General features: G+C 35.7%; 64 protein-coding genes, 7 tRNA genes, 2 pseudogenes and 4 riboswitches (1 of these 77 running past the window's edge). Of the genes and pseudogenes, 55 read left to right on the forward strand and 18 right to left on the reverse strand.

The window, feature by feature from the left end; all coding sequences use genetic code 11:
* The first annotated feature begins 16 nt into the window (after positions 1-16).
* The 9 genes from ABH961_RS22715 to ABH961_RS22755 all read left to right on the forward strand — a co-directional run bounded on the left by ABH961_RS22715 (position 17) and on the right by ABH961_RS22755 (position 2575).
* A tRNA-Asp gene (locus ABH961_RS22715) sits at positions 17-92 on the forward strand.
* 8 nt (positions 93-100) lie between these two features.
* A tRNA-Phe gene (locus ABH961_RS22720) sits at positions 101-176 on the forward strand.
* Between the two features lie 9 nt (positions 177-185).
* A tRNA-Thr gene (locus tag ABH961_RS22725) sits at positions 186-258 on the forward strand.
* A gap of 6 nt (positions 259-264) precedes the next feature.
* Positions 265-335, forward strand: a tRNA-Trp gene (locus tag ABH961_RS22730).
* A gap of 11 nt (positions 336-346) precedes the next feature.
* Positions 347-423 (forward strand) — tRNA-Ile (locus ABH961_RS22735).
* 8 nt (positions 424-431) lie between these two features.
* Positions 432-506: transfer RNA gene (locus ABH961_RS22740), tRNA-Asn, on the forward strand.
* Position 507: 1 nt separating this feature from the next.
* Positions 508-579: transfer RNA gene (locus ABH961_RS22745), tRNA-Glu, on the forward strand.
* A 129-nt stretch (positions 580-708) separates the two neighbouring features.
* Entirely contained in the window at positions 709-1128 is a 420-nt protein-coding gene (locus ABH961_RS22750) for a CBS domain-containing protein (protein WP_048545823.1), read from the forward strand.
* A 295-nt stretch (positions 1129-1423) separates the two neighbouring features.
* Positions 1424-2575: a DUF3965 domain-containing protein gene (locus ABH961_RS22755; protein WP_098048711.1), complete on the forward strand. Its 1152-nt coding sequence runs from the start codon at positions 1424-1426 to the stop codon at positions 2573-2575.
* Positions 2576-2803: 228 nt separating this feature from the next.
* On the opposite strand, the gene ABH961_RS22760 is transcribed toward ABH961_RS22755, so the two are convergent.
* Positions 2804-3142: a hypothetical protein gene (locus ABH961_RS22760; protein ID WP_048545818.1), complete on the reverse strand. Its 339-nt coding sequence runs from the start codon at positions 3140-3142 to the stop codon at positions 2804-2806.
* A gap of 5 nt (positions 3143-3147) precedes the next feature.
* Positions 3148-4302 (reverse strand): SH3 domain-containing protein, encoded by a 1155-nt coding sequence (locus ABH961_RS22765; protein WP_048545817.1) that lies wholly within the window; start codon positions 4300-4302, stop codon positions 3148-3150.
* Between the two features lie 269 nt (positions 4303-4571).
* Positions 4572-4683: riboswitch (TPP riboswitch) on the forward strand.
* Between the two features lie 60 nt (positions 4684-4743).
* Positions 4744-4846, forward strand: a riboswitch (TPP riboswitch).
* A gap of 82 nt (positions 4847-4928) precedes the next feature.
* Between ABH961_RS22765 and tenA the strand changes: the two genes are divergently transcribed.
* The 18 genes from tenA to kdpDN all read left to right on the forward strand — a co-directional run bounded on the left by tenA (position 4929) and on the right by kdpDN (position 19896).
* A complete protein-coding gene (tenA, locus tag ABH961_RS22770) occupies positions 4929-5624 on the forward strand; it encodes a thiaminase II (RefSeq protein WP_000666832.1) in 696 nt (231 codons plus the stop codon).
* Complete coding sequence (locus tag ABH961_RS22775; RefSeq protein WP_048545814.1) at positions 5593-6342, forward strand: ABC transporter ATP-binding protein; 750 nt, start codon at positions 5593-5595, stop codon at positions 6340-6342. The genes tenA and ABH961_RS22775 overlap by 32 nt, the downstream gene beginning before the upstream one ends.
* Positions 6342-7094: an ABC transporter permease gene (locus ABH961_RS22780; protein WP_098080117.1), complete on the forward strand. Its 753-nt coding sequence runs from the start codon at positions 6342-6344 to the stop codon at positions 7092-7094. Before ABH961_RS22775 ends, ABH961_RS22780 begins: the two co-directional genes overlap by 1 nt.
* Complete coding sequence (locus ABH961_RS22785) at positions 7091-8092, forward strand: ABC transporter substrate-binding protein (RefSeq protein ID WP_404520094.1); 1002 nt, start codon at positions 7091-7093, stop codon at positions 8090-8092. The genes ABH961_RS22780 and ABH961_RS22785 overlap by 4 nt, the downstream gene beginning before the upstream one ends.
* Positions 8093-8102: 10 nt before the next feature.
* Positions 8103-8723 (forward strand): thiazole tautomerase TenI, encoded by a 621-nt coding sequence (tenI, locus tag ABH961_RS22790; RefSeq protein ID WP_048545810.1) that lies wholly within the window; start codon positions 8103-8105, stop codon positions 8721-8723.
* Positions 8716-9825, forward strand: coding sequence for a glycine oxidase ThiO (gene thiO / locus ABH961_RS22795; protein ID WP_098080083.1), 1110 nt, complete (start codon positions 8716-8718; stop codon positions 9823-9825). The genes tenI and thiO overlap by 8 nt, the downstream gene beginning before the upstream one ends.
* 15 nt (positions 9826-9840) lie before the next feature.
* Positions 9841-10044, forward strand: a complete 204-nt coding sequence (thiS, locus tag ABH961_RS22800) for a sulfur carrier protein ThiS (protein WP_001049512.1) — start codon at positions 9841-9843, stop codon at positions 10042-10044.
* Between the two features lie 2 nt (positions 10045-10046).
* Positions 10047-10817, forward strand: coding sequence for a thiazole synthase (gene thiG, locus ABH961_RS22805; RefSeq protein WP_000931990.1), 771 nt, complete (start codon positions 10047-10049; stop codon positions 10815-10817).
* Positions 10810-11829: a thiazole biosynthesis adenylyltransferase ThiF gene (gene thiF, locus ABH961_RS22810; protein ID WP_098068378.1), complete on the forward strand. Its 1020-nt coding sequence runs from the start codon at positions 10810-10812 to the stop codon at positions 11827-11829. Before thiG ends, thiF begins: the two co-directional genes overlap by 8 nt.
* 6 nt (positions 11830-11835) lie before the next feature.
* Entirely contained in the window at positions 11836-12657 is an 822-nt protein-coding gene (thiD, locus tag ABH961_RS22815; protein WP_095205734.1) for a bifunctional hydroxymethylpyrimidine kinase/phosphomethylpyrimidine kinase, read from the forward strand.
* An 85-nt stretch (positions 12658-12742) separates the two neighbouring features.
* A riboswitch (cyclic di-AMP (ydaO/yuaA leader) is annotated at positions 12743-12890 on the forward strand.
* Between the two features lie 93 nt (positions 12891-12983).
* Complete coding sequence (locus ABH961_RS22820; RefSeq protein WP_048545796.1) at positions 12984-13370, forward strand: hypothetical protein; 387 nt, start codon at positions 12984-12986, stop codon at positions 13368-13370.
* Between the two features lie 14 nt (positions 13371-13384).
* Positions 13385-13615 (forward strand): hypothetical protein, encoded by a 231-nt coding sequence (locus ABH961_RS22825; RefSeq protein WP_098080085.1) that lies wholly within the window; start codon positions 13385-13387, stop codon positions 13613-13615.
* A gap of 259 nt (positions 13616-13874) precedes the next feature.
* Positions 13875-14020, forward strand: a riboswitch (cyclic di-AMP (ydaO/yuaA leader).
* Between the two features lie 94 nt (positions 14021-14114).
* A complete protein-coding gene (locus ABH961_RS22830) occupies positions 14115-14219 on the forward strand; it encodes a SipW-dependent-type signal peptide-containing protein (RefSeq protein WP_000887892.1) in 105 nt (34 codons plus the stop codon).
* Positions 14216-14296, forward strand: coding sequence for a K(+)-transporting ATPase subunit F (gene kdpF, locus ABH961_RS22835; protein WP_098080087.1), 81 nt, complete (start codon positions 14216-14218; stop codon positions 14294-14296). Before ABH961_RS22830 ends, kdpF begins: the two co-directional genes overlap by 4 nt.
* 19 nt (positions 14297-14315) lie before the next feature.
* Entirely contained in the window at positions 14316-15983 is a 1668-nt protein-coding gene (gene kdpA / locus ABH961_RS22840; RefSeq protein WP_048545791.1) for a potassium-transporting ATPase subunit KdpA, read from the forward strand.
* A 13-nt stretch (positions 15984-15996) separates the two neighbouring features.
* Positions 15997-18087 carry a potassium-transporting ATPase subunit KdpB gene (kdpB, locus tag ABH961_RS22845; RefSeq protein ID WP_141520066.1) on the forward strand — a complete coding sequence of 697 codons (2091 nt, stop codon included), beginning with the start codon at positions 15997-15999 and terminating at the stop codon, positions 18085-18087.
* A 16-nt stretch (positions 18088-18103) separates the two neighbouring features.
* On the forward strand, positions 18104-18685 hold the full coding sequence (gene kdpC, locus ABH961_RS22850; RefSeq protein WP_048545788.1) for a K(+)-transporting ATPase subunit C: 582 nt from the start codon (positions 18104-18106) through the stop codon (positions 18683-18685).
* A 56-nt stretch (positions 18686-18741) separates the two neighbouring features.
* The gene (gene kdpDN, locus ABH961_RS22855) at positions 18742-19896 is read left to right on the forward strand and encodes a KdpD-like non-kinase potassium sensor (RefSeq protein ID WP_098080091.1); all 1155 of its coding nucleotides are present in this window, start codon (positions 18742-18744) and stop codon (positions 19894-19896) included.
* A 22-nt stretch (positions 19897-19918) separates the two neighbouring features.
* Here the strand turns inward: kdpDN and ABH961_RS22860 are convergent, their stop codons facing one another.
* Positions 19919-21100 (reverse strand): MFS transporter, encoded by a 1182-nt coding sequence (locus tag ABH961_RS22860; protein ID WP_098080093.1) that lies wholly within the window; start codon positions 21098-21100, stop codon positions 19919-19921.
* A gap of 141 nt (positions 21101-21241) precedes the next feature.
* Here ABH961_RS22860 and ABH961_RS22865 point away from each other — a divergent pair, with 141 nt between their 5' ends.
* The 8 genes and pseudogenes from ABH961_RS22865 to ABH961_RS22900 all read left to right on the forward strand — a co-directional run bounded on the left by ABH961_RS22865 (position 21242) and on the right by ABH961_RS22900 (position 26898).
* Positions 21242-21703, forward strand: coding sequence for a MarR family transcriptional regulator (locus tag ABH961_RS22865; protein ID WP_098080095.1), 462 nt, complete (start codon positions 21242-21244; stop codon positions 21701-21703).
* A gap of 128 nt (positions 21704-21831) precedes the next feature.
* Complete coding sequence (locus ABH961_RS22870) at positions 21832-22686, forward strand: patatin-like phospholipase family protein (RefSeq protein ID WP_098080097.1); 855 nt, start codon at positions 21832-21834, stop codon at positions 22684-22686.
* Between the two features lie 198 nt (positions 22687-22884).
* Complete coding sequence (locus tag ABH961_RS22875; protein ID WP_141520067.1) at positions 22885-23280, forward strand: hypothetical protein; 396 nt, start codon at positions 22885-22887, stop codon at positions 23278-23280.
* 87 nt (positions 23281-23367) lie between these two features.
* Positions 23368-24441 carry an ABC transporter permease gene (locus ABH961_RS22880; protein ID WP_098080101.1) on the forward strand — a complete coding sequence of 358 codons (1074 nt, stop codon included), beginning with the start codon at positions 23368-23370 and terminating at the stop codon, positions 24439-24441.
* Positions 24442-24450: 9 nt separating this feature from the next.
* Complete coding sequence (locus ABH961_RS22885; protein ID WP_098080103.1) at positions 24451-25683, forward strand: ABC transporter permease; 1233 nt, start codon at positions 24451-24453, stop codon at positions 25681-25683.
* Positions 25684-26334, forward strand: coding sequence for an ABC transporter ATP-binding protein (locus tag ABH961_RS22890; RefSeq protein ID WP_098080105.1), 651 nt, complete (start codon positions 25684-25686; stop codon positions 26332-26334).
* Between the two features lie 32 nt (positions 26335-26366).
* Positions 26367-26570: pseudogene (locus ABH961_RS22895) on the forward strand (hypothetical protein).
* Positions 26571-26625: 55 nt separating this feature from the next.
* Positions 26626-26898: a sugar ABC transporter ATPase gene (locus ABH961_RS22900; RefSeq protein ID WP_404520101.1), complete on the forward strand. Its 273-nt coding sequence runs from the start codon at positions 26626-26628 to the stop codon at positions 26896-26898.
* A gap of 61 nt (positions 26899-26959) precedes the next feature.
* Here the strand turns inward: ABH961_RS22900 and ABH961_RS22905 are convergent, their stop codons facing one another.
* Positions 26960-28261, reverse strand: coding sequence for an NCS2 family permease (locus ABH961_RS22905; RefSeq protein WP_000482728.1), 1302 nt, complete (start codon positions 28259-28261; stop codon positions 26960-26962).
* Positions 28262-28462: 201 nt separating this feature from the next.
* On the opposite strand from ABH961_RS22905, the gene ABH961_RS22910 reads away from it, so the two are divergent.
* From ABH961_RS22910 to ABH961_RS22920, 3 genes are all read left to right on the forward strand, one after another.
* A complete protein-coding gene (locus ABH961_RS22910; protein ID WP_048545777.1) occupies positions 28463-29329 on the forward strand; it encodes an SDR family oxidoreductase in 867 nt (288 codons plus the stop codon).
* Positions 29330-29397: 68 nt separating this feature from the next.
* Positions 29398-30162, forward strand: a complete 765-nt coding sequence (locus ABH961_RS22915; RefSeq protein ID WP_098048703.1) for a L,D-transpeptidase — start codon at positions 29398-29400, stop codon at positions 30160-30162.
* 102 nt (positions 30163-30264) lie between these two features.
* Positions 30265-30516 carry a hypothetical protein gene (locus ABH961_RS22920; protein ID WP_000834190.1) on the forward strand — a complete coding sequence of 84 codons (252 nt, stop codon included), beginning with the start codon at positions 30265-30267 and terminating at the stop codon, positions 30514-30516.
* Between the two features lie 33 nt (positions 30517-30549).
* On the opposite strand, the gene ABH961_RS22925 is transcribed toward ABH961_RS22920, so the two are convergent.
* The 9 genes from ABH961_RS22925 to ABH961_RS22965 form a co-directional block, all read right to left on the reverse strand.
* Positions 30550-30765, reverse strand: a complete 216-nt coding sequence (locus ABH961_RS22925; RefSeq protein WP_001115398.1) for a DUF1540 domain-containing protein — start codon at positions 30763-30765, stop codon at positions 30550-30552.
* Positions 30766-30837: 72 nt separating this feature from the next.
* Positions 30838-31290: a thioredoxin family protein gene (locus tag ABH961_RS22930; protein ID WP_404520103.1), complete on the reverse strand. Its 453-nt coding sequence runs from the start codon at positions 31288-31290 to the stop codon at positions 30838-30840.
* 12 nt (positions 31291-31302) lie between these two features.
* Positions 31303-31722: a disulfide formation protein C gene (locus ABH961_RS22935; RefSeq protein ID WP_000532270.1), complete on the reverse strand. Its 420-nt coding sequence runs from the start codon at positions 31720-31722 to the stop codon at positions 31303-31305.
* Positions 31723-31886: 164 nt separating this feature from the next.
* Complete coding sequence (locus ABH961_RS22940) at positions 31887-32135, reverse strand: YhdB family protein (RefSeq protein WP_098642598.1); 249 nt, start codon at positions 32133-32135, stop codon at positions 31887-31889.
* A 120-nt stretch (positions 32136-32255) separates the two neighbouring features.
* The gene (locus ABH961_RS22945) at positions 32256-32765 is read right to left on the reverse strand and encodes a PCYCGC domain-containing protein (protein WP_048545771.1); all 510 of its coding nucleotides are present in this window, start codon (positions 32763-32765) and stop codon (positions 32256-32258) included.
* 45 nt (positions 32766-32810) lie between these two features.
* Entirely contained in the window at positions 32811-33920 is a 1110-nt protein-coding gene (locus ABH961_RS22950) for a GerAB/ArcD/ProY family transporter (protein WP_098080109.1), read from the reverse strand.
* Positions 33921-33932: 12 nt separating this feature from the next.
* Positions 33933-35015 carry a spore germination protein GerYC gene (gene gerYC, locus ABH961_RS22955; protein ID WP_098080111.1) on the reverse strand — a complete coding sequence of 361 codons (1083 nt, stop codon included), beginning with the start codon at positions 35013-35015 and terminating at the stop codon, positions 33933-33935.
* The gene (locus ABH961_RS22960; protein WP_048545766.1) at positions 35012-36529 is read right to left on the reverse strand and encodes a spore germination protein; all 1518 of its coding nucleotides are present in this window, start codon (positions 36527-36529) and stop codon (positions 35012-35014) included. The genes gerYC and ABH961_RS22960 overlap by 4 nt, the downstream gene beginning before the upstream one ends.
* A gap of 125 nt (positions 36530-36654) precedes the next feature.
* Positions 36655-37251 carry a hypothetical protein gene (locus ABH961_RS22965; RefSeq protein ID WP_048545764.1) on the reverse strand — a complete coding sequence of 199 codons (597 nt, stop codon included), beginning with the start codon at positions 37249-37251 and terminating at the stop codon, positions 36655-36657.
* A 232-nt stretch (positions 37252-37483) separates the two neighbouring features.
* Here ABH961_RS22965 and ABH961_RS22970 point away from each other — a divergent pair, with 232 nt between their 5' ends.
* The 5 genes from ABH961_RS22970 to ABH961_RS22990 all read left to right on the forward strand — a co-directional run bounded on the left by ABH961_RS22970 (position 37484) and on the right by ABH961_RS22990 (position 42453).
* Positions 37484-38044, forward strand: a complete 561-nt coding sequence (locus tag ABH961_RS22970; RefSeq protein ID WP_048545762.1) for a nitroreductase family protein — start codon at positions 37484-37486, stop codon at positions 38042-38044.
* Positions 38045-38158: 114 nt separating this feature from the next.
* Positions 38159-39574, forward strand: coding sequence for a stage V sporulation protein SpoVR (spoVR, locus tag ABH961_RS22975; RefSeq protein ID WP_001202729.1), 1416 nt, complete (start codon positions 38159-38161; stop codon positions 39572-39574).
* 108 nt (positions 39575-39682) lie between these two features.
* Positions 39683-40921 carry a neutral/alkaline non-lysosomal ceramidase N-terminal domain-containing protein gene (locus ABH961_RS22980; protein ID WP_404520104.1) on the forward strand — a complete coding sequence of 413 codons (1239 nt, stop codon included), beginning with the start codon at positions 39683-39685 and terminating at the stop codon, positions 40919-40921.
* A 208-nt stretch (positions 40922-41129) separates the two neighbouring features.
* On the forward strand, positions 41130-42101 hold the full coding sequence (locus ABH961_RS22985) for a trypsin-like serine peptidase (RefSeq protein WP_141545793.1): 972 nt from the start codon (positions 41130-41132) through the stop codon (positions 42099-42101).
* A complete protein-coding gene (locus tag ABH961_RS22990; RefSeq protein ID WP_048545755.1) occupies positions 42067-42453 on the forward strand; it encodes a DUF2606 family protein in 387 nt (128 codons plus the stop codon). Before ABH961_RS22985 ends, ABH961_RS22990 begins: the two co-directional genes overlap by 35 nt.
* A 62-nt stretch (positions 42454-42515) precedes the next feature.
* On the opposite strand, the gene ABH961_RS22995 is transcribed toward ABH961_RS22990, so the two are convergent.
* Positions 42516-42989, reverse strand: a complete 474-nt coding sequence (locus tag ABH961_RS22995; RefSeq protein ID WP_098048690.1) for a MarR family winged helix-turn-helix transcriptional regulator — start codon at positions 42987-42989, stop codon at positions 42516-42518.
* A 143-nt stretch (positions 42990-43132) separates the two neighbouring features.
* Between ABH961_RS22995 and ABH961_RS23000 the strand changes: the two genes are divergently transcribed.
* The 10 genes and pseudogenes from ABH961_RS23000 to ABH961_RS23045 all read left to right on the forward strand — a co-directional run bounded on the left by ABH961_RS23000 (position 43133) and on the right by ABH961_RS23045 (position 48801).
* Positions 43133-43717 carry a DUF3238 domain-containing protein gene (locus ABH961_RS23000; protein ID WP_098080570.1) on the forward strand — a complete coding sequence of 195 codons (585 nt, stop codon included), beginning with the start codon at positions 43133-43135 and terminating at the stop codon, positions 43715-43717.
* A gap of 131 nt (positions 43718-43848) precedes the next feature.
* The gene (locus ABH961_RS23005; protein WP_098642594.1) at positions 43849-44433 is read left to right on the forward strand and encodes a DUF3238 domain-containing protein; all 585 of its coding nucleotides are present in this window, start codon (positions 43849-43851) and stop codon (positions 44431-44433) included.
* A gap of 191 nt (positions 44434-44624) precedes the next feature.
* Positions 44625-44888, forward strand: coding sequence for a metal-sensitive transcriptional regulator (locus ABH961_RS23010; protein ID WP_000456206.1), 264 nt, complete (start codon positions 44625-44627; stop codon positions 44886-44888).
* A 241-nt stretch (positions 44889-45129) separates the two neighbouring features.
* A pseudogene (locus ABH961_RS23015) lies at positions 45130-45261 on the forward strand (sulfurtransferase TusA family protein); the annotation flags it as partial.
* A 101-nt stretch (positions 45262-45362) separates the two neighbouring features.
* Positions 45363-46493: an MBL fold metallo-hydrolase gene (locus ABH961_RS23020; protein WP_404520107.1), complete on the forward strand. Its 1131-nt coding sequence runs from the start codon at positions 45363-45365 to the stop codon at positions 46491-46493.
* A gap of 26 nt (positions 46494-46519) precedes the next feature.
* Positions 46520-46750, forward strand: coding sequence for a sulfurtransferase TusA family protein (locus tag ABH961_RS23025; RefSeq protein WP_046960279.1), 231 nt, complete (start codon positions 46520-46522; stop codon positions 46748-46750).
* Positions 46751-46780: 30 nt separating this feature from the next.
* Complete coding sequence (locus tag ABH961_RS23030) at positions 46781-47140, forward strand: rhodanese-like domain-containing protein (protein ID WP_098633627.1); 360 nt, start codon at positions 46781-46783, stop codon at positions 47138-47140.
* A 14-nt stretch (positions 47141-47154) separates the two neighbouring features.
* Positions 47155-47451 carry a rhodanese-like domain-containing protein gene (locus ABH961_RS23035; protein ID WP_098048686.1) on the forward strand — a complete coding sequence of 99 codons (297 nt, stop codon included), beginning with the start codon at positions 47155-47157 and terminating at the stop codon, positions 47449-47451.
* Positions 47452-47523: 72 nt separating this feature from the next.
* Positions 47524-48003, forward strand: coding sequence for a DsrE/DsrF/DrsH-like family protein (locus tag ABH961_RS23040; protein ID WP_098048685.1), 480 nt, complete (start codon positions 47524-47526; stop codon positions 48001-48003).
* 33 nt (positions 48004-48036) lie between these two features.
* Positions 48037-48801 (forward strand): sulfite exporter TauE/SafE family protein, encoded by a 765-nt coding sequence (locus ABH961_RS23045; protein WP_048545736.1) that lies wholly within the window; start codon positions 48037-48039, stop codon positions 48799-48801.
* A gap of 33 nt (positions 48802-48834) precedes the next feature.
* On the opposite strand, the gene ABH961_RS23050 is transcribed toward ABH961_RS23045, so the two are convergent.
* Together ABH961_RS23050 and ABH961_RS23055 are read right to left on the reverse strand one after the other, a co-directional pair.
* On the reverse strand, positions 48835-49275 hold the full coding sequence (locus ABH961_RS23050; RefSeq protein ID WP_000642361.1) for a hypothetical protein: 441 nt from the start codon (positions 49273-49275) through the stop codon (positions 48835-48837).
* A gap of 148 nt (positions 49276-49423) precedes the next feature.
* Complete coding sequence (locus ABH961_RS23055; protein ID WP_141520098.1) at positions 49424-50632, reverse strand: LCP family protein; 1209 nt, start codon at positions 50630-50632, stop codon at positions 49424-49426.
* A gap of 314 nt (positions 50633-50946) precedes the next feature.
* Here ABH961_RS23055 and ABH961_RS23060 point away from each other — a divergent pair, with 314 nt between their 5' ends.
* The gene (locus ABH961_RS23060; protein WP_098681688.1) at positions 50947-51945 is read left to right on the forward strand and encodes a YhdH/YhfP family quinone oxidoreductase; all 999 of its coding nucleotides are present in this window, start codon (positions 50947-50949) and stop codon (positions 51943-51945) included.
* 34 nt (positions 51946-51979) lie between these two features.
* Here the strand turns inward: ABH961_RS23060 and ABH961_RS23065 are convergent, their stop codons facing one another.
* The gene (locus ABH961_RS23065; RefSeq protein ID WP_404520110.1) at positions 51980-53635 is read right to left on the reverse strand and encodes a Na/Pi cotransporter family protein; all 1656 of its coding nucleotides are present in this window, start codon (positions 53633-53635) and stop codon (positions 51980-51982) included.
* Between the two features lie 344 nt (positions 53636-53979).
* Entirely contained in the window at positions 53980-55182 is a 1203-nt protein-coding gene (locus ABH961_RS23070; protein ID WP_098079830.1) for an MFS transporter, read from the reverse strand.
* Between the two features lie 320 nt (positions 55183-55502).
* Between ABH961_RS23070 and ABH961_RS23075 the strand changes: the two genes are divergently transcribed.
* Positions 55503-55778, forward strand: partial view of a DUF871 domain-containing protein gene (locus ABH961_RS23075; protein WP_098079832.1) — the beginning only. 813 nt of this gene lie beyond the right edge of the window; only the first 276 of its 1089 coding nucleotides appear in the window; it begins with the start codon at positions 55503-55505; its stop codon lies beyond the right edge, outside the window.

Consider the following 55778-nt stretch of genomic DNA (forward strand, 5'->3'; position numbering starts at 1 on the left):
GTCCCCGCAACCAAATGGTCCCGTGGTGTAGTGGTTAACATGCCTGCCTGTCACGCAGGAGATCGCCGGTTCGACCCCGGTCGGGACCGCCATTTATGTTGGCTCGGTAGCTCAGTCGGTAGAGCAGAGGACTGAAAATCCTCGTGTCGGCGGTTCGATTCCGTCCCGAGCCACCATTTTTTTATGCCGACTTAGCTCAATTGGTAGAGCAACTGACTTGTAATCAGTAGGTTGGGGGTTCAAGTCCTCTAGTCGGCATCCTTTAGGGGCATAGTTTAAAGGTAGAACTGAGGTCTCCAAAACCTCCAGTGTGGGTTCGATTCCTACTGCCCCTGTAAAAGTGTATGGGCCTATAGCTCAGCTGGTTAGAGCGCACGCCTGATAAGCGTGAGGTCGATGGTTCGAGTCCATTTAGGCCCACCATATATTATTCCGCAGTAGCTCAGTGGTAGAGCTATCGGCTGTTAACCGATCGGTCGTAGGTTCGAGTCCTACCTGCGGAGCCATGGCCCGTTGGTCAAGTGGTTAAGACACCGCCCTTTCACGGCGGTAACACGGGTTCGAATCCCGTACGGGTCATAAAAAAAGAGTCAGCAATATGCTGACTCTTTTTTATTTTGTGGAATCCTCCTTTATCAACTGATTTTCCTGAAATAAATAAAGGGATTTAGGAAAAGCTATGGTATGTATAAAAAGGAGGAGACAAAAATGACACGAGTGAGAGATTTTATGAGTACTCATGTTGTACATTGTACACCGCTAGACAATGTATATGAGGCTGCTGTAAAGATGAAAGAAGAATCGATTGGATTGATTCCAGTTGTTGAAAATGAGCAAGTTGTTGGGCTTGTTACAGACCGAGATTTAGTTGTTCGTGGGATTGCTGAGAAACATCCTGGATCTAATAAAATTACAAATGTAATGACAACAAACATTGTTTCAGTTTCTCCAGATGATTCTATTGAAAAAGCTACAGAGTTAATGGCACAGTATCAAATTAGACGATTACCAGTAGTTGAGGATGGTCAACTCGTTGGGATGCTAGCACTAGGTGATTTAGCTATAAGAGAATCCGCAGATGATCAAGCTGGATTTGCTTTAAGTGAAATTTCGGAGCATTTGGAATGAAGAGAGTCTTTCATTAGTCGGATAAGTTACGTATAAAAATCAGATGCATTATTCTAGTATATGGATTAAACTAATATGTTAGCATGATGTATCTGAGACATTATATAATATAAGTATACAGTTAGTAATTTCGACAGTTTATTTAAATTTGTCATTCCTAATTTTAAATAAGAGAAAAAATGATATACTGATAGATATAAGTATTATGAAAGATTTCGAATATAACAATATTCATTGTTAATGATGTAATAATGGATTAATATTTCCTATGTAGACAAAAGGGAAGGGGAATTATATGAGGGCTGTACAGCGCGATCCAAATTGGAATTTGGTTACAGATACATATATAGAACCAAATAATTTCGCTGAATTATTTTCTTTGCTTGTACCTTGTCATCCGAAAGGTGAAGGGAAAGAACGAACTATATTAGTGTGGAAAGAAAAAGAATTTTATAAAGAAGAAAATTTAGCAGCATTTATCGTATATGGAATGGATAAAGTAAAAAATTTGCCGCAGTTTCATAAAGATGAAATTCCAACTCTAGTACGTATTCTTCGCTTATGCCAAGAGATTGGTTGGTATGAAGAAGCAAATACTTTTATGATAACTCAAGGACTAGCTGAGTTTGTTCACACTTCATTGGAATATGAAACGTGGGATCTTTTGACGCAAGCAGTTGCTTTAAACTATTTAATTATTAAATATCGTATTGGTGAATTGACTGATGGGGATGTAGAAATTTGGGATAGGGTTAAATTTAATGAGAAATGTATAAAGGATTGTAAACATCTATTATCTCATAAAGAAGTATTGGAATTTACATTCTTTTATATGTGTAAGAGAGCTAAATTACTATCAAAAGAGCAATTAAATAGTGATATGATGAGTCTAGCGATGTATTGTAATACGTTTGTGTATGACTTATACACACATGACCTATTACGAAAATATCGTAAGTGTACAGACTTCCTATCATATTATGGACCTAGTCAAGCGGTGTTAGCTTGTCAAAGAGCTGTACTTTCTCAAATTTCAGATCGATTAGACCCATTGAAAACTACTCATGTAGATGATTATTTATATGTAATGAAAGAAATGATGGAGCATATGACGATAGGAATAATGGATCGATATGATCATTTTATCGGGAAGTTATTATCATATGTACCATTTTTCGAAATGATTCAAGTTCCACAACATGCATATTATTGTGAAGAATTGCTGTATATTTGTAAGGGCATTGAATATAAAGAAGAAATATTACGCAATTATATATTTATACAATTACATGATTGTTTACCATCATTCTTTAAACTATTTCTTAAAAATAAACGTTATGCAACAATTCATGATATTCTGTTCTATTGGTGTGATGATGAACAAAGAATGAGCTTAGAGAAAAAATATAATCTTAGCTTTATTTATGAAAAATATGCTTGCGGATAAAGAGCATTTTCTATATAAATTAAAAAGGATCTCAAGTTTATATGAGATCCTTTTTTTATTAGTAAAGCAAGGAAAATGCAATTAAGACGAGAAATAACATTCCATAAAGGAGAAATTGTGCCGTTTTACTTCCTTGTATACCAAAAAAAGTATTTATTTTTGTGTATAAATTCAATATATATTTTATCGGATTATCTTTGAAAGATCGGTACACAGTGTCTCCTCTTTCTAAGCTTCTTGTTCGTGTTTTTTTGTATTAGGGACATGAATGTATCTAGCTATGAATAATAAAACAGCCATAAAGAATACAGGAAATACGGTAGATAAATAAAAACCATTACTAATAATATTTGTTATTAGGGCACTTAATAGAAAGATGGCGTTATATATATGAGCAATTTTTTGTTTTAGTTGTACTTGAAAGGATTCCATCATAATTTCTAAAGCAACAAAAGTAATGATAATAGATAAAAATACAGTGTTTGTATTGTAAATGATTAAACAACAGATTAAACCTAAAAAGGCGAAGTATTCAATTAAGAGAGGTATATTGATATTGCGTTGCATACAATTTACCTAACTAAATATGGCAGTGGGTTTACTGCATTTGTTTTTTCAAAATTCCATTCTCCATTGTGTAATTCAAAATGAAGATGTTGCCCGTATGAATGACCTGTGTTTCCCATATGACCTACTAATTGTCCAGCTTGTACTTGATCACCAGCTTGTACAGTGCGATCTTTCATGTGTGCATAGACTGTCGTATATAATTTCCCGTTTATTTGATGGGCGATGAACACAACATTGCCATAGCTAGCTGAATAATATGATTTCACAACTTTACCTGCAGCTGCCGCCTGGATTGAGACATTACCTTGAGCTGCAATATCTATACCATAATGCATTTGTTCCCAGCGTATATCAAAGGTTGAGCTAATTCTTCCTTGAGTAGGGAATTTGAAAACTGCTGGAATGGAAGTAGTTTGAGCCGTTTGAGCTTGTGATTGATTTTGCATCACATAATGTTTTGCTACGTATCCGTATCCTGTGCCAAAACGAATTTTATACCAAGTTCCTACAGTTTCCACTACTTGTATTTGTGTACCATTTTGTAATGAACCAAGTAGTGCACTACTTGTACTAGCGTTGCCACGTACATTAAGTTTAGGTGTTGCAACTGTGTATTTCGTATTATTTTGAACTGTGATGCCTTTTACTAACGGCTGTGAACCATTAGACACGAATGCTTTTTGTACGTAACCTGTTTTGCCATTATGTAAAATTTTATACCACTCGCCTTGTTCTTCTTGAATGGTAACGAATTTCCCATTTGGTAATACATCTAAAATTGAAGATTCTAAATTAGGTTCAGAACGAACGTTTAATGCATTGGCATTAACGATGTATTGATTATTAGATTGAAGTTTGTTTTTTAGTAGAATAGCATCTTTTTGTACGTAACCTACTTTATTATTAACAGATACTTTATACCAGCCATTAGTTGTTTCAAGTATGTTCACTTTCGTATTAAAGCGAATTGTATCAATTGAAGAGCTATTTGCGTTATCTTTTGTATGTAAGGCTACTTGATCGACTTTGACATATCCAGTTTTCACATTAGATAATTGTTCAGCGTTGGCTGTTTGTACATTTGTTTCTCCCATAGAAGGAAGTAAAGAGGCAATTGCGACAGTAGTTGCTGTTAAAGCAGTAGCTTTCATATTCATATAATAGAGACCTCCTCTAGTTGTATAGTTGTAATTTTATTATAGTATAAAGATATAATATAGTGGGTGTATTCACATAAATGTAATATGAACTCAATATAAAAATAAATTTTTTAAGGATAATGATTCCTTTTTATCCAATTAATTAGGATAATAATTTCTAACATAGAATATAAGTATTATATAGTTTTGTTATTTCGTTGACAATTGGGAAAATTAAAACAGTTGATGGTGTCTTATTACGATGTTATACTGACAGTGTTAATTTCATAGTTTGCTAGGAGAGCTGGTGTTGCCAGCTGAGAGTAGGCCGTAAGCCTTTGATCCTTTTCATTACCTGATCTAGATTATGCTAGCGTAGGGAAGCAATTCGGACACTAATAATGAGTCCCCGTTTCTTTGCGTATAGAAACGGGGCTTTTTTGTTTGAAAATTTCATATTGAAACCACTAGGGGTGCTTGTTGTGCTGAGAGAGGAATAATCCTTAACCCTTACAGACCTGATCTAGGTAATACTAGCGAAGGGAAGTGGAACAACGAATAAATTATAATTTTATTTGCTGTAACCACTTCTTATTTAGAAGTGGTTTTTTATTTAGATATATAAATTGAAAGGGGATAGCGAAATGAAATTTTGCGATAGATTATTAGAAACTGTACAACCAGTTTGGGAGATGAGCCATAATCATCCGTTTGTAGTAGGTATGGGAGATGGCACATTAGAAAAAGATAAGTTTCAGTATTATATTATTCAAGATTATTTATATTTGTTAGATTATGCAAAGCTATATGCGATTGGTGTTGTAAAAGCAACGAATCCACAAGTAATGGGGAAATTTGCTGAACAAATTGATGGCATATTAAATGGAGAAATGACGATCCATAAACAATATGCAAAAAGACTTGGTATTTCTATAGAGGAGATAGAATCTGCAAAACCATCTGCTAAAAATTTAGCCTATACAAATTACATGATGTCTGTATCTCAAAATGGCACACTTGCGGAATTAATAGCAGCACTTCTTCCATGTATGTGGAGTTACTGGGAAATTGGAAAGCGTTTAAACGATATTCCTGGAGCAAGAGATCATGAGTTCTTTGGTGAGTGGATTCAAGGATATAGTTCAGAAGAATACGGTAGCCTTTGTATTTGGTTAATAGATTTATTAAATGAAATGGCAGTTGGAAAGTCTGACAAAGAGCTAGATCGATTAGAGGAGATATTCCTATATTCCAGTCGATTTGAATATTTATTCTGGGATATGTCCTATCGTAAGGAGATGTGGGGATTTGAGGAGCAAGAACATACTACAGTTTCATAATGTTTCTTTTCATTATGATGAGAAACCAATCATCAATGAATTAAATGCTTCTATACAAGATAAAGAGTTTGTAAGTATTATTGGACCGAGTGGATGCGGCAAAAGTACTCTATTTCGCCTTATTACAGGTTTAGAAGAAGCAAGTACGGGACAGATAGAGCTGACAGAAATAAAGAGCCATCCTGTAGGGTATATGCCCCAAAAAGATATGCTCCTGCCATGGAGAACGATTATTGAGAATGCTGCCCTACCGCTAGAGTGCCAAGGTGTACAGAAGAAAGAAGCACAAATAAAGGCAAAGGAACTGTTACATAAATTTGGCTTACAAGGGTATGAGACAAAATATCCGAAAGATTTATCTGGTGGTATGAGACAACGCGTATCTTTTATTCGAACTTTATTAACAGGCGGGGAGATATTGTTGTTAGATGAACCGTTTAGCGCGTTGGACGCTTTAACGAAGGCATCTTTGCAAGAATGGCTGTTTGAACAATGGAAAGAGTGGGAAAAAACAATTTTATTTATCACTCATGATGTGGAAGAAGCGTTGTTTCTTTCTAATCGAATTTTAGTAGTAGAGCAGCAACCGATAACTACTTTAACCGAGAGGGTTGTACCACTTGATTGTAATCGAATAAGAAAAGATTTATATAAGCCTGAAGTGTTAGCGCTTAAAGATGAGCTTCTTAGTATGTTACAAAGGCAGGTACTCGTATGATGAACCGGTTGAAGGAGCTATTACCTGCCCTTACACTTTCTAGTATTTTACTTGTCATGTGGGAAATTGGCGCAAGAATTGTAGACGAAATGTACATTTTACCGTCACCGTCTGCAATTGTGATGAAGATCTGGAAACTAAAAGATATATTATTTACGGTTCATTTGCCGGCAACCTTATCGGTCGTTTTAATAGGTGTGGCTATTTCTATCGTACTTGGGGTAGGGCTAGCGATGTTAATGAATGCGAGTAATTGGATGGAGAGAGCATTTTATCCACTATTAGTTGCCTCACAAACGGTTCCGATTACAGCGCTTGCTCCGCTCTTCGTTTTATGGTTTGGATATACGATCTGGAGTAAGGTTGTTGTTACTGTTTTAATTACGTTTTTCCCAATCGCGGTCAATACGTATGATGGACTACGCAGTACGAAAAAAGAATGGGAGGAGCTATTAGTTACGTATGGGGCAACGAAAAAAGATGTTTTTCTTAAATTAAAATTGCCGTCTGCTCTTCCTTATTTTTTCTCAGCTTTAAAAATTGCAGTTCCGCTTAGTGTAATTGGGGCAGCAATTGGTGAATGGCTCGGTGCACAAGCTGGGCTAGGGTATTTCAGTAAAAGAATGATGACGCAGTTAGACGGCGCAGGTGTATTTGCACCCATTGTATTGTTATCATTATTAGCTATTTTCTTCGTCATACTTATTTCGATTTTAGAAAAGAAATTTATTAGTTGGAGGAAGCATTCATGAAATTTTTAAAACGCATCTTTGTGTTGACATTATTCGTTGCAATGATTGCTGGATGTTCTAGTAATTCTGCATCAGATAAGAATAAAAAAGAAAAAGAAATAACAGTCATGCTTGATTGGTACCCAAATGCGGTACATAGCTTTATTTATGCGGCGATTGAAAAAGGCTACTTTAAAGAAGAAGGAGTAAAGGTGAATATTAAATTCCCTTCCAATCCGACTGATCCATTAACTTTAGCAGCTGCAGGAAAAGTAACGGTTGGCTTATATTATCAGCCAGACGTTGTCATGGCAAAAGCAAATGAACAAATTCCAGTGAAATCAATTGGAGCTGTCGTACGTTCACCATTAAATCATGTTGTATCGCTGAAATCAGCAGGCATTCAATCGCCAAAAGATTTAGAGGGGAAAACAGTTGGCTATTCTGGAACACCTTTAAGTGAGATGTATTTAAAAACTATGGTAAAAGAAGCTGGTGGTAATCCAGATACAGTGAAAGTAGTCGATGTTGGCTTTGATTTAGTACCGGCACTAATTACGAAAAAAGCGGATGCGGTAACAGGGGCATATATTAACCATGAAGTACCTGTTATGCGTCATGAAGGTCATGAACCAGCATACTTTAATCCAGCTGATTACGGTGTACCAAACTATCATGAGCTTGTATTTGTAACAGGTGATAAAACGTTGAAAAAAGATAAAGAAGCGTTGCAAGCCTTCTTACGTGGTACGAAAAAAGGCTATGATTTCATGAAGAAAAATCCGGATGAAGCATTAAATATTTTATTAAATCATCAAGAAAAAGAAAACTTCCCGCTTGTACCAGAAGTTGAAAAAGAAAGTATGAAAATTTTATTAGAGAAGATGGAAACGAAAGATGAACCATTCTTATCGGATTCAAAAGAGTCATGGGAGAAACAAAATAAATGGCTGAAAGATAAAGGAATGACGAAAGAAATCGTTCCGGCCGATGAGTTATTCGAAAATATTTTAAAGTAGGCGAATGAATATGAAAAATGAGCTTCATGTAATCTCAAATGGTCACATGTCATTCGAAGAGTTAGTGAATGTAGCGATGCAAATTGAAAGTGAGATTGACTATTTGCATATTCGTGAGCGTGAGAAAAGTACGAAGGATTTGTATGAAGGTGTGGAAAGTCTTTTGAAGAAAGGCTTTCCGGCATCAAAAATAGTGATAAATGATCGAATTGATATCGCTATTTTATTAAACATTCCGCGCGTGCAGCTAGGATATCGAAGCGCAAATGTAAGGTCAGTGAAAGAAAAGTTTTCTTATTTGCATGTCGGCTATTCTGTACATTCTTTAGAAGAGGCAATCGATGCATTTAAGAATGGAGCGGATTCACTCGTCTATGGTCATGTATTTCCGACAGATTGTAAAAAAGGTGTGCCAGCGAGAGGGCTTGAAGAAGTTTCAGACATTGCAAAGTGTTTATCCATACCGATTACAGCAATTGGAGGAATCACCACGGAAAACACAGGGGATGTTCTTACTAACGGTGTCAGTGGTATTGCTGTTATGTCTGGGATTATAAGTAGTAGTAACCCGTATAGCAAAGCGAAATCTTATAAGGAATCAATAAGAAAGTGGGCGGAAAAACATGTGTAAGAAGTATGATGTAGCGATAATTGGCGGTGGTGTAATCGGTAGTTCAGTTGCACATTTTCTAGCAGAAAGAGGACATAAAGTAGCGATTATAGAGAAGCAAAGAATTGCATCTGAAGCCTCGAAAGCAGCCGCTGGTTTACTTGGGGTTCAGGCGGAATGGGATGCATATGACCCACTATTTGAACTTGCGAGAGAAAGCCGTGCTATATTTCCACAACTTGCAGCAGTTTTACGTGAAAAAACAGGCATCGATATTGGGTATGAAGAGAAGGGCATTTATCGCATTGCCCAAAATGAAAATGAGAAGGAAAGAATTCTTCACATTATGGATTGGCAGCAGAAAACAGGTGAAGATTCTTACTTTCTAACGGGAGACCTTTTACGAGAGAAAGAGCCGTGTCTATCTGAGTCAATTATAGGTGCTGTATATTATCCAAAAGATGGTCATGTTATTGCACCAGAGCTTACGAAAGCATTCGCACATTCCGCATCAATTTCGGGTGCTGATATATATGAACAGACAGAAGTGTTCGATATTCGTATTGAAAATAATAAAGTGACAGGGATTGTGACGAGCGAAGGTATTATAGCATGCGAGAAAGTTGTGATTGCGGGTGGTTCATGGAGCACGAAGTTACTAGGTTATTTTCACCGCGAATGGGGTACATATCCAGTTAAAGGAGAAGTAGTAGCGGTAAGAAGTAGAAAACCACTTTTAAAGGCGCCTATTTTCCAAGAAAGATTTTACATTGCCCCAAAGCGTGGTGGACGTTACGTAATTGGAGCAACGATGAAGCCTCATACGTTTAATAAAACAGTGCAACCAGAAAGTATTACTTCTATATTAGAGCGTGCTTATACAATATTGCCAGCTTTAAAAGAAGCAGAGTGGGAAAGCACATGGGCAGGATTAAGGCCACAATCAAATCACGAAGCTCCTTATATGGGAGAGCATGAAGAAATAAAAGGTTTATATGCTTGTACTGGACATTATCGAAATGGCATTTTATTAAGCCCGGTTTCTGGTCAGTATATAGCTGATTTAATAGAAGGAAAGCAGGAGAATCACTTGCTAGATTCATTGCTTTCTAAACCGGTTTAGAAAGGGGATGGAAGTTTGAATTTAAAAATTAATGGTAATCAAATGGAAGTGCCAGAGAGTGTAAAAACAGTAGCTGAGCTACTTACACATTTAGAGTTAGATAACAGAATTGTAGTAGTAGAGCGTAATAAAGATATTTTACAAAAAGATGATCATACAGATACATCTGTTTTTGATGGAGACCAAATTGAGATTGTAACTTTCGTAGGAGGCGGTTGATTATGTTAAACATTGGACCATTTTCATTTCATTCTAGACTTTTATTAGGAACAGGGAAATTCCCTGATTTTGATGTACAGCAAAAGGCAATTGATGTATCTGAGGCTGAGGTTTTAACGTTCGCAGTACGTCGTATGGATATATTTGATGCAAAGCAGCCTAATTTATTAGAGAAACTTGATGTAAAAAAATATAAGTTATTACCGAATACAGCTGGAGCAAAAAATGCTGAAGAAGCTGTTCGTATTGCAAAATTAGCAAAAGCTTCGGGGCTTTGCGATATGATCAAAGTAGAAGTTATTGGTGATGATAGAACGTTATTACCTGATCCAGTAGAAACGTTAAAGGCATCTGAAATGTTACTAGAAGAAGGATTTATCGTTCTTCCGTATACATCTGATGATGTTGTATTAGCACGTAAATTACAAGAACTAGGTGTGCATGCAATTATGCCAGGAGCATCACCAATCGGTTCAGGACTTGGTATTGTAAATCCGTTAAATTTAAGCTTCATTATTGAACAAGCGACAGTACCAGTTATCGTTGACGCTGGTATCGGTAGTCCAGCTGATGCGGCATTTGCGATGGAATTAGGAGCGGATGGTGTGTTATTAAATACTGCTGTATCGGGAGCAAAAGATCCAATAAAAATGGCACAAGCAATGAAGTTAAGTATTGAAGCAGGACGATTAGGATTTGAAGCGGGGCGTATTGCACGTAAACGTTGTGCAACAGCAAGTAGTCCTTTAGAAGGAATGAGCGTAGTTGAATAATCGATATTCTCGCCAAGAATTATTTTCTCCAATTGGAGAAGAGGGGCAACGAAAGATAAGAGAAAAGCATGTACTCATTATCGGGGCAGGTGCATTAGGTAGTGCAAATGCAGAGATGTTTGTAAGAGCAGGTGTTGGCACAGTAACGATTGTTGACCGAGATTATGTCGATTGGAGTAATTTACAAAGGCAACAATTGTATGCAGAGAGCGATGTAGAGAATAATCTACCGAAGGCTGTAGCGGCAAAGAAGCGTCTAGCAGAAATTAATAGTGAAGTAAGAGTAGAAGCTCTCGTTCAAGATGTAACAGCTGAGGAATTAGAAGAACTCGTGACAAAGGTTGATGTAATTATTGACGCAACTGATAATTTCGAAACGCGTTTTATTGTGAATGATATAGCACAAAAGTATTCCATTCCATGGATTTACGGAGCATGTGTAGGGAGTTACGGCCTTTCTTACACAATTCTTCCTAGTAAAACGCCATGTTTATCTTGTTTATTACAATCGATTCCGCTTGGCGGGGCGACATGTGATACAGCGGGCATTATATCTCCTGCTGTATCTCTCGTCGTTTCTCATCAAGTAACGGAAGCTCTTAAACTGTTAGTGGAAGATTACGAATCAATTCGAGATGGACTTGTGTCGTTTGATGTATGGAAGAATGAATACTCATGTATGAATGTGCAAAAGCTTCGTAAGCATAATTGTCCTTCGTGCGGAGAGAATGCAATATACCCGTATTTAAATAAAGAAAATACATCGAAAACAGCGGTTTTATGCGGGAGAAATACAGTTCAAATTAGACCACCTCATAAAGAGGAAATGGATTTTGAACGATATAAAGAGTTGCTGAAAGATCGTGTGAATGATTTGAATGTAAATCCATATTTATTATCATTTTCTGTGGAGGAAAAGAGATTAGTTGCTTTTAAAGATGGCCGGGTACTTGTACATGGAACGAAAGATATAAGCGAAGCAAAAACAATTTATCATCGCTATTTTGGATAGAAAAGGATGAGTGGGATGAAAGTGAATAAAGCTTTAACGATTGCAGGATCTGATAGTGGAGGCGGTGCCGGCATTCAAGCAGATTTAAAAACCTTCCAAGAGCTTGGTGTGTATGGGATGACGGCTATTACGGCAATTACTGCTCAAAATACGCTTGGAGTTCAAGGAGTGTATCCAGTTCCGTTAGAAGGTATTACGGAACAGCTGAATTCAATTGGTACGGATTTAACACCAGATGCTGTGAAACTAGGAATGTTATTTAGCAGTGAAATTATTCAAATTGTAGCAGAACATATTAATACGTTTGGGTGGAATAATATTGTACTAGATCCTGTTATGATTGCCAAGGGCGGTGCATCATTATTACAACAAGAGGCAGTACAAGCATTAAAAGAACATTTATTACCAGTAGCAACAGTTGTAACGCCGAATGTTCCTGAAGCAGAAGTGTTAACTGGGATGGAAATTCATAATGTTGAAGATAGTAAGGAAGCTGCGAAAGTATTGCATGAATTAGGTGCGAAATACGTACTTATGAAGGGCGGCCATGCAGAGTATCAAGGTAATGAAGTAATTGATTTACTCTTTGATGGGAAAACGTTTATTGAATTTAGAAGTGAACGAATTCCTTCAAAGCAAACGCATGGAAGCGGGTGTACATTTGCTTCAGCGGTTACAGCAGGACTTGCGAAAGGATACTCGATTGAACAGGCAGTTCAAGAAGCTAAACGATTTATTAGTATAGCAATTGAAGAGCCTTTGAATATTGGAAGTGGTCATGGGCCGACGAATCATTTTGCATATAAAGTGAATAAAACGCGTGTATAAGTAAGTGGAAAGTCAGTTTTGTAACTGGCTTTTTTTCTATTTACTTTTTCCAATTACAGGAGTAATATATCAGCCAGAATATATTTTTTGTAATACGCTGAGTCCAATTATATGGAGCGGAGGAACCAATTTGTGCAGTGTCACTAGGGGTGAATCTTTCAATTTTGAAAGTAGGGCTACTCTCAAAGTCCGAATCCGACAGCTAACTTCGTAAGCGTCTTGAGAGAGGACGGTGCCATGATGGATACATCACTTCATCGATCTGATTAGTATAGGGGAATATCAATCTATGTTGGATTTCTTTTATGCTAAGGAGGATGAGGTACATGGAACTAACACTTATTTGTGTTGGGGAAGAAAGCAAGGTAAATAGTTTAAGAGATTTAGTAGCATTTCAACATGAGTTAATTATTTTTACAGCAAATGAAGAGATAGCTGCTGAAGTTAGGAATTGTGGGTTTGATTGGACTTATAGCTGTAGTAAGGCGCAAGATTTTACTAGTATTTGTGAGTGTATTAAGAAGGTGATTTTACTAGGGGATGAGCTTCCAATCATTAGTTTCTTCACAGAACACATTCACTTTTCTTTTCAAGCACCTATTACTGTTGTTACAAGGAATAAACGATATCCAGCGAGGCTCTATGAAACAATTGGAGCTACATTTGTCGTGTTTACGAATTGTGATAATATTTCTTTTTTATTTTTTGAATAGGGCGGGGGAAAAAGATGAAGGTGTTGTTACTAGGAGATATAGCGAATCGTTGGGCCGTATCAGTAGAGCGAGTTCAAGAATTGGTGGTGCTTGATCCCATTTTTCCAAGGCCCTATATCATATTGCCATCGAAAGATGCTTTATATTTAAAAACAGATGTTATCGAATATGAGCAGCTACATGCAGAATTGTTACAAGTTTATATTCGTGGGAGAAATTTGCGCGCGTTTTTGCGTGGAGAATAAATAGTGAAAAAAAAGAGCGAATGCTAAGTGCAACAAGCTATGCACTTCATGTCATTCGCTCTTTTTATTTCGTATTTAAAAGATCATTTCTGTGAAAAAGAAAGAAAAGACGAGAAAACAGATGAAATAATATTAATAACACTCAATGTAAGCGTTTAAATAGATGGATATTTTCTTATTTTCAGTAATTTGACTCTTTACAAGTTAAATATAGAGGAGTATATTTACTCTCATAAATCATTCATAAAATTTCCAAAAAAACCTAAAATCGCTGAGTTCCAGAAATGGAGCGGGGGAACCAATTTTGTGCATCGTCACTTGGGGTGAATCTTTCAGTTTTGAAAGTAGGGCTACTCTTTAGGCCCGAATCCGACAGCTAACCTCGTAAGCGTTTAGAGAGGAGGTTTACTTTGTGTTGTTCATTTCGAACACTAAGTAGAGCTTAGTGTTCTTTTTTTGATAATTAGATGGTAAATTTTTACAGAAAAGAGGAGTGGCTATGTTAGATGTTGTAATGATCGGGATTTTTGTTGTGTTAGTTGCATCGATGGTAAGTCTTGCAAGTTGGTCAGATAAAGTTGTGAAAGAAGGGAAGCAATCATGACGGTTGCCTTATCGGCTATTGTTGCAGCAATTACGGTGTACTTAGTGTATGCATTAATAAATCCAGAAAAGTTTTAATTAGGGGGAATCATTCATTATGATTTGGGTCGCAGTTGTTATTACCATGCTGTTGTTTATTCTTGTGGCAAAGCCAATGGGGATTTATTTAGAGAAAGCCTTTCAAGGTAGTAAAAAGTTAGATAAAGTATTCGGGCCTTTTGAAAAACTTATTTTTAAAATTACGGGTGTAAAAGAATACAATCAAACGTGGAAACAGTACGCATTGTCATTAGTTTTATTAAATGGATTTATGATTGTTGTCGTATATTTCATTTTCAGACTACAAGGAGTATTGCCATTAAATCCAGCACACATTGAAGGGATGGAGCCTACGCTTGCTTTTAATACAGCAATTAGTTTTATGGCTGATACAAACTTACAGCATTATAGCGGTGAAAATGGTTTATCTTATTTATCACAATTAATCGGAATTACATTTTTAATGTTTGCAGCACCAGCAACGACGTTAGCACTTGTAATGGCGTTTATAAGAGGGCTTGCTGGGAAGGAACTCGGTAACTTTTTCGTTGATTTTACGAGAGCACTAACGAGAGTATTTCTTCCTATCGCATTTATTGCGGCACTAGTCTTTGTCGCACTTGGTGTACCACAAACGTTAGACGGGGCCGTTACAGCACAAACAATCGATGGGGCAAAGCAAAGTATATTACGTGGGCCTGTTGCATCATTCGTGTCCATTAAGGAACTCGGAAATAACGGCGGTGGATTTTTCGGAGCAAACTCTACACATCCTTTCGAAAATCCAGGGCAAATGAGTAATATTTTACAAATGATGCTTATGATGTTATTGCCAACAGCACTTCCATTTACGTACGGACGAATGGTAGGAAATAAAAAACAAGGTCGTATCCTTTTCGTATCACTATTCATGGTGTTTTTACTAGGATTTATAACGATTACTACATCTGAATTACATGGGAATCCAGCGTTAAATGGAATGGGCATCGAACATGTACAAGGGAGTACAGAAGGAAAAGAAGTACGATTTGGAACAGTATTTTCTTCCCTATACGCAACAGTGACGACAGCTGCTGAAACAGGAGCCGTTAATACGATGCATGATACGTTAACACCAATTGGCGGGTTAGTACCACTCGTAAATATGATGTTAAATACAGTGTATGGCGGCGTTGGGGCAGGCTTTGTGAACATTATTATGTATGCGATTATCGCAGTCTTTATATCTGGATTGATGGTTGGACGGACACCAGAGTTTTTAGGTAAGAAAATTGAAGGTAAGGAAATGAAATTAATTGCGGTAACGATACTATTTCATCCACTGCTTATTTTAGGGTTTTCAGCATTAGCTCTTTCAACAAGTTTAGGAACGGATGCCATTTCTCATTCTGGTTTCCACGGTTTAACGCAAGTGGTATATGAATACACATCGTCAGCTGCGAATAACGGATCTGGATTTGAAGGGTTAGCGGATAATACACCGTTTTGGAATATTACAACTGGCTTAGTTATGTTTTTAGGGCGCTATTTCAGTTTAATTACGATGCTAGCTGTTGCAGCTTCATTGAAAGAAAAGACGGTAGTACCAGAAACAGTCGGAACGTTCCGTACGGATAATAGTTTATTTGGCGGCATTTTCATCGGAACAATTGTAATTGTCGGTGCATTAACATTCTTCCCGATGTTAGTACTCGGCCCAATTGCAGAATTTCTTACATTGAAGTAATGGAGGGTAAATGATGAGACCGGTAGTAGTAAAAGAAAAGAGAGTAAATGATTCACAAATACATGCTGTAGAAGATGAAGTTAGACAAGCGAAAACGATGGATCGTGACATCGTGAAACACGCGATGAAGCAATCCTTTGCGAAATTGAATCCGAAAGTCATGATAAAGAATCCGATTATGTTTGTTGTAGAAATTGGATTTATCATTACGTTCATTTTATCGTTTCTTCCAAGTCGTTCTAGTAGTGTACCAGGATGGTTTAATATAACAGTTTCTCTCATTCTATTATTTACAGTTTTATTTGCTAACTTTGCAGAAGCGTTAGCGGAAGGACGGGGGAAAGCGCAAGCCGATTCTTTAAAACAGTCGAAGAAAGATGTGTTTGCAAATGTTGTAAAAGAAAATGGAGAAATTGTTCAAGTTTCAGCGACTGATCTGAGAAAAGATGACGTTGTTATTGTAAAACAAGGAGAAATGATTCCGAGTGATGGGGAAGTAATTAAAGGATTAGCGTCTGTTGATGAATCTGCGATTACAGGGGAATCAGCTCCTGTAATAAAAGAAGCGGGCGGCGATTTTTGTTCCGTAACAGGCGGGACGATGGTCGTCAGTGATGAGATTACAATTGTCATTACGAGTAATCCTGGTGAATCATTTATTGATAAAATGATTTCGTTAGTAGAAGGAGCTGCTCGTCAAAAAACGCCGAATGAGATTGCTTTAAATACAGTATTAACGAGTTTAACGCTTATTTTCTTAATCGTTGTTGTGACGTTGCCGATTTTTACAAACTATTTAGGGTTTCAAATTGAGACAGCTGTACTTGTAGCGTTGTTAGTTTGTTTAATTCCAACGACAATTGGTGGTTTATTATCAGCAATTGGTATTGCCGGGATGGATCGCGTGACAAAGTTCAATGTGTTAGCGATGTCGGGTAAAGCAGTAGAAGCTGCGGGTGATATTAATACAATCATTTTAGATAAAACAGGTACGATTACTTTCGGGAACCGAATGGCTCATACATTGCTTCCTGTAGGAAATGAAACGATTGAGCAAGTAGGAAAATGGGCTGCGATTAGTTCAGTTTTAGATGAAACACCAGAAGGTCGATCAGTTATAGAATATGTAAAAATGAAATCTATATCATATAATCGAGAAATTGCAGAACAAGGTGAGTTTGTTCCGTTTAAAGCAGAAACGAGAATGAGTGGTGTCGATTTACAGGACGGAACGAAAGTGAGAAAAGGTGCTGTAGGTAGCGTGATTGAATGGGTTCAATCACAAGGTGGAATAATTCCAAAAGATGTAAATCAAAAAGCGGATTTCATTTCCAAAGAGGGCGGGACACCACTTGTAGTTGCAGTGGATAATCGTATTTACGGTTTAATTTATTTAAAGGATACAGTAAAGCCAGGTATGCGTGAGCGTTTTGAGCAATTGCGTCAAATGGGGATTAAAACGGTTATGTGTACAGGTGATAACCCGTTAACAGCAGCAACGATTGCAAAAGAAGCAGGGGTAGATGAGTTTGTTGCTGAGTGTAAGCCAGAAGATAAAATTGCGGTTATTAAAGCAGAGCAAGATAAAGGGAAACTTGTAGCGATGACGGGTGATGGTACAAATGATGCGCCGGCATTAGCGCAGGCTGACGTTGGATTAGCGATGAATAGTGGTACGACAGCTGCGAAAGAAGCAGCGAATATGATTGATTTAGATTCGAACCCGACAAAAATTATTGAGGTTGTAGGGATTGGTAAGCAATTGTTAATGACGCGTGGTGCGTTAACGACGTTTAGTATTGCGAATGATATCGCAAAATATTTTGCAATTATTCCAGCAATGTTTACACTTGCGATTCCGCAAATGGAAGCATTAAACATTATGAAACTAACATCACCGCTGTCAGCGATTTTATCAGCATTAATATTTAATGCAGTTATTATTCCGTTACTTATTCCATTAGCGATGAAAGGTATCGCATATAAACCGATGAGTTCGAATGCACTACTTAGCCGAAACTTACTTATTTATGGACTTGGCGGGGTTATTGTACCGTTCATTGGAATTAAAGTAATTGATATAATTGTCGGCTTGTTCATATAAGGAAGAGGGGAAAAAGATGGAGAAGAAACAAAGTATACTATCACCAATCATCCGTATTACTTTTACATTTTTAGTGTTGTGCGGCCTTGTATACCCGCTTATTGTAACTGGTATTGCACAAGCGGTAATGAAGGATAATGCGGATGGAAGTCTAATATATAATGATAAAAATGAAGTGATTGGTTCTACATTAATCGGTCAAAATTTCACAGACCCACGTTATTTTCATGGGCGTGTTTCAAGTATTGAATATAAGGCAGAAGCATCTGGTTCAAATAACTATGCACCGTCTAATCCAGATTTAGAGAAACGAGTAGAAAAAAGTATGGAAGAGTGGAAGAAACAAAATCCGAGCGTTCCAGTGACAGAAGTACCGATCGATTTAGTGACGAATTCAGGTTCAGGGCTTGATCCTGACATTAGCCCACAGGCAGCTTCGGTACAGGTGGACCGTATCTCAAAAATAACGAATATTCCGAAAGAAACGTTAAATCAGTTGATTAAAGATCAAACGGAAGGTGCGGCACTTGGCTTATTTGGAGAGAACCGCGTGAACGTTTTAAAGTTAAATTTAGAATTACAGAAATTACTGAAATAGTAACAGTGCTACCTCAATCTAACGGATTGAGGTAGTGTTGTTTCAAAAGAAAGGTTGTGAGTATTTTGTATGCGGATGACTATAAACCAACTTTTCAAAGGCGAACACCAGAAGAGTATTTAGAATATATTCGTCAGCAGAATCGTGGGAAGTTAAAGTTATATGTAGGAGCGGCTCCAGGAGTAGGAAAAAGTTATAAAATGCTCTTTGATGCCAGAGAGATGAAAAAAGACGGTATGGATATTGTAATTGGTTTAATTGAAACGCATGGAAGAAAAGAGACAGAAGAAGCAATTGCTGATTTAGAAAAAGTTCCTTTAAAAGAAATAGATTATAAAGGGAAAGTATTTTATGAACTCGATGTAGAAGGAATTATAAAACGCGCACCACAAGTAGTTGTTGTGGATGAACTTGCGCATAGTAATATTCCTGGATCTAAAAATAAGAAACGTTATATGGATGTACAGGAATTGCTAGACGCTGGTATATCCGTATTATCAGCGTTTAATATTCAACATTTAGAAAGCGTACATGACATTGTAGCTCAAATTACGAATGTTAAAGTGCGAGAACGTATTCCAGATTTTATTTTACAAAAAGCAAATGAAATTCAGCTCGTTGATGCAACCCCGGAAGTATTAAGGAAGAGATTAATAGACGGGAAGATATATAAGGAAGAAAAAATAGAGCAAAGCTTACAAAATTTCTTCACGCTTAATAATTTAGGGGCACTAAGAGAATTATCACTTCGGGAAGTTGCCGATGATATGGACGAGAAAATTAGCCAAACCGTTATAGAACCGATTGGTGTGAAAGAAAAAATTCTCGTTTGTGTACAATACAGTTCAACAGCAGAGAAGTTAATACGAAGAGGTTGGCGTATGGCGGATCGGTTAAATGCTGAATTGTATGTATTAAATGTTGAAAGGGAAAATATAGAGTCCCTTTCAGCAGGGAAAAGGCAAACGATTGAAGAGTGGAAGTTGCTAACGAATCAATTCGATGCGAGTTTTGTTTTAGAAGAGGCAAAAGGAAGAAAGCCAGCGGATGTTATTATTGAAGTCGCGAAAAGACTACAAGTAACGCAAATTTTACTCGGACAATCAGCAAGAACAAGATGGGAAGAAATTCGAAAAGGTTCAATTGTAAATGAAATTATGAGAGAAACGAGGTACATGGATATTCATATCGTTGCGGATCAAAGAGTTTAGAATAGAGACCATCTATAGGTCTCTATTTTGCTTTTTGTACAGCCTGAAAACGTAGCATTTTCATTGCGCATAAAATGATAAATAGAAATGTAATTGCACCTAGGAAGAAAATCCAAAAGTAATTTTGATTAAATACAAGAAATCCACCTACAACTGGCCCTGTGCCCATACCGAGATAGCGGATGAAGTTGTACATACCGATAGCAGTTGCGCGTTCTTGTACGAATTCTTCCGTTAATAAAGTAGTGTGAGTTGGCATAGAAAGTCCCATACTAAAACCGTATAAAGATGTAACGATAATGATGAATGAGATATTGATGCTATATGTGAAAGAGAATAAAGTGACACATATAATATTGAAGAAACTAGTGATGAATAAAGCTTGCTTTGTTGTGAGGCGTTTTTGCAAAAGCTTGTAGCAATAACTTCCTAACATAATAGAAAGGGACATCGGTACAAATATAAGACCAATTTTACTTGCAGTTAAGTGAAATGAATTTGTTAAAATGCTTGGTAAAAAAACGAGGAAGCAAAAGTAAATACAAAATTGAATGAAGCCAATAAGAGTAATAGAAAATCCAGTTTTATTTTTTAAGATAAACGAGTACTTCTTTTTTGCTTGCGGTTGCTTAATTACAGTTGGTTTTGTTTCTGGAAGTAGTGAAATGTTTATAATTAATAAGAGAATGCCAAGTGTAGATAGAAACAAAAATACGGATAAATGGCCATTTATACTGCCGAGATAACCACCTATAAGAGGGCCAATTGCAGGTGCGAGAGCAAGTAACATTTGATATAGGCTCATCGCTTCTCCGCGCTCTTTTCCTTCAAATAAATCACCGATAATCGTTGCTGCAACTACAGGGATAGCTGCTATTCCTATAGCTTGAACAGCCCTAAAAAATAGAAATAAATAAACGTTCGCCGAAAAAGCACATCCGATTGAACCAATTGTACTAATGATTAAACTAGGGATAAGGACATATTTTCTCCCTTTTGTATCGATTAAAGGTCCATATATGAGCTGCATAATTGCAAGAACGAATGTGAAAAGTGAAACTGTTACATTTACAAGATAAATAGAAGTGTGAAAAGAAGCTTGAATCATAGGCAAGATAGGTGTGTAAATATTTTGAGCGAAGGAACCGAGTAAGGCACTCATACAGACAACATATAAAATGAAATTGAGTTTGGATTTTTTCATCATATTAACCTCCTTGTTGTTTAGTTTCCTGGGAAACTAAAATTATTTTAACATGATTTTCTCACTTGTAAATATGAAAAAATGATTTTAAAATGGTATATAGTTAAATTGTTTCTTTAGAAACTTAGGGGGGCGAACGGATTGGATCATGCAACGAAACAAATGGAAATACTTTCGGACATTCGTACACTTTTGCATAAAAAAGAAGAACATTTGAAAGGACAAAATGAAAAATTTCTTCGTGAGACAGGTATAAGTGGTATGTCTTTATCTGAATTACATGTTATCGAGTGTATCGGAAAAAATGCTCTGATGAATGTAACTGCTATTACGACAGAAATGGGAATGACGAAGGGTGCAATCTCTAAAATTTGTACAAAGTTGTTTCAAAAGCAATTCGTTGAGAAGATGCAAATGTTAGATAATCAAAAAGAAATTTTCTTCCGCTTAACGGAAAGTGGAAATGAAATATATAAAGCTCATGATAAATTGCATAAACAAGCTGAAGAAAAGTGGCTATTACTTTTAGATGGATATACGAAAGAAGAACAAGATCTTATTCAAAGGTTTATAAAGGATGTCTCCGGTCATTTGGGAATATAATTGGAAGAAAAAACTCCTTTATTTCAAGCCTTTTGAATATAATTTCTAAAAAAACTCATATATAATAGAAAAAGATACTTAACATGGTGAATAATTAAAGAGTCAATATATAAAGAGGAGAGAATAACATGCTTGAAAATACGGGGTTAGTATTAGAAGGCGGCGGTATGCGTGGTGTATATACGGGCGGGATATTAGAATACTTTATGGAACAAGATTTATATTTTCCATATGTAATTGGTGTATCAGCTGGTGCTTGTCATGCAGCGTCGTATCTTTCCAGACAAAGAAATAGAAATAAAACGGTCAATATTGATTATGCATCACACCCACAATATTTGTCATATAAAAACTTATGGAAAAAACGTCAGCTATTTGATATGGATTTCATTTTTCATGAAATTCCAGAAAAGCATGTACCGTTTGATTTTGAAACATACTTTAATAGCCCAGAGCGTTTCCTTGTAGGAACGACGGATTGTGAAACAGGACAGTCTGTTTATTTTGAAAAAGAAGGAACGAATGATGATGCACTAAATTTATTACAAGCATCTAGTTCATTACCTTTCATTGCACCAGTAGTAAATTACCGTGGTAAGCAGTTATTAGATGGCGGGATTTCTGATCCAATTCCAGTTCGTAAAGCACAGGAAGATGGGTTTGAAAAATCAGTCGTTATTTTAACGAGAAATCATGGCTACGCGAAGAAAAAGTCAAAGTTTGGATGGGTGGCAGCGAAAGCATATAAAAAATATCCGAACCTTGTGAACACGATGTTGAATCGTTATGAAGTATATAATGAAACACTTCACTACATTGAAAAAGAAGAGCAAGCCGGGAATTTATTTGTTATTCGCCCAGAAGTGCCGCTTCAAGTAGATCGTATGGAAAAAGATACAGCAAAATTACAAAGTTTATATGAGCAAGGCTATGAAGATGCAAAGAGACAGTTTGCAGATTTAAAGGCGTTCTTGCAAGAATAAGTATTAGGCTGTGGAGAAGAAATTCTCTGCAGCCTTTTTTGTATTGCTTGCTTATCCGTTACTTTTGAAAAATGTATAAATGTTTAAGTGTTTAAAGAGTTTGTAAAACATAGGGGTGTCTTATTGAGGAGAATTTATTTGAAGGATATTATGATGATGTAGCGCTACTAAACTATTAAATTTATGAGGTGATTGTTAATGAAAGGAAAAGTTTTTTCAATTACGACTTTAGTATTATTAGCAACATCAATCTCAACAAGTGCATTCTATCCAACTCTAAGCGGTCACAAAAGCGGTAACCTACTATCTTACAGAGCTCAAACTACTACGAATCAAAATGCATCTCGTTGTTCAGTAGCAATTTCTTTTATTAAATCAAATGGAAATAATTCATATATTGAAAGCGCTTCAGACAAATTAGGATCCCATGAATCTGGAAGAGCATTAAACGCAACTGTGAGTAATGGTGCATATAACTCCTTTGGTGCAAAAGGACTATACTCTGAGCATTATGCTAATGAGAATAATGACTATCAAGAAGATACACACAAAGGTACTTTTGATAGTAATGGTAACTTACGATTACAGTGGTAAAAAGCATTAAACAGTTGTCTTTATAAATATTTGGATAAGGAGAAGGGGATGTTCATCATCTCCTTCTTATCTAAAAGGAGCAGAGACATGTATTTAGCTTTTAAAAATATAAAAAACAACAAACTGTTTTCAGTCATTCTTCTTATGGCATTTTTTATTTCTTTTCTTTCTATATCAATAGCCGCACTTTTAACAGAGTCTAAACGAAACTTTATATCTGCTTTTCAAATCGGTTTTCCAGAGAAGAATCAAATTTTAACTGTTCCGATAGCGAATGCAACTGAATTGGAAGAGATAATTCCCTTCATACAAGATACTTTTGTTAAAAGTGATATTTACGTAGAGCATTTAAAAGCATTAAATAGTTCAGGGGCAACAAAGATCATAGCTGTGAACTTAAAAGATGATTATTATTGGAAGCCATATATTTCTGAAGGACAATATTTTCATCGTGAAAATGTAAACGATATGGTTGTTGGCGATCAAACGAATGTAGAGGAGTTATATGAATTTGATGATACATATAAAAAAATAGGAACTATATCGAGAAAAGACAGTGACGTCGGTGTAGCAGGCATATACGTTCCACTTCAAAACTTACCTACTATATCTAAAAAAGGTATTATCGCGAGTAAACAATTACAATTAACAGTTGTTAATCCTACATCATCTATTCATAACGAAATAAAAAGGTTTATGGGTAGGAGTAAAGAAGTGCTTTCGGGAGATGTTCAAATACTGAATGAACGAGATCTTCAGGAACTACATGTGACACATATAGATCCAGCAAATAAGTATTATTATAAATTCATTCTTGTTGCAATTGTTTCTGGAATTTCTGCGGTTTTATTTTGGATTTATAAAAAAGAAAGAGAGATTTCATTAAAAAAAGCAGTAGGTGCTTCTAATATATCTATTTACTGCGAACTATATATTCAAATTTTGTTTATTTCTCTCACAGCGATGTTCGTAGTTTTTATTACGTTAGAAATATTTTCGGGAACAATTCATACTTATTTTCAGACATACTTAGTAAAACCGTTAACACTATATGTATTGATATGCAATGTTGTTTTTGTAATTTTTCTTACAATTTTTGTTACTGTAATTCCAATCAAGCACATTATAAATATATATCCCGGAAAACATTTAAGAACGTAGGAGGTCTTCATGCTTTTTATATTTGATTCTATACGGTCTGTAAAAAAACGGTTGTTACCAAGTTTGATTATAGTAATTTCTTTAATTATTGCATTTTCTTCAGCAATAGAATTTGTTAGTAATCTTTCAGGATATCGAAAAATGATGATGTTAGCAAATAATTTATCGACTCATAAAAATTTCTATGAACTTTATGCGACGCAAGATATCACATTGTTTAGCGAAGAAAAAGCGAAAAGTGATTATCAACATTTCATTCAAGGGTTATCTAATACGATACCAATAACAAATAAAACTAATTATTTGTTCCGTAACTATTCACTTAGTTTAAAAGAAGAAAATGGAACGATAAAGACTCTTATTGTTGATAAAGATATTAATAAATACTTTCATATACCAATTTCACAAGGAAGATATTTTGAGGAATCGGAATTTCATAAATCAGTATTTGATAGTAGACCTGTTATATTAGGGGCTAATTATAAAGGAAAGGCATCTATTGGTGATATCATACCATCTGGAAAAATGAAACTAAAAGTAATTGGCTTTTTAGAAAAAAATTCAGCATTTACATATCCTCGAAGCGGTGAAATATCGGATAATCGTATTACATTATTAGATGACATGGCGATTTTACCAATTGGAACAGAAGAAATAGAGTTCTATAGTGTAGAACTTTTATACAATGGGTTAATTATAGAAACAAATGAGAAGATAAATATAAATGAATTTCAAAAGAAAGTATTAAAGGTAACAGAAGGTAAGGGCTATTCGTATTATGTTACAAATCCGAATAAATTATTAGAAAATGAAAAGCAAGGCATTGATAATATGTCATATCCCTTATTATTAAGCGGTACAGTCTTATCTTTTTCATTTATATCTATTTTATTAACATCAATGGCCACGCTTTATATGGAACGTAAAAACATTTCTATTAAATCAGCATTAGGAGGAAGTACTTTTCAACTATGTCTTCCGTTTGTTATTGAGTATATGTTGTTATTCGTTTTATCTATATGTATAGGAATTATGTATTTTCAGTGGGAGAATAGCGGAGTAATTGAAATTCAAAAAGGGCTAGAAGATAGTATAGTATCTTTCTTTGGAACGTTACAAGTCTCTATAGAATCATTGGTTGTTATAGGTGCTTTATCACTTGTAATGATCCTCGTTATATATGCAATCATTTATTTCAATGTACTAAAAATAAAAAATACATATATGAAAGAGGTGTTATAGATGATTCAGCTCGCAAATGTGGCTAAGGGATACGGAAAGAATAATTTTAGTGCTTTAAAAGATATTAATCTTACAATAGAAAAAGGCGAAATGATAGCCATTATGGGACCATCTGGTTCAGGGAAATCAACCTTGCTTAACATTATTGGCTTAATTGATAGCCCCTCTACTGGAAAGTATTTTTTAGATGGCGTGGATACGAGTACATTAAAGTCAAACTATCATAAGTATAGAAATAAGGAAGTTGGATTTGTGTTTCAAAACTTTTCGCTACTAGATGATTATACAGTTATTGAAAATGTAATGCTCCCGCTTATATATAGAAAAATTTCTCATAAGAAACGTATACAAATATCAAAAGAAATGCTTGAGATGGTAGGGCTGGAGAGACATATTAACAAGTATCCCCACGAATTATCTGGAGGAGAACAGCAAAGGACAGCGATAGCGAGGGCATTAGCACAAGATACAAAAATTATACTTGCTGATGAACCGACTGGTGCTCTCGATCAGGAAAACGGAGAAAAAATTATGAGCATTTTAAAAGAGATTCATAAACAAGGAAAAACGGTGCTAGTTGTTACACATGATCAAAAGGTAGCTGCACACTGCCAGAGGACAATACGTTTGCTTGATGGATATATGGTGTAATATGGATAAAATTATGTGGAGTGGTGATACATATGGAAAATGTATATAAAGGGATTAGACATACTGGATTTACTATGTTGCTTATTTTTGGTGGTGTATTTTTACTGCGCTAGTTCATTCATGATGAAATGCTACTAGATCAGCTTATCGGGTGTAGTATAGGGATGGTAATGGTTATTTCATCAATTTTCATTCAAAAGTATAGTAAAAAATTACAGGTGAATGAAAAATATTAATAAGTTTTAACTCCTTTTATATTTTTCATAGTTTAGGAATAGTGGAGGCTTTCATATGATTTTCTTATTTGCAGTATATTTTGTGATCATTATGACATTAGTAATTACGTTTCTTCTTTCAAAAAAATCATATGAGAAGCCTATTATTAAATATATACCAACGTTAATATTGTTTATTTTGGCATTCATTTCTTCTGTTATGTTTGTATGGAATAACGGAATGGGAGAGCTGATGATAGCGGTATTTTTAGGGATTGCAGCGACAGTGAACGGTCTTTTACTTCTTGTTTTGAAAGTAGTTCGTTTGGTTGTTGCAAAAGGAAAGTAGCGCATCGAATTCCGATGCGCTACTTTTTTATATATAAAAAAATCCCTCTTTATGAGGGATTTTAATGTGGTAAGAATATCAATTGATAAGCAAACAAAATTCCAAATACATACACAAGTGGGTGAACAGCACGGAACTTACCTTTTGCCACTTTCATAAGTGGGTATGAAATAAATCCAAGTGCAATACCTGTTGCGATACTTGATGTAAGTGGCATGCTTAATATTACTAAGAATGCTGGGAATGCTTCATCAAATGCATCCCAATCAATGTGGCGAACTGATCCCATCATAAGACTACCAACGATAATTAATGATGGTGCAGTAATAGCTGATACACCAGAAACAGCACTTACTAATGGTCCGAAGAATGCTGCTAGTGCGAATAAAACAGCTACTGTAACAGTTGTTAAACCAGTACGACCACCAGCTGCAACACCAGCAGATGATTCAATGTAAGCTGTTGATGGTGTTGTTCCGAACATAGAACCGATTGTTGCTGAGAATGAGTCAGATAGAAGAGCTCGTCCAGCTTTTGGAAGCTTTCCATCTTTCATAAATCCACCTTGTTGAGCTACGCCAAGTAATGTACCTGTTGTATCGAATAATGTAACAAGGAAGAATGAAAATACAACGCCATACAATCCGTAGTTAATTACATCAGATACAGCAGTTATTGGATTTGAAACGATAATTCCTTCTGGTAATCCAGGCATTGATGTAACACCGTTTGAGAATGTTAATTGTCCTGTGAAGAAAGCGATAATACCAGTTAATAGCATTCCGATAAATAGTGCACCATTTACATTTAAAGACATAAGGACAATTGTAATTCCAAGTCCAGCTAATGCTAGTAGTACTGGAGCAGAGTGAAGATCACCAAGTCCAACTAAGTTTGCTTCGTTTTTTGTAACGATACCTGTTAAACGTAAACCGATAAAGGCGATGAAAAGACCGATACCAGCAGTAATTGCATGTTTTAAGTTTTCAGGAATTGCTTCCATTAATTTTGTACGGAAAGATGTGAATGATAACAAAATTAAAATCATACCTGCTACGAATACAGCAGAGAATGCAATTGCGAAAGTCATGCCTTCATGAGCTTTTACAACAGAGTAAGAGAAGTAAGCATTTAATCCCATACCTGGTGCGATTGCGATTGGTAAGTTTGTAAAGATTGCCATAAATAATGTTCCGACAACAGCAGCGATAATTGTTGCTGTAAATGCTTGTTCAAATGGAACACCTGCATCCCCAAGGATAACAGGGTTTACCACAATGATATATGCCATTGTTAAGAAGGTAATAATACCTGCCATAATTTCAGTTTTAATAGAAGTTTTATGTTTTGAAAGGTTAAACATATAAACATCCTTTCTGTTTACGAATAATTTTCACAACAGTTATATATAATATTCGTTTTTTAACTATTTTGCAATAGTTTTGCATAAAAAGTTTATAACAATTCATATTTTGTGTCTTAAATTCGAATATTAATCGTAAACCGATGTGCGAATTTCAGTTTTTATTGTGCGCATTATAAGGAAAAGGAGTTGAAAGAAGCTATGCCACAGCAAAAAAACTTTGTAACAATGCCTGCGCAACATCAAAATAAACAGCCTGGTATTGAATCATTAATGAATCCACTTCCGCAGTTTGAAGATCCAAATTATAAAGGAAGTGAAAAGTTAAAAGGAAAAAATATATTAATTACAGGAGGAGACAGTGGGATTGGAAGAGCTGTTTCCATCGCTTTTGCAAAAGAGGGAGCAAATATCGCGATTGCTTATTTAGATGAAGATGGAGATGCAAATGAGACGAAACAACATGTAGAACAAGAAGGGGTAAAGTGTGTGTTGTTGCCGGGTGATTTAAGTAATGAACAGCATTGCAAAGATATTGTAGAAGAGACCGTTCGGCAGCTAGGTAGTTTGAATGTCTTAGTAAATAATGTCGCGCAGCAATATCCGCAGCAAGGATTAGAGTATATTACAGCAGAACAGCTAGAAAAGACTTTTCGTATTAATATTTTTTCTTATTTTCACGTTACGAAAGCAGCACTTTCTCATTTAAAGCGAGGCGATGTCATTATAAACACGGCGTCTATCGTTGCATATGAAGGAAATGAAACATTAATTGATTACTCGGCAACGAAAGGAGCAATCGTAGCTTTTACAAGATCACTTTCTCAGTCGTTAGTGCAAAGAGGAATTCGTGTAAATGGTGTTGCGCCGGGACCAATTTGGACACCACTTATCCCGTCAAGCTTTGATGAGAAGAAAGTCTCTCAGTTTGGAAGCAATGTCCCGATGCAAAGACCTGGTCAACCATATGAATTAGCGCCAGCATACGTATACTTAGCGTCTGGCGATTCATCCTATGTTACCGGACAAATGATACATGTAAATGGGGGCGTTATTGTAAATGGATAGTTTTCATTTATAAGAGCAAAGTAAAGCTAATTCCACTTATTATATTGAGCGCTAGGGGAGGGATATAGATGAAAAAATTATGTTTCGTCATACTATTATTTTTCATCCTACCGGTTAGTGCTTTTGCTGATACAGATCATCTAATATTAGTGAATCTTACGACAAACCAATTATCTTTTTTTGAAAATGGGAATTATACAAAGACATTCTCCGTAACAACTGGAAGAGACCGTACACCTACGCCTGAAGGTAGTTTTTGTATTATAACTAAATTTAAAAATAAAGAATATCATCGAAAAAAAATAGCTGGGGGTGCACCGAATAATCCTCTCGGTACGCGTTGGTTAGGTTTGGATAAAAAGGAGTACGCGATTCATGGAACAAATCGGGAATGGACGATTGGAAGCCGAGAATCGAATGGCTGTATTCGCATGCATGACAGGGATATACAATGGTTATATGACCGAGTCCAATTGCAAACAAAAGTGATCATTTCTCGCTTTCAGACGAGCCCCGAATATGAAGCGAATAAGCTTGGTTACCGCGTTGTGAGCTGGAATGGTCGTAAAGTAGAAGAAGAGCAAATTGGCATGCTTACGTTAGTAGACCGTGCCGATATATATTGGCAAGAACCAAATGGGCAGTTAACAAAAGTGAAAACGGTATTGCCAAACGAAAGATATCCAGTGTATTCAAAACGAAAAGATGGAATATATTATATAGGAAACAATTTGTATATTGTGGATGAAACAGGAGAAAAAATTCGTTATGAGCAAATTCCTTCTTCGGTTTTAAGTAATATATATAAACGGAAATATAATGTTCCGTTATAGGCTACCGTATTATAGACGGTAGCTTATTTCTACTTCGAGTTTAACTGCAACTATTGTATTTTGCTGAATATAATACAGTACAGATAGGGGGACGGTTACATTATGAAAAGTGAATTTGCTTTTAAAATTTTCTTAGTAACGACCTGTTTATTTATCGTGTATTTGTATGCGTTTCTCGTTTTTTCTTTTTATGTTCCATATGTTGATTTAATATTGTTCTTCGGATTTATTTGGGCATTTGTGAAAGCAAGAGAAGGAGAGAAGAGTATATATCGGCGCATTACCTTATGTGGGACAGTTGTTCTCGTTATTTTGTACTTTTTTATCATGCATGATTTTTGGAGAGGAATGTAAAAAAGCATACGAATACTCGTATGCTTTTTTTGCTTAATATTTTGGCTTAAATGTATGACAACAAGTCTCTACACTCGTTGTTACAGAACTTTCTAGCGTCTCGTTTGTTAAAACCGCGCTTGTATATGAATCATTTGTATCTGAACCAGTTTCTTGTGCATCTGGTTGAACAATGATTGCACTAGCTTGACAAAAGTTACCTTGTCCCCAAAATGAGCAATTGGAAACAGAGCATTTCACTTCTGGCATAAAACCCCCTCCTTATACATTAGTTTGGGACTTTACGCCCATTTCATGTGTAGAAGGAGTTTCCTTTTCTCGTTATTTCTTCGTTTGCTCAAGCCATTCTTTTAATTTGTCTTCCGGCTGTTCACCACTAATACGGCTTACTTCTTTGCCATCTTTAAAGTGAATGATTGTTGGAGTTCCTTTAATTTTATAGTCATCCCAAGGAACATCTAGTTTTTCAATATCCATAACTTTCATATCGACGTTCAAATCTTTAGCCATTGGTACTACGACAGGAGATAGCTTTTGACAATGAACGCAAGATGTTTGATAAAAGTATACTGTTTCTTCTTTTTTCTCTTTTAAATTCTTTTGAAGATCTGAAAGAGAGATTTTATTTGTGTAGTAGTCAGGGCCATTGGTCTTACTATCAGTAGGATTATCAATTTTTTGGCTAGTAGCGTTTTTTTCTTCCATTTGTGTGACAGCGAAAATTGCTACAAACAAGGCGATAATAATACCACCAAATATAAGCATTTTTTTCATTTGTTCATCTCCTTATTTGTTTTTTATTACAATAAAACTACAAACAGCGATTGTAATAAAGCCGATAAGTGCTAAAAACGGGATTGTAATAAAACCAAACCAGTTTATGAATTCTCCGGTGCAAGGTACACGGCCGCAAGCTGCCCCAGCTGCTGAAAATGCAGCGACTTTTTGAATTGCATAGTGATATAAAGAAATACAAGCACCAATACTTGCAATTGGTAAAGAATAACTTGCGATGCGATAATCTTTCTTTGCTACAGCGATACCAAGCCATAAAACGAATGGATACATAATAATACGTTGATACCAACAAAGTACACAAGGCTCAAATTTCATGATTTCGGAAAAATAAAGACTTCCTAGTGTAGCGATAAAAGAAGCTCCCCATGCGGTAAGTAAAGCATATTCTTGCTTTTTTTCTCGTCCCATATTTTATACCTCTCTTATAATAGTTACATACTAAATTATAGTATGAAGTGGCACAGAAAAGAAAGAAAAAATATGTTTATCAATAAAAGTTTTATAAGGAAAAACTTTTATTGATATCGATATTTAAAAAAGCGCCATTCTCCTGAAGAGAATAGCGCTATATTTTACATTTGAAATTGCTCTACTTCTTCTATATGTGACTTTTGGGATGCATGGTCAATATATTGAAATAGGAGCTGCAATTGTTTATCAACTTCTGGCATTTCTTTACTGTATTGATAAGCGTGTAAAAAATGTTCAATACGCTTAGAAAATAGTTGATCGTTCGTTTGAACCATAAGAACGAGTAATTTATCCCAATTACAGCTATACGTGTAATAGAGAGCTTTGTCATAGTCGTTATATGTTTGCACTGTGTACCCTCCTTACTGAGGAGTTATATATAGTGTGTGACAAGTAAGGAGAAATACACTTGAAAGAATTTGTTAAGAAAAAAAGTGAATGAAACGAAAAAACGAGGTGTATCCTCGTTTTTAAGCTTTTGGCATTGGCGTAGGTGTTGGTTTTCCGTATCCTTCTTTATACTTATTGTCAATATAGTTGCGAATTTCGAGCGTTGATTTTCCTTTTTGTTTCATGGAAGCAGATTCAACTGCGATTTCTAGGCAATTGACACAAGTCGTTGCGTGGGAATCCCAAACAACTTCACCATTCTTTTTCATTTCACGAATAAAGCAGTTTTTATTATTTTTATGTCCTACACTCTCACCACAACCGCAGTAACATGGAATCCAATCTAATAGCTCTGCATTTTGCCCAGCGACAGTGTATATATCTTTCATTTGTGGATCAAGCTTGTCTAGGAAGGTAGGAAGTGTGTCGACTCCTTTTGTTTTTTCTTGAATGTCAGCTTGCTGAGTATGCGATGCGTGGTCATGCTCTTCTTTTGATTCAGATGATTTTTTTTCATTTGTACTAGTAGCTCCGCAACCAGCAAGAATTAAACTTAGTACTGCAAGTAAAGAAAATACATATTTCTTCATACGCTTGTCCCCTTTACAAATGTATTACTCAAATTGTATCAGAGATTATGGTGTATCGGTTGAAGATTTTTTCGACGGATTTTTGAAACGCCATCGTACTGAATGGAATAGAAATAAAATTGGGATATAGGCGTATACAATATATAAACCAGCTTGAGATAGTACCGTATTTAATGCATTGATACTTTCGCGGTTTGTGAAAAATAAGGATGAAATAAATATGACTGCGATAAATAATGGTAGTGTGATTTTAAATGGTATGTGAAACGATTTTTTACTAATACAACAAGAAGACCAAATGGTTAAACAAAGATTAGGTAAAATAATAAGATACCATAAGAAAATAATAATGTACTCAAACCTTTGGATGAAAGGAACTTTAATGATTTTTAGCATCGTTAATGTTGGCCAAATGGTATGGTGTAGTTGCCCTTGACTATAGTACATAAGGGAAACGATGGCTAGTATTACGTATAGAATTGTTGTAAAAGCAATACCGCCATGTGCCCATTTATTTAACGATTTTCCTTTTCTAATAAATGGATAAAAGACAAGGATTGCTTCAAATCCAAGAAATTCTAATGCAGATGCTTTCGCTGCAGTTAAAATGTCTAAAGGCGAATGAGTAAGAATTGGAAAAATGTTACGAACATGTGCATATTTCATTGGGAAAACTAAGAAAAGCAGGACGAAAATCGGTATTATGACGCCCCAAAAACACATTCCTGTTACAGAACGAAAGCCACCCCTAATTATGTAATAAGCTACAAGTAAAAATAGTAAGGTTAATTTCCACGGTTTAATTGTAGGAAAGACCCAAACTTGAATCACTTCAATATATGTACGAAGAACAGTAAGGCAAAATAATAAAAGATATGCGGCAAAGCATACGGAAAAAATTTTTCCAATCCACTTTCCGAAACATGTCGTATGGATATTCATTAAATCATTATCTTTTTCTAACATTTTCAGCATACAAAATAATACGATATGAGTTGCAATACCAGCGATAATAAGAGAAATCCAAGAGTCATAACCGGCAAATTGCGCAATAATCCTTTGGTATCCTAACACCCCTACTCCAATTTGAAGAGAGTGTAATAGAAGGAATGTGAAATACGGGGAAACTGTATGTGTTTTATCTTGTCCAGTCATGATAGCACCTCACTATTCTCCGATACCAGATTGTACGACATTAATCTTTACATTGACAGCAACGTCTACGTTAGGATACATATCTTGAATTTGTTTCATGCTCCATTTTCTTGAATGACTACGAATTTCTTCACGTATACCGATTGGATCGATTTTTTTTTCTTGGAATGTTTGTATTAATTCGTTTAAATCCTTCTCAAGTGTTTTTTCTACATGTCTTTTTACGTAAGTTACATTTTCACTCTTTGATAAATCAAGCCAACTAGGAGCATTTTTTATGAGTCCATTTAATTTTAAGTGTATGTTAACTTTCGGAATATCACCGTTTGGTGAAAGAGAACATACACTTTTTCCAGATAAGTTTTGAGTAGCAATCAATCCTTTATGTTTACCTTGACGTATCGGAACTTCGTAACGCCCATTTTTCGTTGGATTAATGAGTAATTTAAATAAAAAAGACCTTTTCTTATCTGTATACATAGCCACTTTATCCTTTTTTAAAAAAGCTAGTCCTTTAATGGAAGCAGATTTGTCTTCTGATACTTGAATGTAAGGAAGAAATGGATCGCATCCAGATGAATAGAAGTTATATAAAAAAATATTTAAAGCTGTCCGCGGGATTGTCTCGTTTTTTATATTTTGCTCCAATAAATCAGATAAATAAAGTGATCCATTTATTCTGACATGTTTCAGTAATTCTTCTGCTGAACCATCTACAAGTGCTAGCTGCACATCACGGCCAATGTTAGGATCACGTTGTAAGTTGTTAATAACATCTCCAAGTCCATGTTCACCAAATGCTTGTCCAAATAGGACAACACGCATTTGACCTACAGCGATCGTATGTGGAGATTTGGCGTTTAGAAGGGAAGAGATTGTTTCAATTGTACCTGCATGAGTTGATTGAGTTTCTGGTTTCGATTGTACTCCTTTTGTGTAATCGGGATATAAAATTGTTCCGCGAAATTTTTTATCTTTCATTATATCGAATCCACCTACGTGAATCATTCGCTGTGTATCAACTATATTTGTTTCTGTACAACCAGATTGAAAAATTAAAATGATAATGGAAAAGCATAATAAAATATTTTTCATTTCTCTTCACCGTCATGTTTTTCTTTCGCTTTGTTTGGATCATAGCGCCATTTCTTTTTTGGTCTTAGAAAAGATGCACGTCCTGCAGTTTGACTAAATGGAAGACGAAAGAGTCCTTCTGCTGTCCCTAAACCGCGAAATGGATATAGAGGTAATAAATAAGGTGATCCAAGTGATTTTAAGCGAATTAAATGAGCTAATATGAGTACGAATCCTACAATAAGACCTAAGCCCCCAAATGCACCAGCTAAAAGAATAAGTGGAAATCGTAGTATCCGGATAGTAGAAGACATTTTTACAGTTGGTGTTGTAAAAGAAGCGAGTGCTGATAAAGCAACTGCAATTAATAAAATGTTACTCGTTAAAGCAGCTTGAACAGATGCTTGGCCAATTACAATACCGCCAACGATGCCGATTGTTTGTCCAACTTTTGTAGGTAATCGTGCTCCAGCTTCACGGAGCAATTCGATTGTGATTTCTAAAAAAAGTGCTTCTAAAATGGGCGGAAAGGGTACATTAGCTCTTGAAAAAATAATCGGACCTAGTAAATCCACAGGAATCATTTGATAGTGATACGTTAATACAGCTGTATAAATAGCTGATGAAAATAGCGAGAATGCTGCTCCGAAAAAGCGAACCATTCGAAGAAATGAGCCTGCTATCCATGGTAAATAATAATCTTCTGGCGAGACGAAGAAATCAAGTAACGTCGCTGGTCCAGCTAATGCGTAAGGTGAACCGTCTGTTAAAATAACAACGCCTCCATTCAGTAATGCGTACACAGAGCGGTCTAACCGCTCTGTAGGTAGTAAAACAGGGAAGGGTGAGTTACTATTATCGCTAATAAACTGTTCAATCATAGTTGCATCAAAAGGAACATCAAAGTCAACATCTTGTAAGCGCTGCATTGCAGTATTGATGTGTTGTTCATTTGTAATGCCTTCGATGTAAGCAACTATCACCTTTGTTTTTGATATAGAGCCAACTATAACTTCTTTGAAAACCAATTGCTCTGTTACAATGCTTCGCCGAAGTAAATGTATATTCGTATCAATATTCTCAACGAATCCAATTTTGGGACCGATGACACTATATTCATTTTCTGTGTCGTTATATAATCGTGTACCTAAAGCTAAACTTTCAGCACGAATCAGTGCATATTCGGCTGTTTGGGAATCAACTTTTAGCTGCAAGAGTACATGGCCACCTAATAGTTTTTCACGTATATCATCAATAGAAGGATTGATGATAATCTCCTCAAGTGTGACGATATTTGCTATGTCATTTATATTTTGAATGCGATCTAATTCTTTTTTGATAGGTGTTAAAATGAATCGATTAATAATAAGTGATTCTACTGTGGATTTATAATAAAACAAACATAATGCCCCATCCTCTATGACATTATAAGAGGAAAAATCGCTAGATTCTTTCATGGTTTTTATAAATTCTGGAATAGAACAAATTGTTTTTGTATTAGTCTTTTTGGATTTCTTAGATGATAAACCGAACATTTTCTCACCCCTGACATATATCATTTACTTATGTTAGTTTTTGGGAAAGACGGGAATTTATACTTGAAAATTGAAAGTTCATAAAGAAAAGGAAGAGTATTAAATATCTCTTCCTTTTTGGCATGTTAATTTGTGTTCTTTTCTTTAATAGACTTCACTAATTTAATCATTTCTGCTCGTATATCTTCTTTTTTCACGTTTAGTTTTTCTGCAATTTGCTTAATGTCCATTCCATCTCTTTTCATTTTTAGTACATCATCGAGAGGGGTATTACTTTTTTGAGAGATGATTGTTAATACTGTGAGTTGACGTAATCCGATATTATATTCTTTCATTTTTTGTTTGAGTCCGTCTGGTGTAGCTTTTTGCATATTTGCTAATTCTTGCAGCAGTGCTTTTTTTGTCTCTTTATTCATATGATGCTTTTTCAACTTACTTGGATCTACACCGAAATGCTGGGCTGTTTTCTCCCAAGATTTATTTTGTTTATAGTAAGCTAAAACGTCTTTTATTTCTTTTTTACTCATTTTTGCAATATGAGCAGCTTTCCAAATTTCATGTTTGTTATAGCCGAGCTTTTCGAGCGACTGCATTTCTTCTTCTGAAATAGGCTTATGATGGTGCAATGTTACTTCTTTTGGCGTGGCAGCGAAAGTAGGGAAGACGGTTGCCCCGAATAATAATGTTGCCATGGTCATACTTACTGCGATCTTTTTGTACATATAAACTCCTCCTAGATGGATAATGTGGAAAACTGTACACATATCATTTCCATAAAATGTGAAATACTTGTGAATAAGTTAAGTTTTTTTATTCACAGTATAAAATGACGTTTTTGGAAGTTTTCCAACATAAAACATTGATTAATAGTAAAAAACTAAGGTATAATCGAAATTGAAAATCAATATCAATAACAAACGTATACATATAGATGAAAATAAGGGAGAGAAAAATATGACTACATATACTTCCATCGCAAATGTGATTAAAGAAAGACGCTCTGTACGTACATTCACAGATAAAGTTGTAGATAAAGAGTTATTAATTGAACTATTAAACGACGCAACGTGGGCACCAAATCATAAACACCGTGAACCATGGAATTGTAAATTATACATTGGAGAAGGTCGCAAAAAATTAGTAGACGCAGTATTAAACTCTTTCACAGAAGAAGAAAGAGCGAAACGCGGTAAAATTTTATCAGATCGTTTCTTAAGCACGCCTGCACAAATTGTTGTTTATATTAATGAAGATCCACGTCAAATTCAACGCGACGAAGATTACGCTGCAACATGTGCATTTATGCAAAACTTCCAACTACTTGCTTGGGAACGTGGCTTAGGTTGCGTTTGGAAATCAGGCGGATTAAACTACAATCCATTATTTATAGAAGGACTTGGTTTAACAAGAGGTCAACGCATCGTTGGAATTCTTCACCTTGGCTATTTCGATAAAGCACCAGAAGGAAAAGCTCGTACATCGATTACGGAGAAGATGGAGATTATTGAAGGTTAATAGATGAGACATTCTCGTTTTTATGAGGATGTCTTTTTATTATGCAATCAATCCTCATGAAAGCTTGTTCCTCATCATACACTTTCTTAAGGGAAAGTGTAAGGAGGGAAAATAATGAGAGCAAGTGAAGATAAAGCGCTGCAATATGCGATTGCGGAAATTACGGAAATTGCGACTGGATTTGGGCTTGATTTTTATCCAATGCGTTATGAAGTATGTCCAGCGGAAATTATTTATACATTTGGTGCATATGGGATGCCGACGAGGTTTTCGCATTGGAGTTTTGGAAAGCAATTTTTCAGAATGAAATTACAATACGATTTAGGACTTAGTAAAATTTATGAACTCGTTATTAACTCTAATCCATGTTACGCCTTTTTATTAGATACGAATTCTTTAATTCAAAATAAATTAATCGTGGCGCACGTTTTAGCGCACTGTGATTTCTTCAAAAATAATATTCGTTTCTCTAATACGAAACGCGATATGGTGGAGAGTATGGCAGCGACAGCAGATCGTGTGAAGGCGTATGAACATAAGTATGGAAGAGAAGAGGTAGAAACGTTCTTGGATGCAGTGCTTGCCATTCAAGAACATATTGATCCATCGCTTATGCGTCCGAAACTTGCTTGGAGTATTGGAGATTTAGAAGAGGATGTAGAAAAGAAAAAGATATCACAGTACGATGATTTATGGAATTTAGATGATCGAAACAAAAAGAGGGAACGACCTAATATGCATAAAAAGAAGAAAATCCCACCGCAGCCAGAAAAAGATTTACTTCTCTTTATTGAAGAATATAGCCGTGAGCTAGAAGAGTGGCAGCGCGATATATTAACGATGATGCGCGAGGAAATGTTATATTTCTGGCCGCAGCTTGAAACGAAGATCATGAACGAAGGTTGGGCTTCGTACTGGCATCAACGCATACTCCGTGAAATGGACTTAACATCTTCTGAAGCGATTGAATTCGCAAAGCTTAATGCAGGTGTAGTTCAGCCATCAAAAACAAGTATTAACCCATACTACCTCGGTATTAAAATGTTTGAAGATATTGAAGAACGCTACAACAATCCGACAGAAGAAATGAAACGAAGAGGCGTTAAACCAGGATCTGGTCGTGACAAAATCTTTGAAGTACGCGAAATCGAATGGGATGTATCGTTCTTAAGAAACTATTTAAATAAAGATCTCGTAATGAGAGAAGATATGTACTTATTCCAGCGCCAAGGAAAAGAATATAAAGTAATAGATAAAGAGTGGGAACATGTGCGTGATCAGCTCGTAAATATGCGAACAAATGGCGGCTTCCCGTACTTAGTAGTAGAAGACGGGGACTACTTAAAGAACGGAGAATTGTACATTAAACATAGTTACGAAGGGATCGAGCTCGATTTAAAATACTTAGAAAAAGTATTGCCATACCTTCATCAATTATGGGGAAGAACGGTGCATATGGAGTCGATTGTGGAGAGTAAGGGCGTTGTGTTTTCTTATGATGGGAAGATGGTGCATCGGAAGTATGTGTGATGGAAAGAACGGACATAGAATGCTATGTCCGTTCTTTTTTATTTGGAACAAGGTCAAATATGCTATTCTTGAAAAAAGGGAGTTATATATAGAAATGGAGCGATTTAAATGAGCAAAATAGGGGTATGTAAGGTGGATATTACGCCGCCTGTCGGTATTGATTTTGTTGGATACCATAGAGAGACAGGAATAAATAATATTGAAGAGCGTATTTATGGGACGGTTTTTGTATTTGAAAAAGATGAAATGAAAACTGTGTTTATAAGTATTGATAATATTGGGATGTTAGTAGAAGATACGAATATGATTCGTGAGCAAGTAGCTAGTAGGCTTCATGTGCCATTTGAGCGAATAACAGTTGTTTATACACATACACACTCTGGTCCGGAAACGGTTGGTGAGCAACCTTTAGTAAAGTCGTATAAAAAGAGTTTAGTAAATAATGTAGTGCACGGTGCTGTTACTGCAAATAATAATTTGGAGTTATGTGAAGTTGGCTGGGGTGTTACGACAGGTGATATTGGGATAAACCGAAGAGAGAGAACATCTGATGGAAGAGCAAAGATGGGAACAAATATAGAGGGTGTTGTAGATAAACGAATTGGTATGTTAGCCATAAGAAATGCTGAAACGAAGGAGCTATCTGGGATTGTAGTATTTTGTACGGCTCATCCGAATGTGTTAAAAGGTGATAGTGATGTGTTATCAGCGGATTATCCTGGAATGACGAGAGAGGTTCTTGAAAAAATCGTAAACTGTCCTGTTATTATTGTGCAAGGAGCTGCTGGTAATGTAAATGCGAAGTATCGCGGTTCAAGGGAAGCAGTAAAGCAAATGGCTTACACGCTTAGTGGACATGTATTAACGATGTTGCCAACAGTTACATACAGCCCAATTGTAAATGTAAGAACAGTTTCGAGTATGATGCAAATGAAGTTGAAAGATATTCCTGAAATGAATGAGATACGAAGCATGGCTCAATTGGCAGAGAAGCAGTGGGGTGTGAATACGGATGAATGGCTTACTATCGTTTTAGAGAAATATAAGCAAGGTATTCGGGAGTTACGTATTGATTTAGAAGTTCAACTGTTTCAAGTTAATGATGGTATGTTCTCTGGTATACCGATGGAACCTTTTTCAGAGACTGCGTTAGAAGTGAAAGAGAGTCTTGAAAATGAACTAGCTTTCTTTTGTGGATATACGAATGGATATATTGGTTATTTACCGACAAAGGAAGAGTTTGCATATGGTGGGTATGAAGTGGAATTAAACCCTATTGTGTATGGAACGGTTACAAACTTGTTGATGCCACCGGAGGAGAATACTGCGGAGCTGATTGTGAAGTAGGTTACGGGTTTATGTAATAAAGGGAACCTTTAATGAGACATATTTTTGAACGCAGAGTAAAGAATATGACTCATTGTTTGATTTTGTTAAGTCAATGTAATTAATAATGATAATCATTATTAATTACATTGACTTCTAAAAAAAGAAAAACTAGAATTTATAAAGGGGATCTTCAATTGTTCGCTATCATTTGTATAGGAGGTAAGTTATGTTGGATAGCTTTATTTCTATAAGATGTAGGTTGGCTCTTTATAGTTTTGGTGTTCTTTTTATCTTTTTTTGTACAGTATTTTTGGTGAATCAGAAGGTGTATGCAGAAGATGTACCTTGGACATCAGTTTCAAATGAGAGAGACAGGGTGCTGTTTGAAGAACATTCTTTGCGTATTAAGGATGAAGATAGGAGAGAGCTTATTTCAGATCCTTTTGAAGGTCGTAAACATCGAGGAGAGGATTGGGGATATTTATTAAGAGACACTAACTTTAAATATTCATCTAATATCCTTACACATTCTGTAATAGGAAGAGATGATCGAATTAGAGTTATTGATACAACTTTGTATCCTTATCGGACTATGGTGCATTTAGTAATTCAGTTTAATGGACAAGAGGTTTATGGGTGTACAGGAGCATTGATTAGTAAAGATACAGTGCTTACAGCTGGACACTGTATTTACGATAAAAAGCTTGGTGGATGGGCAACAAATGTTATTGCGACTCCTGGTCGAAATGGAAACCAGGCACCGTATCTACCCTTTAGTTGGAAAAAACTCTATTCAGTAAGTGGATGGACTGATGACGGAGATTCGGAATTTGATTATGGAGCTATTAAGCTAGATGGATCTCCTGGGGATTATACGGGTTGGTTAGGATATAGAACTACTAATGTAGAATCACCAAAAGGTTTACTTGCAGTAGTCCCAGGGTATCCATGTGATAAATTAGGAAATGAAGCATATACTATGTGGACAGATTATGGGCCAATTGAAGGCACAAGTCCTAGAATTTTAACGTATAGGATGGACACTTATGGATGTCAAAGTGGAGCACCTGTATATCATGACTATTCTCGTACGGGTGCAACAGTAATAGCTGTCCATACAGCAGGAAGTAATTCTTGGAATTTCGGAAATCGGGTAACAGACAATGTTTTTAATAATCTTAAAAAATGGTCTGAATAAATATAGTAAGCTTATATGGATTTTATGTTGTGTACTGGTCATAACTATAATTTCTGGTTCTATAGCAAATAATGAGGAGAATGATAGTAAGGTTGTTGATTCCGTAACTTTTCATGTTAAAAATAAAGAGAAACAGTCGGTAAAAGATTTTGAAATTATACTTATGAAAGATGCATCACCTGAGCCCAGTAAAGAAATTGGGATTTCCATAGGGAGAACGGATGAAGAAGGAAAAGTTATTTGGAGGAATGTGAGAAAGGGAAATTATATCATATTTTTTCCAAATGGTGAGACGCAAATAGTTAGGGTTAATGATAGAGATGAAACGAGAGTAATAAATATAGTATTGTAGAAAACGAATCCATTTTGAAAAAGAATAATCAAAATGGATTCGTTTTTATATGGAGTTTTTGTTTACCAAACGGGTCGTATATTTGATGATAATTTCCCTGTGTTTTCTTTAGTAACGAATGTTGTTAAGTCTTCTTTGAGCATTTGCATTCGTTCAGCGCCTATATTTTCAATCCATCGTTGCTCTATTTCAGCTACTATTTCTTCTTTCGCTTTCATTACGGCTAAACCACGTTCGGTTAAAATAATGATTTTGCCTCTTTTATCAGTAGGATGTTTTTTGCGCGTGACATAACCACTGTTTTCAAGAGAATCGATCATTTTGCTTACAGCTTGCTTAGAAACCCCTAAATACTCAGCTAATTCTATACCTGTTGCTCCATTAGGAAGAATGCGTTTGAACATAAAACCATGTGCTGGCCTAATATCTTCAAATCCCAATTCACTTAATCTGTCATGCAGTTCAGTAATTAATGTACTGAAAGATAATGATAAAAGTGAAGTAAGGTCTAGTTCGTTAAATGTTTGATGATTCATGTATATAACCTCCGAAACTATAGTCAATTAAGTTGACTACATATGAAACCTATTGTACTATACAGGATATAGTCAATCAAATTGACTATATCCTGTATAGTACAAATAATAATTTATATAAATAGAGTTAACGGAGGTTTCATATGGTTAATATCGTAAAAATTAGAGGGAGTGTATTTGCACCGTATGCGTTGCTGAAACCTATTAAGGATGCTGCAACAGGAAGAGTTTTTGAATACGCCGGAGATGCACGTGAATTTACACCGTACGCTGTAAATTCAAAGCGTTCAAGATTAGAACAAGAAGTGATTGTTGATTTTTATAAAAGAGAAATTTTCATATATGTAGATGCTTGCATCGTTACTGTGAAAATTACAAATTCAGATGGCTCAATTGAGTATCAAAAAGGAGAAACAAGTACAGAAAACATTGTATGCACTAATATTGCATGGGGCGAGGATGAGGTTTCCTTTGAAATGAGAGCAAGTGCAAGTAATCCGTTAAATGCGGCGGCACCCGCAGCAGATTATTTTTTAGCTGTACGAGTGAATACAAGTGGCATTGTGTATATTGAAGGTTTACATGATGGTTTCCCTTGCTATGAATTTTATAAACAAATAGATTTTGGTTCATTTGAAAAAATATATACACATGATTTCAGAGAAACAAATGATGCCCCAGCAGCATTAGCTGGAGAAATGGAATATAGTTTTAAAACGAAAATCTAGCTATAAATATAGCATCATTTGTAAGAAGGAAGTAGCCAACGTAAAAAAGAAAGATTTTAATTATATGGCTGAAATAGTGTTTTTGATTAAATAATGCAGTGTATAAAATTAGAATTATAGAGGTGTTTTTTATGACTAATATCGTAAAAATTAGAGCTAACGTATTTATTCCAATGCCTTGGACAGAACCGAGAAAGGATATGGAAACAGGAAAAATAATTCAATTTGAAGGTGATTCCCGTGAATTTACACCACATGCGGTAAATACTATGCGCTCTAGAGTTGAGCAAGAGGTAGTAGTGGATTTTTATAAAGAAGAAGTGTTTTCATATGCGAACACAGGTATTACGACAGAGAAGATTACGAATCCAGATGGTTCTGTGAATAAAAGAACAGGAAAAGCGAGTACTGAAAATATTGTGTGCACGAATATCGTATGGAACCCTGATAGTGTGCAATTTAAAATGAGTGCGAGTGCAAGTAATCCGTTAAATATATATGCACCTCCTGTAGATTATGTATTACATGTATGTGTGAAAAAGGATGGTAGTATTGATATGCAAGGAGAGCATGATGGATTCCCTTGTTTCGAATTTTATAAGCAAGTAGATTTCGGTTCATTTGAAAAAATATATACACATGATTTTAGAGAAACTGGTGATACAGCTGCAGCACTAGGTGGAGAAATGGATTATAGTTTTACAAAGAGTTTATAAGAAGTAAGATAATAATGCAGTGTAGGTGAGAAATGAAAAAGTCAATAAAATCAGTGGCTTTTGTATTTTTAATATACCTTAGAGGGTTTCAAAAAACAAAACCCTTTACAATGTACCCTATAGGGTATATTGTATTATACAAAGTTACAAAGTAATGTATAATATAGTTATAAATACGGAGGTGGTTTACAGTGGAATATAATCAAGATATGAAAAATAGATTGAAACGTATTGAAGGTCAGGTTCGTGGTGTGCTTCGTATGATGGAAGAAGGAAAAGATTGCCGAGAGGTTATTACACAGTTAACGGCATCTCGTTCTGCACTTGATCGTACAATTGGACTTGTTGTGGGAACGAATTTAGAGCAATGTTTGCGTGAGCAGTTTGAAAGCGGTAATGGTTCAAATGAAGAGTTAATTAAAGAAGCTGTTCAATTACTTGTAAAAAGCCGATAATCTGTCAAACATAAGTGTTGACAGATTTTCAAAAACATTTTAATATACCCCTACAGGTATAAGTATATAAAGTGAAACTTTAATCAGTGGGGTTTTTGTTCATCCCCCACTGATTATCAGCCCTCACCAATCGGGCTTTTACGGGCAGCCCCACTCCCGCCTAATTTCTTTGCTTTCGCTGAATTTTGAGGTGGGGGTCTTACTGCCCGTTAATGCGGGATAAATTATGGAGGAATCGACTATGAGTATAAAAGTGGATATGAGTTTAGATTGTAAAGGTTTGGCCTGTCCGATGCCGATTGTGAAGACGAAGAAGGCGATGGAAGGTTTGACATCAGGGCAAGTGATTGAAGTTCAGGCAACAGATAAAGGGTATTTAAATGTGACAAATGTCATTCCAGGTATGTTAGAGTGGCAAGGAAATGTGGGGAAATAAAATTTTTTAACTGAAAATATACCTATGGGGGTAGTGAAATGAACGTTAAACCGTTACAAGCAAAAGATGTTGCAGAGAAAGTTTTATTCGGAGAGTTATTTATTTTAGATGTTCGTAATGAGACGGATTATGAAGATTGGAAAATTGAAGGGAAACAAATTTCTTCTATAAATAAACCGTATTTTGATTTGTTAGATGGTGTAGATCATATTGTAAGTGAATTACCTAAAGATAAAGATGTTTTAGTAGTGTGTGCAAAAGAAGGGTCTTCTATATTTGTGGCAGAGCAATTAACAGAGGCTGGATTAGAAAATATTTATTATTTAGCTGGTGGTATGAAGGCATGGAGTGAATATGTAAAGCCTATAAAAGTTGGAGATTTAAAAAATGGCGGGAGTATATATCAATTTAACCGCCTTGGAAAAGGCTGTTTATCTTATATGGTCGTTTCCAACGGTGAAGCAGCAGTTATTGATGCAGTAAGAACAATTGAAGCATACGAAGAGTTTGCGAAAGAGCATGGCGTTACGATTACGAGTGTAATGGATACACATTTACATGCAGACCATATTTCTGGCGGACGTAAGTTAGCGGAAAAAGTAGATGGTACGTATTGGTTACCGCCAAAAGATGCGGAGGAAGTTGTTTTCTCATATAAACCGCTCGTTGAAGGATCTGTCATTACGGTGGGGGGTACTAAAATTGAAATTGATGCATTATACTCACCCGGGCATACGATTGGAAGTACATCATTTATTGTAGATGATTCCTATTTATTATCAGGCGATATTTTATTTGTAGATTCAATCGGGCGTCCAGATCTTGCTGGAAAGGCTGAAGATTGGGTGAGTGATTTGCGAGAAACTTTATATGACCGATATAAAGTATTATCTCAACAATTGATTGTGTTACCAGCTCATTATTCAAAAATAAGTGAAATGGACGAGAGTGGCATTGTTAGTGCTAAATTAAAAGATTTATTTGCGTATAATGCAGGATTAAATATTGAGGATGAGGGAGAGTTTCGTAAAGTTGTAACAGAGAATTTACCACCTCAACCGAATGCATATCAAGAAATTCGTCAAACAAATATGGGGCGATTAAATCCAAGTCAAGACGAAGAGCGTGAAATGGAGATTGGTCCAAACCGTTGTGCTGTTCACGAATAAGAAATAAATAAAAAATGGAGGAATAGATGATGGATGTAAAACAAGTATTAGATGCGACAGGTTTAGCATGTCCGATGCCGATTGTAAGAACGAAGAAGGCGATGGATACTTTACAAACTGGAGAAGTGTTAGAAGTACATGTAACGGATAAAGGGTCAGTTAAGGATATTCCAGCGTGGGCAAATAAAGGTGGTCATGACATCGTAAAGCATGTAGAAGAAGCTGATGTGCTGAAGTTTTGGATTAAGAAGGCGTAGTAGTTTCATAAATGTAGAGAGGTTGGTTATATGAATACAATATTAAGTACGCTCTTCATTGTACTGGCTGCAGGATTTGTTATTCCACGTTTTTTACCGGTAAAAGGTGTTCAAAATATAAGTGGAAAAGAATTAAAGAGTATAGCGGGAAAAAAGGGGAAGCAATTTATCGATGTTCGTACAGTAGGTGAATATAGAGGAAATCATATGAAAGGGTTTAAGAATATCCCGTTAAATGAGTTAGTTAGTAAAGCAAATCAATTAGATAAAAATAAGGAAGTAATCGTTATTTGTCAGAGCGGGATGAGAAGTAAGCAAGCAGCAAAGGTATTAAAGAAATTAAGGTTTCAGCAAGTTATCAATGTTTCAGGTGGTATGAATGGTTTGTGAGGAGGGAATTTAAAATGAAAGAAATGACAGTAAAAGAATTAGAAGAAAAATTGTTACGTAAAGAAGAAGTAAATATCGTAGACGTACGTGAAGTAGAAGAAATAGCCGAGGGGAAAATTCCAGAAGCAAGTAACATTCCACTAGGACTATTAGAGTTTCGAATGCATGAGTTGGATAAAAACAAAGAATATATTATCGTTTGTCGTTCTGGCGGAAGAAGTGCACGAGCAGTTCAGTTTTTAGAGAGCTACGGTTTTCAAGCAATCAATATGGTAGGTGGTATGTTAGCGTGGGAAGGTAAAATCGTATAGTACAGAGATAAATGATTTGAGCCTTTTTACAAATGACAAAATACCCCTATAGGTAATCGGAGGGAGAACAACATGGAACAACAGAAGAAAACAACAATCGTTTTATTTAGCGGAGATTATGATAAAGCGATGGCTGCTTATATTATTGCAAATGGTGCCGCGGCGTATGATCAAGAGGTAACTATTTTTCATACTTTTTGGGGATTAAATGCTTTAAGGAAAGATGAGCATGTGAAGGTGAAGAAAACTTTCATAGAAAAAGTATTTGGAAAAATGATGCCGCGTGGTGCAGACAAGATGGGATTATCGAAAATGAATTTTGCGGGTATGGGACCAAAGATGATTAAAGGTATTATGAAAAAACATAATGCTATGTCTTTACCAGATTTAATCGATTTGGCAAAAGAACAGGGGATTAAACTTGTAGCTTGTCAAATGACAGTAGATTTATTAGGGTTAAAAGAGGAAGAGATTATGGAAGGGGTAGAGTTTGCAGGAGTAGGAGCTTATTTAGCAGATGCTTCGGATGGGAATGTAAACTTATTCATTTAGTTCACCTTCTTTTTAGAAGGGAGGGGATGTAAGATGAGCTTAGTCGTATTACTTTTTATAATTGGGTTTATAGGATCGTTTATATCAGGAATGGTTGGAATTGGCGGTGCGATTATTAATTATCCAATGATCCTATATATTCCGGTATTGCTAGGATTTACTAGTTATACGTCACATGAAGTAAGTGGTATTACAGCGGTTCAAGTATTCTTTGCAACTTTTGCAGGGGCATGGGCCTATCGGAAAAGTAATGATATGGATAAAACGCTAGTTGTGTATATGGGAGCAAGTATATTAATAGGAAGTTTCATAGGGAGTTTTGGTGCTAACGTATTAGCGGAACAGACGGTCAATGTTGTTTATGCAGCGTTAGCAACAATTGCTGCTATTATGATGTTCGTACCGAAACGAAATAATAGTGGTGAAGTGACATATAATAAATGGTTAGCAAGCTTGTTAGCGTTTATTGTAGGAGGCGCATCAGGCATTATAGGTGCTGGAGGTTCTTTCTTATTAGTTCCTATTATGCTAGTTATTTTAAAATTGCCGATACGTACAACAATAGCAACATCTATCGCTATTACGTTTATTTCCTCAATAGGGATTACGACTGGAAAAGTGATAACTGGGCAAGTAGTTGTAATTCCAGCTCTTATTATTGCGATTGCAAGTATCTTTGCTGCGCCGCTTGGAGCTCGAGTTGGGAAGAGGATCAATCAAAAAGCATTGCAATATATGTTATCGATTTTGATTGTAGGCACTGCTGTTAAGATGTGGATTGATATGTTATCGAAATAAAAGGATGGCGCTGCTTGCAGCCCATCCTTTTATTTATGCCCAAATAACTTTCATTAAGTTTTTATATTCGTCATTTGCTAATTTATATAGCATTCTCGTATGTTCAAAGACAAGTGCTGGATTGAAATTTGGTTCTGAGAATGCAAGTGATGCTGAAATATCAATTGCATTTTGCTTATTTAACGTGAATTTTGCAAATCGGTAAGATGTGTTTAATTCATTGATGACATGCAAAATATCATTTGTTGATGTTGCATCAGGTACGTGAGCAACATTGAAGCAGTATATATCCACAGTAGGATGTTCGTTTTGGAATGCAGCGATAAGTTGAATTTTTGCGCCAGCTTCGGTCTCTAATCCTACCGAAAAATGAACAGAACCGTCATTTTCATCTATATTTTCTTCCATGTATATATCGTTGGATTTTAAGTAGTCTTTAAAATCTGAGATGTTATGTTTTACTGCAGCTTTCATATGTATGAGCCCCCTGATAATTGGAATAGATTGCTACTATTTATTATAATTTAAAAATATTAAAAAAGATAGTTAGAAAGTTCTGATTTTTAATTCCGAAGAAATAAAAAGAAGCAGTACTCTACCTCCATAGAGAACTGCTTCTTTTTTATTCATTGTCGTTAGATGATGTTTCTGTATCTTCACTGCTATTTTTATTCTTATTTTTAGATTCATTGTTACTTGATTCACGTTCACTTGAATTTTCCGACTTAGATTCTTTTGTTTTCTCTGTGCTTGTTTTCTTTGAATCAGAGTCTGTTTTTGTATATGCAGGTAATCCAAGGTGAGTACGAAGTTCGTTTGTAACAGTTGCTAATTCTTTTTTATCTGGATTGTAGTAATATGTTCGGCCGCCACCAGCAGATTTGCTACATGTATCGTCACCTTTTTCCATATAGCAGTCTTCACCTTGAATTTGTAATTTCTCAATTTCCGAATCCGATCCGTACTTATAGAATGAAAGCATATCATCGAATGTTAAGTTCGTAACGAATTGGCCGTTAATATCATCAATGATGTTACCAACTTTTGTTACAGATCCAACGCTTGTTAGTTTCTTTAAAATAGCTTCAATAACGAGCTGTTGGCGTTGACCACGCATTGCATCACTATCGATGTGGCGCGTTCTAGCAAGGGCAAGAGCTTCTTCACTATTTAGCTTTTGAACACCTTTCTTCAGGTGAATCGCATCAGCAGTATCATTACTATCTTGTTCAGTAAATTCAACTGGTACATCGACTTCAATACCACCTAAATCGTCGACAATTTTCATAAATGACTTGAAGTTAAACTTTACAAAGTAATCAACGGGAACATTCATTAATTTTTCAACTGCATCAATGCTTGCTTGGGGTCCACCATCTTTTCCGTTTTTAGTAGAACCGTATGCATGAGCGTGTGTAATTTTATCTTTTTTCTTTTCCACTGGAATATAAGTATATGTATCTCGTGGAATGCTTAATAGTTTTACAGTTTTGCTATCTTTATTAAACGTTGCAAGTAATAGTGCATCCGTTCTTATAGCTTCACCATATTCTTTCCCGCGGACATCGCTTTCATCAACACCCATGACTAAGACAGAGACGTTATTTGCGATAGGTTTTACAGCTTTATCACGTAAATCAGATTTATCACCGCGTGCTAAATCGTGTGCGGCATTTCGAACAGCAGAAGATGCTTTATTTACTAAAAACCAAGTATAACCGCCACCTATTATTAAAAAGAATAGAATAACGCTTATAATAATTTTTGTTTTTTTCTTACCTTTTTTCGGTTTACTGCGTGTATTTTCTTGCAAAGATGGGTTTTGCTCCATTTCTTGTACTCCTTCATTTGAATTGAAATACGACACTCATATCCACTTATTATAATGAAATTTGACGAAAAAAAACATTACAAATCATTTACATTTCGTAAAAATTCAATATATTTATAAAAAGTCAGATTTTTTATATTTTATTTTTGAGATGTAGAATAAGTATAAGTTGTTTTAGTAGAAATGAAAATATGTATTGTGAGAAAGTAATAGAGAAGTAAGATTTGTTGAAATATAGCCAAGAAGAAATGAGTAGGTTTACTTATTTCTTCTATATAATAAAGAAGAAATTTACGGATAAAGGAGCGAGCATAATGAATCATACATCATTCCGAGCAATCGTTGTGAACGAAACAGAAAGTAAGCAGTTTGTAAGAAACGTTGTAGAGAGAGAAGTAAGTAGTTTACCTGAGGGAGACGTATTAATACAGGTTCATTATTCTTCATTAAATTATAAAGATGCTCTTTCAGCCACGGGTAATAAAGGTGTTACGAGAACATATCCTCATACGCCAGGGATTGATGCAGCAGGAATGGTTGTGAGTAGTGCAGATGAAGCCGTTAAGGTAGGAGACCAAGTCATCGTAACGGGTTATGATTTAGGTATGAATACTTCTGGTGGTTTCGGAGAATATATTCGCGTGCCAGCATCTTGGATCATCCCTTTACCAGAGGGAATGTCATTAAAGGAAAGTATGATGTACGGGACAGCAGGTTTTACAGCTGCTTTATCAGTATATAAGCTTATTGGAGCAGGCATAACGCCTAGTATGGGAGATGTTTTAGTCACGGGTGCAACAGGCGGCGTGGGGAGTGTAGCTGTTAGTATTTTAAGTAAGTTAGGATTTAACGTAGTAGGAGCGACAGGGAAAATGGAAGAGGAAGAGATGCTACTACGTCTAGGAGCGAAACAAGTGATTCATCGTACGGAATTGTATGATGAATCAGGAAGGCCAATGTTAAAAGGGATATACGCTGGAGTTATCGATACTGTAGGTGGACGTATGTTAGAAACAGCTTTAAAAACGGTAAAGTATGGTGGTTGTGTAACGACGTGCGGTAATGTGGCAGGTCAGGAATTACAAACAACGGTATATCCGTTTATTTTGCGAGGTATAAGTCTTTTAGGAATAGATTCTGTGCAATGCCCAGTGGATGTGAGAAGAGATGTGTGGAAGCTCTTAGCAAGTGAATGGGAAAATAATGAGCTACTATCTTATACAGAAGAATGTACATTAGAAGAGTTAGATGAAAAGTTTACACTTATATTGCAAGGAAAGTTAAAAGGAAGAACAGTTGTAAATATGAAATGAAAAAAGAGACGCTTACATTAGCGTCTCTTTCCTATTATAATGATTGTTTTAAATTGATTTTACCTTGTTCACCTAAAACACCATCAGCAATATTTACAGCGTGATCACCGATACGCTCTAAGTTACTTACCATATCAACGAAGATGATACTTGCATCACCTGAACAGCTACGCTCGTTTAGGCGTAATACGTGACGTTTACGAAGAACACGTTCCATTTGGTCGATTTTGCGTTCTTTTGCAATAACTGTTTGAGCTAATTCAGTATCGAAGTTTGTTAAAGCATTGATTGCATCTTGTAATGTTGAAATTGTTAACTCAAGCATTTCATTTAGTTCAGCTAGTGCTTCGTCTGATAGTGAAACACGGTTTGAAATTTGGAAATCTACAAGTTCTACAAGGTTTTCTACATGATCACCGACACGTTCAATATCTCCAACAACACCAGCTAAAACGGAGTGTTTTTCAGAGTCTGAAGGTGAAAGCGGCTTTTCTGATAGTAAAACTAAATACTCGGTAATTTTTTTATCTAAATTGTTAATAGCTCCTTCTAATTGAGTAGCCATGTTTTCGTGCTTTTTGTCTTGTGTATTTAAATATTGATTCGCTTCTTTTAAGCCATGTAATGAAAATTCAGCCATACGCACAACCTCTTTTTGAGCTTCAGTTAAAGCGATAGCTGGAGATTGCTCAATAAAGATTGGATTTAAATGTTGTGGTTTGAAGTTAATAGATGAATCTTCACCACGAATAATTTTTGTTACGATCCATGCTAATACTGCAATAAATGGGAACTGAATGATTGTATTTGTTACGTTAAATGTTCCATGTGCAAATGCAATTGTCATTTCTGGATTTAAGTTTAATGACGTTTGGAAATATTGGATTAAACTTGTAAATGGTACTAATAAAATTGTAAAGATAATGGTACCGATAATATTAAAGATAACGTGAACTAATGCTGCACGTCTTGCGGCAATTGAAGTACCGATTGCTGCTAATACTGCTGTAATTGTTGTACCGATGTTATCACCGAACAATACAGGAAGAGAAGCTTGTAAATCAATAGCACCTTGACCGAATAGTTCTTGTAAAATACCGATTGTTGCGCTTGAGCTTTGTACAATTAAAGTGAACACTGTACCGACAATAATTCCTAAAATTGGATTGTCACTCATGCTAACCATTAACTCTTGGAATGACTCTAAAGAGCGAAGAGGTTTCATACCTGCGCTCATTAATTCTAAACCGAAGAATAACATACCAAAACCGAATACAACTTGACCTACAGAATGTACTTTTTTATTTTTAAAGAAGAATAGTAAAATCGCTCCAACTGCCATAACTGGGAGCGCATATTCTCCGATTTTAATTCCGATAATAAATGCAGTAACTGTCGTTCCGATATTCGCACCCATAATAACACCGATTGCTTGTCTTAATGTCATAAATCCGGCACTTACAAGTCCGACTGTTAAAGCGGTTGTTCCTGAACTTGATTGGATTAATACAGTAACTAACATACCTGCTAGTACACCCATAAGTGGGTTTGTTGTAAAGCGATCTAAAATATCGCGAAGACGATCTCCAGCTGCTTGTTGCAGTCCATCGCCCATGTATTTAATACCGAATAAGAAAATACCTAATCCACCAATGAACTGGAAGATCATATCTTGAATATTGTATTCCACGCATTCCACTCCTTAAATTTCATGTACGATGTAATTATTAACTAAACCTTGAGGCACTGTAAACGGTTTATCAGTAAAATTTACACTAAATTTACAAAGGGGTGAAAAGTTTACAATTCTTTAAAGAAATAGCTGGATTTTATTGGTTTTATACCTATATAAACAGTGTTTTTTGTAAAGAAATCACACTTTTTAGAATAGTATTGTTCAGTTGGATATGAAGGAAAGCGTCTGCGAGTTCATCGTATATTTTTTGATGAAAGTTAAAAAAATATGTAGGGAAATGATTGTATTAATTTTTCCTTGTGACTCATTCCGCTTTTGCATATAAAAAAGCTACTGAATTATCCAGCAGCTTTTTCTCTGTTTTTATCTCCATGCTTTTGCTTTCTTATACTTGTGATGTAAATGAACAGGAAAGCAATAAGTAATAGAGAGGAATAGCGATATACAGTTGCGTAGTTTGTAAAATGTGCAATGAATCCAAAAATAATTGCGCCAGCACCAATTCCAAGGTCAAACGCTGAGAAGAATGTAGCTGTTGCGACTCCTCGTCGGTGCGGTGCTACTCGGTCGATCATCCATGCTTGTAATGCCGGTTGAATCGCTCCAAAGCCACTTCCGTAGCATGCTGCTGCAATAATTAAACTCGGAATGGTAGTTGTATACGATAGTAAAATAATACCTGTAAACGTAATAATAACTCCTGGAATAATAACGAATGCATGGCCTTTCGCATCGTATAATTTTCCAGAAAACGGACGAGTGACAGCAATTGCTAGAGCATTAAATAAGAAGAAAAGGCTTATATCAGCAATTCCGACTTCCGTAGCAAATAATGTAATAAAGCTCCCGATTCCACCGTACATTAATGTAATACATAATATTAATAATGAAGGAAGTAAAGCTTTGCGCTCAATAAATCCATCGAGAAAAGTACCAGATGTATGCTGTGGTGGTTGCGGCGATTTTTTGATTTGAAGTAGTTTCGTTAATATTAATGAAACAATTGTACATGAAAGTGCACATAAAAAAAGAATCGTGAAGTTATATGTTTGCATAAGCCAAATTCCGATAAGTGGACCGAGCGCCATTGCAATCGTTCCAGAAAGACCGAAATATCCCATGCCTTCGCCGCGACGAGCTTGCGGAATTAAATCTGAAACGACAGTTCCATATGTAGTCGTTGTAATACCAAAGCCAGCTCCGTGTAAAATTCGCACGGCAAGCAATAGGAAGACGGTTGAAGCGAAAAGATAACTACCCATAGCGAGTAAACAAATAGCAGTACCGATCATTAAAATGATTTTTTTATTGAATTTTTGCAAGGCGTTTCCAGTCAGTGGTCGAACAAAAAGTGCCGCCACGGTAAACATGCCTACAACAAATCCGATATTAGAACTTGTGCCGCCAATTTCTTTCACATAAACAGGTAAAGTAGGAATTAACATTTGAAACCCTAAAAACATACATAAGTTTGCAAAAATTAAAGCGACAAACTCTTTCGTCCATAACGATTCTCGTTTTACGAGTATTGCTTCTCCCATATATTCATCCCCTATATAAAAGTTTTCTCTGTTCTTTCGAGTATATGTATTGGTCAATGTAACAGTCAAGGAAGGTGCCTTGAAAACGTATAACAATTTTCGAGGTGGAAAAACTGACAAATTTGTGTAAAAGCTACACAACTATGAAAAAAAGTTGTAAAGTATAGATGTATAGACTTGTAGTTGTTATGAATGATAGAAATTGTTTTTTCTTTAAAGAAAGCGGATTCAAAAAGTAGTGAATGAGAAGGGGATACATACTTTTTCACTACATATATTTGAAAAGGTTTACAAAACAATGAAGAAAGAGGCGTGTACATATGAGACGATTAGGTATTTCTATTTATCCAGAACATTCAACAGTAGAGAAAGATAAGGAATATTTAACATTAGCAAGTAAATACGGATTTACACGTGTATTCACATGCTTATTGTCTGTAGATGGAGAAAAAGAGAAAATTATAGAAGAGTTTAAAGAAACGATCTCTCATGCAAATGCATTAGGGTTCCAAGTATTAGTTGATATTAGTCCGTCTGTTTTTACACAATTAGGTATTTCATATAATGATTTATCTTTCTTCCATGAGTTAGGAGCG

It is taken from the genome of Bacillus sp. RC251 (assembly GCF_044908765.1).
Classification (GTDB): domain Bacteria; phylum Bacillota; class Bacilli; order Bacillales; family Bacillaceae_G; genus Bacillus_A; species Bacillus_A wiedmannii.

What these genes read in the sequence shown, in the direction of transcription:
- ABH961_RS22750 (WP_048545823.1), top strand. Translation starts at nt 709, where the DNA reads ATGACACGAGTGAGAGATTTTATGAGTACTCATGTTGTACATTGTACA.
- ABH961_RS22755 (WP_098048711.1), top strand. Translation starts at nt 1,424, where the DNA reads ATGAGGGCTGTACAGCGCGATCCAAATTGGAATTTGGTTACAGATACA.
- ABH961_RS22760 (WP_048545818.1), bottom strand. Translation starts at nt 3,142, where the DNA reads ATGCAACGCAATATCAATATACCTCTCTTAATTGAATACTTCGCCTTT.
- ABH961_RS22765 (WP_048545817.1), bottom strand. Translation starts at nt 4,302, where the DNA reads ATGAATATGAAAGCTACTGCTTTAACAGCAACTACTGTCGCAATTGCC.
- tenA (WP_000666832.1), top strand. Translation starts at nt 4,929, where the DNA reads ATGAAATTTTGCGATAGATTATTAGAAACTGTACAACCAGTTTGGGAG.
- ABH961_RS22780 (WP_098080117.1), top strand. Translation starts at nt 6,342, where the DNA reads ATGAACCGGTTGAAGGAGCTATTACCTGCCCTTACACTTTCTAGTATT.
- ABH961_RS22785 (WP_404520094.1), top strand. Translation starts at nt 7,091, where the DNA reads ATGAAATTTTTAAAACGCATCTTTGTGTTGACATTATTCGTTGCAATG.
- tenI (WP_048545810.1), top strand. Translation starts at nt 8,103, where the DNA reads ATGAAAAATGAGCTTCATGTAATCTCAAATGGTCACATGTCATTCGAA.
- thiO (WP_098080083.1), top strand. Translation starts at nt 8,716, where the DNA reads ATGTGTAAGAAGTATGATGTAGCGATAATTGGCGGTGGTGTAATCGGT.
- thiG (WP_000931990.1), top strand. Translation starts at nt 10,047, where the DNA reads ATGTTAAACATTGGACCATTTTCATTTCATTCTAGACTTTTATTAGGA.
- thiD (WP_095205734.1), top strand. Translation starts at nt 11,836, where the DNA reads ATGAGTGGGATGAAAGTGAATAAAGCTTTAACGATTGCAGGATCTGAT.
- ABH961_RS22820 (WP_048545796.1), top strand. Translation starts at nt 12,984, where the DNA reads ATGGAACTAACACTTATTTGTGTTGGGGAAGAAAGCAAGGTAAATAGT.
- ABH961_RS22825 (WP_098080085.1), top strand. Translation starts at nt 13,385, where the DNA reads ATGAAGGTGTTGTTACTAGGAGATATAGCGAATCGTTGGGCCGTATCA.
- ABH961_RS22830 (WP_000887892.1), top strand. Translation starts at nt 14,115, where the DNA reads ATGTTAGATGTTGTAATGATCGGGATTTTTGTTGTGTTAGTTGCATCG.
- kdpF (WP_098080087.1), top strand. Translation starts at nt 14,216, where the DNA reads ATGACGGTTGCCTTATCGGCTATTGTTGCAGCAATTACGGTGTACTTA.
- kdpA (WP_048545791.1), top strand. Translation starts at nt 14,316, where the DNA reads ATGATTTGGGTCGCAGTTGTTATTACCATGCTGTTGTTTATTCTTGTG.
- kdpB (WP_141520066.1), top strand. Translation starts at nt 15,997, where the DNA reads ATGAGACCGGTAGTAGTAAAAGAAAAGAGAGTAAATGATTCACAAATA.
- kdpC (WP_048545788.1), top strand. Translation starts at nt 18,104, where the DNA reads ATGGAGAAGAAACAAAGTATACTATCACCAATCATCCGTATTACTTTT.
- ABH961_RS22860 (WP_098080093.1), bottom strand. Translation starts at nt 21,100, where the DNA reads ATGAAAAAATCCAAACTCAATTTCATTTTATATGTTGTCTGTATGAGT.
- ABH961_RS22870 (WP_098080097.1), top strand. Translation starts at nt 21,832, where the DNA reads ATGCTTGAAAATACGGGGTTAGTATTAGAAGGCGGCGGTATGCGTGGT.
- ABH961_RS22875 (WP_141520067.1), top strand. Translation starts at nt 22,885, where the DNA reads ATGAAAGGAAAAGTTTTTTCAATTACGACTTTAGTATTATTAGCAACA.
- ABH961_RS22880 (WP_098080101.1), top strand. Translation starts at nt 23,368, where the DNA reads ATGTATTTAGCTTTTAAAAATATAAAAAACAACAAACTGTTTTCAGTC.
- ABH961_RS22885 (WP_098080103.1), top strand. Translation starts at nt 24,451, where the DNA reads ATGCTTTTTATATTTGATTCTATACGGTCTGTAAAAAAACGGTTGTTA.
- ABH961_RS22890 (WP_098080105.1), top strand. Translation starts at nt 25,684, where the DNA reads ATGATTCAGCTCGCAAATGTGGCTAAGGGATACGGAAAGAATAATTTT.
- ABH961_RS22900 (WP_404520101.1), top strand. Translation starts at nt 26,626, where the DNA reads ATGATTTTCTTATTTGCAGTATATTTTGTGATCATTATGACATTAGTA.
- ABH961_RS22905 (WP_000482728.1), bottom strand. Translation starts at nt 28,261, where the DNA reads ATGTTTAACCTTTCAAAACATAAAACTTCTATTAAAACTGAAATTATG.
- ABH961_RS22910 (WP_048545777.1), top strand. Translation starts at nt 28,463, where the DNA reads ATGCCACAGCAAAAAAACTTTGTAACAATGCCTGCGCAACATCAAAAT.
- ABH961_RS22915 (WP_098048703.1), top strand. Translation starts at nt 29,398, where the DNA reads ATGAAAAAATTATGTTTCGTCATACTATTATTTTTCATCCTACCGGTT.
- ABH961_RS22920 (WP_000834190.1), top strand. Translation starts at nt 30,265, where the DNA reads ATGAAAAGTGAATTTGCTTTTAAAATTTTCTTAGTAACGACCTGTTTA.
- ABH961_RS22925 (WP_001115398.1), bottom strand. Translation starts at nt 30,765, where the DNA reads ATGCCAGAAGTGAAATGCTCTGTTTCCAATTGCTCATTTTGGGGACAA.
- ABH961_RS22930 (WP_404520103.1), bottom strand. Translation starts at nt 31,290, where the DNA reads ATGAAAAAAATGCTTATATTTGGTGGTATTATTATCGCCTTGTTTGTA.
- ABH961_RS22935 (WP_000532270.1), bottom strand. Translation starts at nt 31,722, where the DNA reads ATGGGACGAGAAAAAAAGCAAGAATATGCTTTACTTACCGCATGGGGA.
- ABH961_RS22945 (WP_048545771.1), bottom strand. Translation starts at nt 32,765, where the DNA reads ATGAAGAAATATGTATTTTCTTTACTTGCAGTACTAAGTTTAATTCTT.
- ABH961_RS22950 (WP_098080109.1), bottom strand. Translation starts at nt 33,920, where the DNA reads ATGACTGGACAAGATAAAACACATACAGTTTCCCCGTATTTCACATTC.
- gerYC (WP_098080111.1), bottom strand. Translation starts at nt 35,015, where the DNA reads ATGAAAAATATTTTATTATGCTTTTCCATTATCATTTTAATTTTTCAA.
- ABH961_RS22960 (WP_048545766.1), bottom strand. Translation starts at nt 36,529, where the DNA reads ATGTTCGGTTTATCATCTAAGAAATCCAAAAAGACTAATACAAAAACA.
- ABH961_RS22965 (WP_048545764.1), bottom strand. Translation starts at nt 37,251, where the DNA reads ATGTACAAAAAGATCGCAGTAAGTATGACCATGGCAACATTATTATTC.
- ABH961_RS22970 (WP_048545762.1), top strand. Translation starts at nt 37,484, where the DNA reads ATGACTACATATACTTCCATCGCAAATGTGATTAAAGAAAGACGCTCT.
- spoVR (WP_001202729.1), top strand. Translation starts at nt 38,159, where the DNA reads ATGAGAGCAAGTGAAGATAAAGCGCTGCAATATGCGATTGCGGAAATT.
- ABH961_RS22980 (WP_404520104.1), top strand. Translation starts at nt 39,683, where the DNA reads ATGAGCAAAATAGGGGTATGTAAGGTGGATATTACGCCGCCTGTCGGT.
- ABH961_RS22985 (WP_141545793.1), top strand. Translation starts at nt 41,130, where the DNA reads ATGTTGGATAGCTTTATTTCTATAAGATGTAGGTTGGCTCTTTATAGT.
- ABH961_RS22990 (WP_048545755.1), top strand. Translation starts at nt 42,067, where the DNA reads ATGTTTTTAATAATCTTAAAAAATGGTCTGAATAAATATAGTAAGCTT.
- ABH961_RS22995 (WP_098048690.1), bottom strand. Translation starts at nt 42,989, where the DNA reads ATGAATCATCAAACATTTAACGAACTAGACCTTACTTCACTTTTATCA.
- ABH961_RS23000 (WP_098080570.1), top strand. Translation starts at nt 43,133, where the DNA reads ATGGTTAATATCGTAAAAATTAGAGGGAGTGTATTTGCACCGTATGCG.
- ABH961_RS23005 (WP_098642594.1), top strand. Translation starts at nt 43,849, where the DNA reads ATGACTAATATCGTAAAAATTAGAGCTAACGTATTTATTCCAATGCCT.
- ABH961_RS23020 (WP_404520107.1), top strand. Translation starts at nt 45,363, where the DNA reads ATGAACGTTAAACCGTTACAAGCAAAAGATGTTGCAGAGAAAGTTTTA.
- ABH961_RS23025 (WP_046960279.1), top strand. Translation starts at nt 46,520, where the DNA reads ATGATGGATGTAAAACAAGTATTAGATGCGACAGGTTTAGCATGTCCG.
- ABH961_RS23030 (WP_098633627.1), top strand. Translation starts at nt 46,781, where the DNA reads ATGAATACAATATTAAGTACGCTCTTCATTGTACTGGCTGCAGGATTT.
- ABH961_RS23035 (WP_098048686.1), top strand. Translation starts at nt 47,155, where the DNA reads ATGAAAGAAATGACAGTAAAAGAATTAGAAGAAAAATTGTTACGTAAA.
- ABH961_RS23040 (WP_098048685.1), top strand. Translation starts at nt 47,524, where the DNA reads ATGGAACAACAGAAGAAAACAACAATCGTTTTATTTAGCGGAGATTAT.
- ABH961_RS23045 (WP_048545736.1), top strand. Translation starts at nt 48,037, where the DNA reads ATGAGCTTAGTCGTATTACTTTTTATAATTGGGTTTATAGGATCGTTT.
- ABH961_RS23050 (WP_000642361.1), bottom strand. Translation starts at nt 49,275, where the DNA reads ATGAAAGCTGCAGTAAAACATAACATCTCAGATTTTAAAGACTACTTA.
- ABH961_RS23055 (WP_141520098.1), bottom strand. Translation starts at nt 50,632, where the DNA reads ATGGAGCAAAACCCATCTTTGCAAGAAAATACACGCAGTAAACCGAAA.
- ABH961_RS23060 (WP_098681688.1), top strand. Translation starts at nt 50,947, where the DNA reads ATGAATCATACATCATTCCGAGCAATCGTTGTGAACGAAACAGAAAGT.
- ABH961_RS23070 (WP_098079830.1), bottom strand. Translation starts at nt 55,182, where the DNA reads ATGGGAGAAGCAATACTCGTAAAACGAGAATCGTTATGGACGAAAGAG.